The sequence below is a fragment of the Actomonas spartinae genome, from assembly GCF_051209155.1.
Lineage (GTDB): Bacteria > Verrucomicrobiota > Verrucomicrobiia > Opitutales > Opitutaceae > Actomonas.
The window spans coordinates 650,858-708,037 of sequence record NZ_JBPJGB010000002.1; the positions used below are offsets into that span (position 1 = coordinate 650,858).

Annotated in this window: 48 protein-coding genes and 1 other RNA gene (2 of these 49 only partly in view); 28 read left to right on the plus strand and 21 right to left on the minus strand. The window is 63.8% G+C overall.

Annotation, left to right across the window (positions count from 1 at the left end):
- Together AC0MRV_RS10585 and AC0MRV_RS10590 are read right to left on the minus strand one after the other, a co-directional pair.
- Positions 1-41: the beginning of a WecB/TagA/CpsF family glycosyltransferase gene (locus tag AC0MRV_RS10585; protein ID WP_472764436.1), read on the minus strand. Its footprint begins 700 nt before the window's first position; 41 of the gene's 741 nt are visible here — the first part of the coding sequence; its start codon is at positions 39-41; its stop codon lies beyond the left edge, outside the window.
- 48 nt (positions 42-89) lie between these two features.
- Positions 90-737: an HAD family hydrolase gene (locus AC0MRV_RS10590; protein WP_472764437.1), complete on the minus strand. Its 648-nt coding sequence runs from the start codon at positions 735-737 to the stop codon at positions 90-92.
- 249 nt (positions 738-986) lie between these two features.
- Between AC0MRV_RS10590 and pepF the strand changes: the two genes are divergently transcribed.
- Positions 987-2,825 (plus strand): oligoendopeptidase F, encoded by a 1,839-nt coding sequence (gene pepF, locus AC0MRV_RS10595; protein WP_472764438.1) that lies wholly within the window; start codon positions 987-989, stop codon positions 2,823-2,825.
- Here the strand turns inward: pepF and AC0MRV_RS10600 are convergent.
- The 7 genes from AC0MRV_RS10600 to gyrB form a co-directional block, all read right to left on the minus strand.
- The gene (locus AC0MRV_RS10600) at positions 2,822-3,334 is read right to left on the minus strand and encodes a hypothetical protein (protein ID WP_472764439.1); all 513 of its coding nucleotides are present in this window, start codon (positions 3,332-3,334) and stop codon (positions 2,822-2,824) included. The two genes, pepF and AC0MRV_RS10600, sit on opposite strands and share 4 nt — an antisense overlap.
- A 44-nt stretch (positions 3,335-3,378) precedes the next feature.
- A complete protein-coding gene (locus AC0MRV_RS10605; RefSeq protein WP_472764440.1) occupies positions 3,379-3,774 on the minus strand; it encodes a DUF1905 domain-containing protein in 396 nt (131 codons plus the stop codon).
- Positions 3,775-3,788: 14 nt separating this feature from the next.
- On the minus strand, positions 3,789-4,760 hold the full coding sequence (locus AC0MRV_RS10610) for a magnesium transporter CorA family protein (protein ID WP_472764441.1): 972 nt from the start codon (positions 4,758-4,760) through the stop codon (positions 3,789-3,791).
- A gap of 168 nt (positions 4,761-4,928) precedes the next feature.
- Positions 4,929-5,897 carry a magnesium/cobalt transporter CorA gene (gene corA / locus AC0MRV_RS10615; protein WP_472764442.1) on the minus strand — a complete coding sequence of 323 codons (969 nt, stop codon included), beginning with the start codon at positions 5,895-5,897 and terminating at the stop codon, positions 4,929-4,931.
- A 68-nt stretch (positions 5,898-5,965) separates the two neighbouring features.
- Positions 5,966-6,430 (minus strand): PTS sugar transporter subunit IIA, encoded by a 465-nt coding sequence (locus tag AC0MRV_RS10620; protein ID WP_472764443.1) that lies wholly within the window; start codon positions 6,428-6,430, stop codon positions 5,966-5,968.
- 275 nt (positions 6,431-6,705) lie between these two features.
- Positions 6,706-9,261: a DNA gyrase subunit A gene (gyrA, locus tag AC0MRV_RS10625; RefSeq protein WP_472764444.1), complete on the minus strand. Its 2,556-nt coding sequence runs from the start codon at positions 9,259-9,261 to the stop codon at positions 6,706-6,708.
- 59 nt (positions 9,262-9,320) lie between these two features.
- Complete coding sequence (gene gyrB / locus AC0MRV_RS10630; RefSeq protein WP_472764445.1) at positions 9,321-11,897, minus strand: DNA topoisomerase (ATP-hydrolyzing) subunit B; 2,577 nt, start codon at positions 11,895-11,897, stop codon at positions 9,321-9,323.
- Between the two features lie 156 nt (positions 11,898-12,053).
- On the opposite strand from gyrB, the gene AC0MRV_RS10635 reads away from it, so the two are divergent.
- The 3 genes from AC0MRV_RS10635 to rnpB all read left to right on the plus strand — a co-directional run bounded on the left by AC0MRV_RS10635 (position 12,054) and on the right by rnpB (position 13,805).
- Positions 12,054-12,467: an RrF2 family transcriptional regulator gene (locus AC0MRV_RS10635; protein WP_472764446.1), complete on the plus strand. Its 414-nt coding sequence runs from the start codon at positions 12,054-12,056 to the stop codon at positions 12,465-12,467.
- A gap of 100 nt (positions 12,468-12,567) precedes the next feature.
- Complete coding sequence (locus AC0MRV_RS10640; RefSeq protein ID WP_472764447.1) at positions 12,568-13,275, plus strand: zinc ribbon domain-containing protein; 708 nt, start codon at positions 12,568-12,570, stop codon at positions 13,273-13,275.
- Between the two features lie 95 nt (positions 13,276-13,370).
- Positions 13,371-13,805: RNase P RNA component class A (gene rnpB / locus AC0MRV_RS10645), an RNA gene on the plus strand.
- 24 nt (positions 13,806-13,829) lie between these two features.
- Here the strand turns inward: rnpB and AC0MRV_RS10650 are convergent.
- The 8 genes from AC0MRV_RS10650 to AC0MRV_RS10685 all read right to left on the minus strand — a co-directional run bounded on the left by AC0MRV_RS10650 (position 13,830) and on the right by AC0MRV_RS10685 (position 21,351).
- Positions 13,830-15,251, minus strand: coding sequence for a DUF7305 domain-containing protein (locus tag AC0MRV_RS10650; RefSeq protein WP_472764448.1), 1,422 nt, complete (start codon positions 15,249-15,251; stop codon positions 13,830-13,832).
- A 2-nt stretch (positions 15,252-15,253) separates the two neighbouring features.
- On the minus strand, positions 15,254-15,796 hold the full coding sequence (locus tag AC0MRV_RS10655) for a PulJ/GspJ family protein (RefSeq protein ID WP_472764449.1): 543 nt from the start codon (positions 15,794-15,796) through the stop codon (positions 15,254-15,256).
- Positions 15,783-16,271, minus strand: a complete 489-nt coding sequence (locus AC0MRV_RS10660) for a type IV pilus modification PilV family protein (RefSeq protein WP_472764450.1) — start codon at positions 16,269-16,271, stop codon at positions 15,783-15,785. Before AC0MRV_RS10660 ends, AC0MRV_RS10655 begins: the two co-directional genes overlap by 14 nt.
- 158 nt (positions 16,272-16,429) lie before the next feature.
- Positions 16,430-17,848 carry a pilus assembly PilX family protein gene (locus tag AC0MRV_RS10665; protein ID WP_472764451.1) on the minus strand — a complete coding sequence of 473 codons (1,419 nt, stop codon included), beginning with the start codon at positions 17,846-17,848 and terminating at the stop codon, positions 16,430-16,432.
- On the minus strand, positions 17,848-18,372 hold the full coding sequence (locus AC0MRV_RS10670; protein ID WP_472764452.1) for a PilW family protein: 525 nt from the start codon (positions 18,370-18,372) through the stop codon (positions 17,848-17,850). The genes AC0MRV_RS10665 and AC0MRV_RS10670 overlap by 1 nt, the downstream gene beginning before the upstream one ends.
- Positions 18,373-18,391: 19 nt before the next feature.
- Entirely contained in the window at positions 18,392-18,874 is a 483-nt protein-coding gene (locus tag AC0MRV_RS10675; RefSeq protein ID WP_472764453.1) for a hypothetical protein, read from the minus strand.
- A gap of 156 nt (positions 18,875-19,030) precedes the next feature.
- Complete coding sequence (locus AC0MRV_RS10680; RefSeq protein ID WP_472764454.1) at positions 19,031-19,702, minus strand: response regulator transcription factor; 672 nt, start codon at positions 19,700-19,702, stop codon at positions 19,031-19,033.
- Positions 19,699-21,351: a sensor histidine kinase gene (locus AC0MRV_RS10685; protein ID WP_472764455.1), complete on the minus strand. Its 1,653-nt coding sequence runs from the start codon at positions 21,349-21,351 to the stop codon at positions 19,699-19,701. The genes AC0MRV_RS10680 and AC0MRV_RS10685 overlap by 4 nt, the downstream gene beginning before the upstream one ends.
- Positions 21,352-21,452: 101 nt before the next feature.
- On the opposite strand from AC0MRV_RS10685, the gene rpsT reads away from it, so the two are divergent.
- From rpsT to AC0MRV_RS10735, 10 genes are all read left to right on the plus strand, one after another.
- The gene (gene rpsT, locus AC0MRV_RS10690; RefSeq protein WP_472764456.1) at positions 21,453-21,710 is read left to right on the plus strand and encodes a 30S ribosomal protein S20; all 258 of its coding nucleotides are present in this window, start codon (positions 21,453-21,455) and stop codon (positions 21,708-21,710) included.
- Positions 21,711-21,835: 125 nt separating this feature from the next.
- Positions 21,836-24,673, plus strand: coding sequence for a PD-(D/E)XK nuclease family protein (locus AC0MRV_RS10695; protein ID WP_472764457.1), 2,838 nt, complete (start codon positions 21,836-21,838; stop codon positions 24,671-24,673).
- Complete coding sequence (locus AC0MRV_RS10700; protein ID WP_472764458.1) at positions 24,670-27,786, plus strand: UvrD-helicase domain-containing protein; 3,117 nt, start codon at positions 24,670-24,672, stop codon at positions 27,784-27,786. The genes AC0MRV_RS10695 and AC0MRV_RS10700 overlap by 4 nt, the downstream gene beginning before the upstream one ends.
- Before the next feature lie 74 nt (positions 27,787-27,860).
- The gene (locus tag AC0MRV_RS10705; RefSeq protein ID WP_221030630.1) at positions 27,861-27,956 is read left to right on the plus strand and encodes an AURKAIP1/COX24 domain-containing protein; all 96 of its coding nucleotides are present in this window, start codon (positions 27,861-27,863) and stop codon (positions 27,954-27,956) included.
- Between the two features lie 303 nt (positions 27,957-28,259).
- Positions 28,260-29,303 carry a hypothetical protein gene (locus tag AC0MRV_RS10710; RefSeq protein ID WP_472764459.1) on the plus strand — a complete coding sequence of 348 codons (1,044 nt, stop codon included), beginning with the start codon at positions 28,260-28,262 and terminating at the stop codon, positions 29,301-29,303.
- A 64-nt stretch (positions 29,304-29,367) separates the two neighbouring features.
- Positions 29,368-29,892 carry a hypothetical protein gene (locus tag AC0MRV_RS10715; RefSeq protein WP_472764460.1) on the plus strand — a complete coding sequence of 175 codons (525 nt, stop codon included), beginning with the start codon at positions 29,368-29,370 and terminating at the stop codon, positions 29,890-29,892.
- 10 nt (positions 29,893-29,902) lie between these two features.
- Positions 29,903-30,481, plus strand: a complete 579-nt coding sequence (locus tag AC0MRV_RS10720) for a hypothetical protein (protein ID WP_472764461.1) — start codon at positions 29,903-29,905, stop codon at positions 30,479-30,481.
- Positions 30,478-30,972, plus strand: a complete 495-nt coding sequence (locus AC0MRV_RS10725) for a hypothetical protein (protein ID WP_472764462.1) — start codon at positions 30,478-30,480, stop codon at positions 30,970-30,972. The genes AC0MRV_RS10720 and AC0MRV_RS10725 overlap by 4 nt, the downstream gene beginning before the upstream one ends.
- Positions 30,973-30,980: 8 nt before the next feature.
- On the plus strand, positions 30,981-32,780 hold the full coding sequence (locus tag AC0MRV_RS10730) for a type II secretion system protein GspD (RefSeq protein ID WP_472764463.1): 1,800 nt from the start codon (positions 30,981-30,983) through the stop codon (positions 32,778-32,780).
- A 39-nt stretch (positions 32,781-32,819) separates the two neighbouring features.
- On the plus strand, positions 32,820-36,959 hold the full coding sequence (locus AC0MRV_RS10735) for a beta strand repeat-containing protein (RefSeq protein WP_472764464.1): 4,140 nt from the start codon (positions 32,820-32,822) through the stop codon (positions 36,957-36,959).
- Positions 36,960-37,043: 84 nt separating this feature from the next.
- On the opposite strand, the gene AC0MRV_RS10740 is transcribed toward AC0MRV_RS10735, so the two are convergent.
- A complete protein-coding gene (locus AC0MRV_RS10740; protein ID WP_472764465.1) occupies positions 37,044-37,658 on the minus strand; it encodes a CPBP family glutamic-type intramembrane protease in 615 nt (204 codons plus the stop codon).
- 135 nt (positions 37,659-37,793) lie between these two features.
- Here AC0MRV_RS10740 and AC0MRV_RS10745 point away from each other — a divergent pair, with 135 nt between their 5' ends.
- From AC0MRV_RS10745 to AC0MRV_RS10770, 6 genes are all read left to right on the plus strand, one after another.
- Positions 37,794-38,822, plus strand: coding sequence for a polyprenyl synthetase family protein (locus AC0MRV_RS10745; protein ID WP_472764466.1), 1,029 nt, complete (start codon positions 37,794-37,796; stop codon positions 38,820-38,822).
- Between the two features lie 12 nt (positions 38,823-38,834).
- Positions 38,835-39,554 carry a sigma-70 family RNA polymerase sigma factor gene (locus tag AC0MRV_RS10750; protein ID WP_472764467.1) on the plus strand — a complete coding sequence of 240 codons (720 nt, stop codon included), beginning with the start codon at positions 38,835-38,837 and terminating at the stop codon, positions 39,552-39,554.
- On the plus strand, positions 39,551-40,402 hold the full coding sequence (locus tag AC0MRV_RS10755) for a hypothetical protein (protein ID WP_472764468.1): 852 nt from the start codon (positions 39,551-39,553) through the stop codon (positions 40,400-40,402). The genes AC0MRV_RS10750 and AC0MRV_RS10755 overlap by 4 nt, the downstream gene beginning before the upstream one ends.
- A gap of 113 nt (positions 40,403-40,515) precedes the next feature.
- Positions 40,516-40,935 carry a secondary thiamine-phosphate synthase enzyme YjbQ gene (locus AC0MRV_RS10760; protein ID WP_472764469.1) on the plus strand — a complete coding sequence of 140 codons (420 nt, stop codon included), beginning with the start codon at positions 40,516-40,518 and terminating at the stop codon, positions 40,933-40,935.
- 65 nt (positions 40,936-41,000) lie between these two features.
- Positions 41,001-41,600 carry a MarC family protein gene (locus AC0MRV_RS10765; RefSeq protein ID WP_472764470.1) on the plus strand — a complete coding sequence of 200 codons (600 nt, stop codon included), beginning with the start codon at positions 41,001-41,003 and terminating at the stop codon, positions 41,598-41,600.
- A 125-nt stretch (positions 41,601-41,725) separates the two neighbouring features.
- On the plus strand, positions 41,726-43,825 hold the full coding sequence (locus AC0MRV_RS10770) for a GxGYxYP domain-containing protein (RefSeq protein ID WP_472764471.1): 2,100 nt from the start codon (positions 41,726-41,728) through the stop codon (positions 43,823-43,825).
- A gap of 95 nt (positions 43,826-43,920) precedes the next feature.
- On the opposite strand, the gene AC0MRV_RS10775 is transcribed toward AC0MRV_RS10770, so the two are convergent.
- Complete coding sequence (locus AC0MRV_RS10775; protein ID WP_472764472.1) at positions 43,921-45,561, minus strand: fumarate hydratase; 1,641 nt, start codon at positions 45,559-45,561, stop codon at positions 43,921-43,923.
- A 155-nt stretch (positions 45,562-45,716) separates the two neighbouring features.
- On the opposite strand from AC0MRV_RS10775, the gene fumC reads away from it, so the two are divergent.
- Together fumC and AC0MRV_RS10785 are read left to right on the plus strand one after the other, a co-directional pair.
- The gene (gene fumC / locus AC0MRV_RS10780; RefSeq protein ID WP_472764473.1) at positions 45,717-47,120 is read left to right on the plus strand and encodes a class II fumarate hydratase; all 1,404 of its coding nucleotides are present in this window, start codon (positions 45,717-45,719) and stop codon (positions 47,118-47,120) included.
- Positions 47,121-47,170: 50 nt separating this feature from the next.
- Positions 47,171-48,523 carry an NAD(P)/FAD-dependent oxidoreductase gene (locus tag AC0MRV_RS10785; RefSeq protein WP_472764474.1) on the plus strand — a complete coding sequence of 451 codons (1,353 nt, stop codon included), beginning with the start codon at positions 47,171-47,173 and terminating at the stop codon, positions 48,521-48,523.
- Here the strand turns inward: AC0MRV_RS10785 and AC0MRV_RS10790 are convergent.
- Positions 48,517-49,014 (minus strand): M15 family metallopeptidase, encoded by a 498-nt coding sequence (locus tag AC0MRV_RS10790; protein ID WP_472764475.1) that lies wholly within the window; start codon positions 49,012-49,014, stop codon positions 48,517-48,519. The genes AC0MRV_RS10785 and AC0MRV_RS10790 overlap by 7 nt on opposite strands.
- A 111-nt stretch (positions 49,015-49,125) precedes the next feature.
- On the opposite strand from AC0MRV_RS10790, the gene gspG reads away from it, so the two are divergent.
- A complete protein-coding gene (gene gspG, locus AC0MRV_RS10795) occupies positions 49,126-49,578 on the plus strand; it encodes a type II secretion system major pseudopilin GspG (RefSeq protein ID WP_472764476.1) in 453 nt (150 codons plus the stop codon).
- A gap of 21 nt (positions 49,579-49,599) precedes the next feature.
- Here the strand turns inward: gspG and AC0MRV_RS10800 are convergent, their stop codons facing one another.
- A complete protein-coding gene (locus AC0MRV_RS10800) occupies positions 49,600-53,295 on the minus strand; it encodes an alginate lyase family protein (RefSeq protein ID WP_472764477.1) in 3,696 nt (1,231 codons plus the stop codon).
- Between the two features lie 111 nt (positions 53,296-53,406).
- Here AC0MRV_RS10800 and AC0MRV_RS10805 point away from each other — a divergent pair, with 111 nt between their 5' ends.
- The 5 genes from AC0MRV_RS10805 to AC0MRV_RS10825 all read left to right on the plus strand — a co-directional run.
- Positions 53,407-54,465, plus strand: a complete 1,059-nt coding sequence (locus AC0MRV_RS10805; protein WP_472764478.1) for a glycoside hydrolase family 88/105 protein — start codon at positions 53,407-53,409, stop codon at positions 54,463-54,465.
- Between the two features lie 197 nt (positions 54,466-54,662).
- Positions 54,663-55,187, plus strand: a complete 525-nt coding sequence (locus AC0MRV_RS10810) for a pilus assembly FimT family protein (protein ID WP_472764479.1) — start codon at positions 54,663-54,665, stop codon at positions 55,185-55,187.
- The gene (locus AC0MRV_RS10815) at positions 55,184-55,654 is read left to right on the plus strand and encodes a type IV pilus modification PilV family protein (protein WP_472764480.1); all 471 of its coding nucleotides are present in this window, start codon (positions 55,184-55,186) and stop codon (positions 55,652-55,654) included. Before AC0MRV_RS10810 ends, AC0MRV_RS10815 begins: the two co-directional genes overlap by 4 nt.
- Positions 55,651-56,310 carry a PilW family protein gene (locus AC0MRV_RS10820; protein ID WP_472764481.1) on the plus strand — a complete coding sequence of 220 codons (660 nt, stop codon included), beginning with the start codon at positions 55,651-55,653 and terminating at the stop codon, positions 56,308-56,310. Before AC0MRV_RS10815 ends, AC0MRV_RS10820 begins: the two co-directional genes overlap by 4 nt.
- Positions 56,307-57,180, plus strand: partial view of a type II secretion system minor pseudopilin gene (locus AC0MRV_RS10825; protein ID WP_472764482.1) — the 5' portion only. Its footprint extends 323 nt past the window's final position; the window shows 874 of its 1,197 coding nt (coding positions 1-874); its start codon is at positions 56,307-56,309; the stop codon falls past the right edge of the window. The genes AC0MRV_RS10820 and AC0MRV_RS10825 overlap by 4 nt, the downstream gene beginning before the upstream one ends.

Sequence of the window (57,180 nt, forward strand, 5' to 3'; positions counted from 1 at the left end):
TGAACGCCGACACCGAGAACGTTGAAGCGAGGGGGAGGCACGGACCTCTAGAAACGCTGAAAGCGGAAAAGCTGAAAAGCTGAATCCGGTCAGAGTGAGGCGAGGAGTTCGCCGGGGGCGACATCGGCCAGCGAGCGAAGTTGGCGCGTGGCGTGGGCGAAGGTGTGCTCGGTGGTGCAGGGATTGGGGATGACCACAACGCGCATACCGGCGGCATGGGCGGCCTGATGGCCGGGCACGGAGTCCTCAAAGGCGACCGCCCGGGTCGGTGTGACCTGCAGGCGGCGACACGCCTCATGGTAGAGATCGGGGGCGGGTTTGCCGCGGGCCACGTCCTCGCGGCAGACGATGGCATCAAAATGGTTGAATAGGCCGATGCGACGGAGGTGTTTGTCGACGTGGGCGTGCGAGGAGTTGGAGGCGACGGCCAAAACGATGCCTTGAGCGCGGGCGTGGTCGAGCAGCTCGCGCACGCCGGGCAGGATGGGCTGACCGGCAATGATCTGTTCTTTGTGGGTGAAGAAACGGTCCTCCAGATTGGTCCGATCCAAGTCGGCCGGCAGGCCTTGCCACGGATCGAAGGCTATGCCGACGTGGCCGATGATCCCTTCGCCACGGGCCCGGTCGAAAGTGTTGCCGTGTTCGTCGTGCACGGCGGCCCATGCGTCGATCAACGGAGTTTCCGTATCGAGAATCAGACCATCAAAATCGAGCACCAGGGCGGAGACAACTGCCATGGAGGACGGATGGTCGCCGCTCGCGTAAGTGCAAGCGGCGACCGACAAATCGCCGGCGGGGAACCTCGGCGCAACCGACCACGATGACCGGGAAAAGCCGTTCGCACCGGTTAAAATCGTGTCGGAGCTTGCCGACACCGGCACGGTGTTCGCTGTTGAGGCATGCGACGTATCGTTTTGTTTCAACCGGGCTCGGCCGCACGGGGTGTGGTCGGGCTGATTTGCTGCCTCAGCCTCAGTTCCCTCCTCATGGCCAAACCCGACACAATGAACCGCGACGAGATCGCGGAGGACTACAAGTGGGACTTTTCCCCGATCTACCCAAATTGGGCGGCGTGGGAGGCCGACATGGACACGTTGGCGGCGCACATCGACGCCTATGCCGCCCTCAAGGGCACGCTCGGCGACGGCGCGGGGGCCTTGGTTCATGCCTACGAGCTGGGCGACGAAATCGGCCGCCTCCAATACAAGCTCTACCGCTACCCGCAATTGCAGCGCGATGTGGACATGCGCAACACCGACATCTCGGGCAAGTTCCAACGGGTGAACGCACTGTTCGCGAAGTTGGGCACGGCGACCTCCTGGTTTACGCCGGAATTGCTTGAGGTGGGTTACGGCAAGGTCGCGGAATGGTTGAACGCCGACCCGCGCCTGGCGCCCTACCGTTTCCCGATCGAGGAAGCCTTCCGGCAGGCCGAACACACGCTCGATGCCGACGGCGAGCGCCTGCTGTCGTTTTCATCACAGTTCTCCGGCACGCCGCGCTCGATCTATCAGGAGCTGAGCACCTCGGACATCGACTTTCCCAAAATCACGCTGAGCACCGGCGAGGAGGTGACGCTTTCTTACGGCGGTTACTCCCGCATCCTCAATACGGCCCGGGAGCAGGCGGATCGGAAGGCCGCCTTCGAAGGGCACTACGAAACCTACGCCGCGAACAAGAACACTTACGCGGCCATCTACAACGCGACGTTGCAGCGCGACTGGTTTGGCGCGCAAGCGCGCGGCTACGCGTCGACCTTGGAGGCGGCGCTTGATGGCAACAACGTTCCGGTCGAGGTTTACGAGACCCTGGTGAAAACCGTCCGGGCGGGCACCGAGCCCGTGCGGCGCTACATGAAGATTCGCGCCAGGATGCTGGGGTTGGACAGCTACCATCTCTACGACGGTTCGCTGCCGCTCCTGGAAGATGATCGCACCTACGCCTACGACGATGTGAAGGCGACGGTGCTCGAGTCGGTGGCGCCCCTGGGCGACGATTACCAGGCCAAGATGGCGGAACTGCTCAACGGCCGCTGGCTCGACGTCTACGAGAACGAAGGCAAACGCAGCGGCGCCTACAACGCGGGCGTGTATGGAGTAGGCACCTACATGCTGATGAACTACAACGACACGCTTGATGCGGTGTTCACCTTTGCGCATGAGGCCGGCCACGCGCTGCACACGTTGTTGTCCTACGAGACGCAGCCCTTCGCCACCGCCAGCTACACGATCTTTGTGGCCGAGGTCGCCTCGACCACCAACGAACGCTTTCTGCTGGAGCTGCTGCTGAGCCGCACCGATGACCCGAAAGAGCGCTTCCTTTTGTTGCAGCAGGCCATCGACGACATTGTCGGCACCTTCTACACGCAGGTGCTCTTTGCGGACTACGAGTGGCAGGCGCATCAGCGGGTGGAGCAGGGGCAGCCGATCACGCCGGATACCTTGTCCGAGATCTACATGGGCCTGTTGGGAGATTACTACGGTGACGCGGTCGCGCAGGATGAGCTCTACCGCTACACCTGGTCGCGGATTCCGCATTTCTTCAACTCGCCGTATTACGTCTATCAATACGCGACCTGCTTCGCGTCCTCGGCCCAGGTCTACAAGGCCATGACCACCGGCAGCGACGCCGAGCGCGAGGCGGCCACGGCGCGCTACCTCGAGCTGCTGCGCAGCGGCGGCAACGACCACCCGATGGAGCAGCTGCGCAAGGCCGGCGTCGACCTGGCAGATCCGGCTACCATCCAAGCGGTGATCGACCAGATGGCGGAGCTCGTCGACCGCCTCGAGGTCGAGGCGGCGCGGATCCAGGAGAGCAGCTCCTAGAGTTTGCTGGCGAGGTCGATCTCCCGGGAATCGGAATTGTGGCTGAAGTAGCTGCGTTGGCCGAGGCCTTCGACGATGGCGTAGCGGCCATCTTCGACGGCCGAGCGGTTCTCGCCGTTGCGCGCCGTCAGTTTCACGTAGCGGAACTTCTTTACGAAATCCACCGCCTCTTGGAGGGTGCGGAACTCCCTCGATGAGCAGCGCAGTTTCGGGTTCTCCACGGAGAGGTGAAAATCCGAGGTGTCGCGGTCAGGCGCGTCACGAAAGAACCGATACGCTTCTTTGGTGTTCCCGTTGGTGTTGTCGAAGCTGGTGCGCATGATGTTGCTGAATCGAACAAACACCGTCTGGAAGTAGGGCCTGAGCAAACTGTCCTCGGGTGGTTCGATTCGGGTCTCTTCGATAAAGACCCAATAGAGCTCCTTGGCCTGAATCGGCACGGCGCCCAAACAGGCGACGGCGAGGGCCAGGAGGAGGAAATGCGGAGTGCGGAAGAGGGAGGTCATCATATCACGGGAGGGTTGGAACTGAAGAAGGAGCGCAGAGTTGTGCCTCATGTATCATGCCATGCCTCCCGTGAATTGATCCGGGAAAATGAACCCTGTTTTCGGGAAATCCGGAAAATTCGCCGATGCGTGGTTTGCCGAAGATGGTTGAGTGGCCTCGTCAGGGACGAAGGCGCCCCGAATAGCTCAGGGTGATCTCGATCGAGTCTCCCGCGGTTTTCCCGCGGCGCAGGGCACTGGGCACCGGCCAGAAGGGTGCGGCCGTCTTTTCCGCGCCAGACTGAGGTGTGGTGAGCTTTACCGTCGAAGGTGGCGTTCGCCGGAGTGCGACCCCAGTCGCCGACCTCCGGCGGGCAATGTTCCGGTGGCACGGCCACAAAATGCCAGCCGCCCTTGCCGGGATATTTGAAGAGCGTGGCGGTGAACCGATGCGGGCCGGCCATGCCTGGAGGCGGCACTACAGCCAGCCGCGTTTGCGCATGAGGGTGGCCATGCCGGCGGTGGCGAGGGCGGTGACGCCAAAGGTGATGGGGTAGGCCCAACCGCCGCTGAGAACATCCATGTGTTCGAAGTTCATGCCGAACCAACCGCCGATGAGCAGGGGCGGAATGGACAAGGCGGTGAGCGACGTGAGCACGCGAATACCTTCCGAAGCCTCGTGGCTGGAGCGGTTGAGGAAGACGCGAAAGGAGAGGATAAGTTGGTCGGCCCAGGTGGTGGCCTGTTGCTCGATGCGCTGCATTTCCTCCTCCAGGTCGCGCAGGTAGGGCACGATGACCTTCCGGATGAACTTCGCTTTGCCCTGCCAAAGCTCGTGCACGGTCTGGCGTTGCGGGCGGACGATCTGGCGGAGTTGGGCGAGCTCCTTGCGCAGGGCGAGCACGCGAGGGAAAAGATCCTCGGGCGTGCCTTCGTGCAGGGCGTCCCACTCGATGTCCTCCAGCTCCTGGCGCAGCTCGGCGAGCGCGGGCTGATAGGCATCGACCATGTAGTCGAGGATGGTGTGGGCGAAACGGTCGGGTCCGCGGACGAGGCGGTTGGGCGTGCGGACAAACTTGTCGATGGCGGCCTGGACCGGGCGCAGGGGTTGCCGGTGAAAGGTCACCAGAAAGTTCTTACCGAGGATAAGGTCGAGTTCGGTGGTGGTGAACTTGTCGGTCTTGGAATAGTCGACCGCGTGCATCACGAGATGCAGGTAGTCCTCGTAGGCTTCGAGTTTGGGAAAGGGGTTGTCCGACGCGCAGTCCTCGATGACGAGCGGGTGCAGGTGAAGCAGCTCCTCCATGATGCGCTTCACGTGCTTCTCGGCCGGATTGACCATGTCGATCCACATCATGACCCCCGGCTCCTCGCGCAGCGCCGCCAGCGAGCTCGTGGGCGGATTCTCCACGGCGAGGCGGTTGTGGCGATAGACGAGGGAAGTGACCATGGCAGGGTCGGCGGATGGGCTAGCGAGCGGAGGGGCAGAATGTTATTTTAACCACGAATGGACACGAATGGCTTCGGCTACCGCCTACGCACTGGAACGGGCAGGATCTGGCACGACAGGTTGGGATTTGGTGATTTGAATTTTGGGATTTGCGCGGCGGAGCCGCGCTTAGATCCAGCGCCGTTTTTTGCACCACCACCACATGCCGGCGGAGATGGCGAGGGTGGCGAGGAGGACGAGGGGATAGCCGAACTGGGTGTGCAGCCCGGGCATGTTGCGGAAGTTCATGCCGAACCACGTGCCGATGACCATGGCGGGCAGGGTGATGGCGGTGAGCGCGGTGAGGACCTTGATGCCTTCGTTGGCCTGGAAGCCGGACTTCGACAGGAAGAGGTCGAAGACGATGAGCAACTGGTCGGAGAAGGTGATGGCGCGTTCGTTGATGCGCACGAGGTTGTCCCGCAGGTCGCGGAAGTAAGGCAGCATGACCGGACGGATGAGGTCATATTCTCCAAGGGCGAGGCGGTTGATCACGTCGCGCTGCGGGGCGATGATGCGGCGCAGGTGCGAGAGCTCCTCACGGGTTTCCAGCAGGGTGGGGATGAGATCCTTCTGCTCGGGCGACAACAGTTCACCCTCGATGTCTTCGAGCTCCTCGCGGAATTCGTCGGCCACGGGTTGGTAGAGATCGATGATGGCGTCGAGGACGTAGTGGGCGATGCGGTCGGGGGCTTTGGCAAAGATTCCGGTGGCGCGGCGGCAGCGGTCGAGCACGCCATCGACGGCCTTGAGTTCGGCGCGCCGGAAGGTGACGACGAAGTTGCGGCCGAGAAACATGTCGAGCTCGGTGGTATTGAACTTCTCCGTGCGGGTGAAGTCGACCGCATGCATCACGAGGAAGAGGTAGTCGTCGTAGTCCTCGACCTTCGGCACGTCGGTGGGCGTCACGCAGTCCTCGATGGCCAGAGGGTGAAAGGCGAAGAGCGTTTCGAGGACGTCTTTGATCTCCTCCGGTTTGGGATCACTCAAGTCGACCCACATGAAAAGCCCCTTGTCGGAACGCACCAGGCGAAGGGCATCGAGTTCGAGGTCGGTGCCGACGACTTTACCATCGCTGAAGACGAAGGAGGAGATCACGGGAACAAGGAAAAGCTGAAATGCGGAAAAGCTGGAATGCTGAAATTGGGCGGCACGTTGACGCGGCCCTACAGCTTCGCGTCGGCTTCGGTGAGGGCGGTGATGAAGGCCTCGGGCGTCTCGGCCTCGAGCAGGTTGGTGCGCAATGAAGCAACCTTGAAGAGTTTGCAGAGCCGGCTGACGAGCGTGAGGTAGGCGCCGGGATCGTGTTTGGGAGTGGCGAGCACGAAGAGGAGTTTCACGTGGTCATCGGCCTTCTCGAAGTAGACGCCGCGTTCGCTGCGGCCGATGGCCATAACGGTTTCGCCCACGTGATCGGTGCGGGCGTGGGGCAGCGCGATGGCATTGCCCAAACAAGTCGTGTCGAGACGTTCGCGCGCCAGCAGGTCCTTGTAGAAGCCCTTGTAGTTGCGCATGGCGGGATGCGGCTCAAGCAAGCTGGCAACCTGGGCGAGCGCGGTCGTGCGACGCGCGCTGCGCACGTTCAAATCGAGGCGAGCAGGATCGAGGAGATCGGTGAGTCGAACTGCCATGGCGAGATGGATTTGAGAGGGGACGGGTGGCTTCGACCGAACCCGCTTCGCCATGGGACCTGAACAAAGGACACCCGGCTACCGCAGGTTCGGCGGCGGAGACAGGGGGTCGGCTTCTTCTGGTTCAGGGAGGTGGTGCACTGCTTTGAAAAGGGAGGAGCGACAACGAGGCTGGATTGCCCGCGCGGAGTCAACCGCGCCGTTGCGGGGCGGTTGATTTTGTGCGGGGGCGGAGGGGCAAGGTAGCGCCCGCGAGCGGGCGGCCTACTTTGCGCTTACGATTCGGTTTCGCCGTCGACCGGAGTGTCGGACGCGGGGCTTTCGCCTTCCGCGGCAGATGGCTCGGTCGAACCTTCGGCGGCCTCGGCGGCTTCGAGTTCTTCCTCGGATTCCACCACCTTGGCGATGGAGAGCAGGGTGTCGCCTTCGGCGAGGGTGAGAAGCTTCACGCCCTTCGCGCCGCGGTTGGTTTCGCGGATGGTGTCGACCGGGCAACGCACGCTCTGGCCCTTGGAGGTGAGGAGCATGATCTCGTCGGTGTCCTTCACGCCGAGCGCGCCCACGAGGGTGACGGAGCCGTCCTTGGGCAGATCCTGCGCCGTGACGCCGGAACCGCCGCGGTTGATGAGGCGGTAGTCCTCGAAGCGAGTGCGCACGCCGAGACCGGCCTGGCTGGCGACGAGGAACTTCTTCTCGTGGTCGACCACTTCGATGGCCTGGAGGTAGTCGCCCTTCTTCTTGAAACGCATGCCGGTGACGCCGCCGGTGGCGCGGCCGGTGGGACGGAAGAGGTTCTCACCCTCGTCGTTCTGCTCGCGGAACCGCACGGCGAGACCGAGGTGGGAAACGAGGATGATCTCGTCGTTGCCGTTGGTCAGCACGCAGCCGATGACGGTGTCGTTCTCGGCCAGGTTGATGCCGATGATGCCGGCATCGCGGGTGGAGTTGGTGTAGGCCGCGAGGGCGGTCTTTTTGATCTGCCCCTCGCGCGTGGCCATGACGAGGTAGTGGTTCTCGTCGAAGTCCGGCGTGGTGAGCATGGCGGCGACCTTTTCGCCTTCGTCGAGCGAGAGGAAGGATTTGACCGATTTGCCCTTGGAGGTGCGGGTGCCTTCGGGGATCTGGTAGACCTTGCGGGCGAGGCACTGGCCGTGGCTGGTGATGAAGAGGATGTAGTCGTGGGTTTGCGCGGTGAAGAGGTGCTCCACGAAATCGTCGGTATACGTATCCGTGCCGATGATACCCTTGCCACCGCGCTTCTGGGAGCGGTATTCGGCGACGCGGGTGCGCTTGATGAAGCCGGCGTGGGAGATGGTGATGACCATGCCCTCGTTGGGGATGACATCCTCCATGCGGAAGTCGCCCATGTCGGGCACGATCTCGGACTTGCGACCGGAGGCGTATTTGCCGCCGGCGGCGACGAGCTCTTCCTTGATGACATCGAGCAGGCGGCGTTCGGATTCGAGGATGCCGCGCAGTTCTTCGATGAGGCGCAGGAGCTGGGCGTATTCGTCCTCGATCTTGTCGCGCTCGAGACCGGTAAGTTGATAGAGGCGGAGCTCGAGGATGGCGTCGGTCTGGCGCTCGGAGAGCGGGTATTTGGCCATCAACTTCTCCTTGGCCTCCTGGCGGTTGGAGGAGGCCCGGATGATGCGGACGAAGTCGTCGAGGTTATCGAGGGCGATCTTGTAGCCCTCAAGAATGTGGGCGCGGTCCTCGGCCTTGCGCAGGCGGTATTGGGTGCGGCGGGTGATGACCTCGCGGCGGTGCTCGATGTAGCAGTCGAGCAGCTCGCGGATGTTCATCTGTTTCGGGCGCTTCTGATCGAGGGCGAGCAGGGTGACGCCGAAGGAGGACTCGAGCGCGGTCTTCTTGTAGAGCTGGTTGAGGATGGGCTCGGCCTGTTCACCGCGCTTGAGCTCGATGACGATGCGGGTGTTTTCGTCGGACTCGTCGCGGAGATCGCGGATGCCCTCGACGGTCTTCTCGGAGACGAGCTCGGCGATTTTGGAGACGAGGTTGGCCCGGTTGACGTTGTAGGGGATCTCGGTGATGACGATCTGCTCGCCGCCGGTCTTCATCTCCTCGGTGTGGGCCTTGCCGCGCATGCGCACGATGCCCTTGCCGGTGCGCAGATAGGAATCGATGCCGGCGGTGCCAACGATGACGCCGCCGGTGGGAAAGTCGGGGCCCTTGATGAATTGGCAGACCTCCTCGAGGGTGATGTCGGGGCGGTCGATGATCGCGCAGGTGGCGGCGATGAGTTCGTCGAGGTTGTGCGGCGGGATGTTGGTCGCCATGCCCACCGCGATGCCGGTCGAGCCGTTCATCAACAGATGCGGCAGGGCGGACGGGAGCACGGTCGGCTCGGTGGTCGACTCCTTGTAGTTGGGCGCGAAGTCGACGGTCTCTTCCTCGATGTCGGAAAGCAGGGTCTCGGCGAGGGCGGTGAGGCGCGACTCGGTGTAACGGTAGGCGGCGGGTGGGTCGCCGTCGACGGAACCGAAGTTACCCTGCGGATCGATCAGCGGGTAGCGCATGACCCAGTTCTGGGCCATGCGGACGAGCGTGTCGTAGACGGAGGAGTCGCCGTGCGGGTGGTAGTTTTTGAGCACTTCACCGACGACACCGGCGCACTTGTCGAAGGCGCGGTTGTGGAGCAGACCCTCGCGCAGCATGGCGTAGAGGATGCGGCGTTGGACGGGCTTGAGGCCGTCGCGGGCATCGGGCAGGGCGCGGGCCACAATGACCGACATCGAATAATCGATGTAGGCCGTCTGCATGATGTCGGTGATGTTGGCCGTGGTGAGTTTTTCGTTCTGCGTGAACATGTTTGGCTAGCGCGAAGACGCGGTGAGGCGCAAAGGGTGCGAAAGGGGTTGGGTGTTGCTCAAACGTCGAGGTAGGAGACGTTGAGGGCGTTGTCTTCGATGAATTGGCGGCGCGGCGGGACTTCGTCGCCCATCAGCAGGGTGAAGAGGGCGTCGGCCTTGGCGGCGTCGGCGATGTTCACCTTGAGCAGGCGGCGCTTGTCGGGGTCCATCGTCGTCTCGAAGAGCTGCTTGGGATTCATTTCCCCGAGACCCTTGTAACGCTGGATGGAGAGGCCCTTGCGGCCGAGGAGGCGGATGTGGTTGAGCACCTCGAGCGGGGCGTGAAGTTCGGCGACGGTCTCGTTCTTTTGACCGGCGTTTTCGGTGACGAGGTAACGCGGCTCCTCGGTGGGCGAGAAGCGGTTGATCTCGAGGCCGGAGGCGCGGATAGCCTGGAGGAGCTTCGTCATCTCGGTGGACTCGAAGATCTCGTGCAGGGTGATGCGGCGAGTGAGGGCGCCATCCTTGCCGGAGAGGCCGGTGGCGGTGATATGGGCGGAGACCGGACCAGGCTCGGTCTCGCCTTCGGCGCCGAGGGGCTCTTCCTCAAGGTCGGCGTCGAGGCCCATGTTGCGGTTGAACTCGGCGCGGGCGATTTCGTCGCGGAGGAACTCGTGGCTCTCCTTGTTGCCTTCGCGGATGCGGGCGATGTAGCGCGGCAGGGCGAGGGTTTCGGGGTTCTGGCAATCCAGATACTCGTTGAGGGAGGCGCCGTAACGGGTGACGCCGGTGCCGAGCTTTTCGAGGGCGGCGAGGTTTTCGACGATGCGGTCGATCTGCTCGGCGGCGAAGAGGTGGTTGTCCTTGATGCGGGTGAGGGTGACGTCCTCCGAACCGAGCTCGAGCAGGATGCGGTTGAGCTGTTCGTCGTTGTCGACGTATTGCTCGCGGCGCTTGCGCTTGATTTTGTAGAGCGGCGGCTGGGCGATGTAGACGTAACCGCGTTCGATGAGCCCCTTCATCTGGCGGTAGAGGAAGGTGAGCAACAGGGTGCGGATATGGGAGCCGTCGACGTCGGCGTCCGTCATCACGATGATGCGGTGGTAACGGGCCTTATCGACGTTGAAGCCGCCGGCGTCGTCGGCGTGGCCGATGCCGGTGCCGATGGCGGTGATGAGGGTGCGGATTTCCTCGTTGGAGAGCACCTTGTCGAGGCGGGCCTTCTCGGAATTGATGAGTTTGCCGCGCAGCGGGAGGATGGCCTGGTAACGACGGTCGCGGCCCTGCTTGGCGGAGCCGCCGGCGGAGTCGCCCTCGACGATGTAGAGCTCGGCGACGGACGGGTCGCGCTCGGAGCAGTCGGCGAGTTTGCCGGGCAAGCCCCCGGAGGAGAGGGCGCCCTTGCGGATCGTCTCGCGGGCCTTGCGGGCGGCCTCACGGGCGCGGGCGGCGTTGAGGGCTTTGTCGACGAGGCGCTTGGCGACGTTGGGATTGGTCTCGAAATACTGCATGAGCCCCTCGTAGGAGGCGGAGCCGACGGTGGACTCGACCTCGGGGGAGAGGAGTTTGACCTTGGTCTGCGACTCGAACTTGGGGTCGGAGTGCTTGATCGAAACGACCGCGGCGAGGCCCTCGCGCACGTCGTCGCCGGTGATCTGCGGGTCCTTGTCCTTGAGCAGCTTGTTGGCGCGGGAGAACTGGTTGATCGCGCGGGTCAGCGAGGAACGGAAACCGGAGAGGTGGGTGCCGCCGTCGGGGTTGTGGACGGTGTTGGTGTAACAGAGCACCTGGTCGTTGAAGGAGTCGTTGTATTGGAGGACGACTTCGAGGTGGATCTCGTTGGGCTTCTCGTCGATGAGCAGCTCAACCTGCTTGGCGATGCGGACCGGGTCGGGGTGAAGGACCTGTTTGCCCTCGTTGAGCTGGCGGACGAACTCCTTCACGCCGTCCTTGTAAAGGAAGTGGACCGGCTTCGGCGTGGCGGGGCGCTCGTCGACGAAGGTGATCTCGAGGCCGCTGTTGAGGAAGGCCAACTCGCGGAGACGCTGGGCGATGCGGTCGCCGACGAAGGTGGTGGTCTCCTTGAAGATCTCGGGGTCGGGCTTGAAGGTGATGTAGGTGCCGGTGCTGCGGGCTTTGCCGATGACGTTGAGGGGCTTCACGGTCTTGCCGCGCTCGAACTTCATGTGGTGCACCTGGCCGTTGCGGGAGACCTCGACCTCGAACCACTCGGAGACGGCGTTCACGCACTTGGCGCCGACGCCGTGGGTGCCGCCGGAGAACTTGTAGCCGCCCTGGCCGTATTTGCCGCCGGAGTGCAGAGTGGTGAGCACCATCTCGACGCCGGGGATGCCGTATTGCGGATGGATGTCGACCGGGATGCCACGGCCGTCGTCGCGAATGGAGATCGAACCGTCGACATGGATGGCGACGTCGATCTTTTTGCAGTGGCCGGCGAGGTGTTCATCGACGGAGTTGTCGAGCACCTCCGAAACGCAGTGATGGAGCGCCCGCTCATCGGTGCCACCGATATACATGCCCGGCTTTTTGCGGACGGCTTCCAGGCCCTCGAGCTTGCCGAGTTTGGAGGCGTCGTAGGTGCCTGAAATAGCGGGATTTTCGGGAGGAGGAACCGGGTCAGTAGGGTCGGACATGCAGATGAGGGAATGGGACGAGAATCAAAGGTAAAATCGCAGCGGAAATTGTGGGGTCTCACAACCGAAATTTTGTCGGCCAGGTGCAGGTGAATGGCATGTTTTGCGGTATTTTAGGTTGCCGACTAAAGATTGGGCGGTAGCGTCCGCGTTCCAGTGAAGCTATCGGTCAAAGTAGACTACGCGTGTCGGGTGCTGGCGCAGATGGCGCGAACCTTTGGCACAGACGAGTTGGCCCATATTGAGGACTTGGCGAAGGCCGAGGCGGTGCCGGCCAATTACCTCGTCCAAATTCTCAGCGAGCTCCGCAACGGCGGCCTGATCATCAGCAAGCGCGGCAAGCAGGGCGGCTATGCGCTGGCCCGGGCACCGGAGTCCGTGACGCTTTATGACATCGTGCGCTTGATCGAGGGCGAGGTGCTGGAGCTCAATGCCTCCGGTGAAGGCTTCAGTGGCGCGCAGGTGGATGGGGTGTGGCGGGAGGTGCGCGACACGCTCGAGGCCAAGTGCCGGGCCTGCACGCTCGACCAGATGGTCAATCGCAGCACCGACGAAATGTATTACATCTAGAGCGCGCGACGCGCGAAATCCCAATTGGTGAAATCCCAAATCCCAAACTGATCCACCGGCCAGCAGCTTTCCATCTCACGGCTTCTCCTCATTTTCCTTCATGCGACATCCGGCCATCGAACCTCTCCTCGTCCTGCAAGATCGCGAACAAGCTCGCCGTGGCTTGGTCCAGCAAATCGGGGCGGTGCCGGGAGACGTGGCGCGGGTGCAGGCGAAGATCGACGCGGAGCAGGCCGCCATTGAAACGGCCAAGGGGGAATGGCGGGACCTGGAGGCGAAAAAGAAGTTGCTCGAGACCGAGATCGGCGCGGCCGAGGACAAGTTGGCCAAATACAAGACGCAGCAGTCGCTGGTGAAGAAGAACGACGAGTATCAGGCCCTCGGGCATGAGATCGAATCGATGGAGGCCAAGATCAGTGGCCTGGAAGGCGACGAGTTGGAGATCATGTATGCGATCGACGCGGCGAAGGAGCGCTTTGCGGCGGCGGAGGCGGAGCTGAAGCAGAACATTTCCGGCCACGAGGACAAGCTCGCCACGCTCGCGCAGCGCGAAGCCAGCCTGAAGGCCGAACTGGCCGAAGTGGAGCTCGCGGTGGCGGCGGCACGGGAGCCCTTGGACGAGCGCACGCAGCGCGAGTTTGATCGCATCGCCGAGCGTCAGTTTCCGGTGTGCGTGGCGATCAATGGCGGCAAGTGCGGCGGTTGCCACCTGAAGGTTTCGGGCGAAGTCGATTCGCTGGCGCGCAAAGGCGAGGAGCTCGCGAAGTGTGACCAGTGCGGGCGCATCGTCTGGTTCGAATCGGCCTGATCTGGGGCCAACGCGCGGCTTGCATCGGACTCGCGGAGTGGCGAACGTGCTCGGCTTGGTTCCGGGGCCAGATCGTCGCTCCGGGGTTCTTTACATCCCAAGGCGCAGTTCACCGCTGCGCCCGATAAGACAACTCCCGGAGAGGAAAGTCCGGACACCACAGGGCAGGATGCCGTGCGAGCTTCACCGCAAGCACGGGAGGCGTGCGTCAAGGCACGTCGACGGCCAGTGTCACAGAGAACAGACCGCCCGTCGGTTCGCCGTCGGGTAAGGGTGAAAAGGTGGGGTAAGAGCCCACCGCGTTTCGCAGCGATGCGGGCGGCACGATAAACCCCGTCCGGTGCAAGGCAAAATAGGCGACTGACCGGCCCGGTCTTCAGTCGCGGGTATGTCGCATCCACCGACGCTCGCCGCCTCGGCGGCAAGCTTCGGCGGACAGGACCCTCTGGTGACGGAGGGTTCTGAGATAAATGACGATCAAAACGCCCTCGGGCGTGGAACAGAATCCGGCTTATCGGCCCCGGAACCAAGTTATTCGCCGACGCTGCGGTCGTTTAGAACGACAAGTAGGGCAGGTAAGGCGCGCGGTCGGCGGCGGCCGACACCTCGTCGTAGTTGGAAATGCGCAGGGAACCGCCGGCGCTGTAGTTGAGCAGTGACTCGTCGAAATGGTAGGCGCCGCTACCCGAAAGGATCGCGTTGTTCACCACGGCGGAGCCACCGAAGTCGGTGCTGCCGGGCAGGGTCAGGTTGGCGTAGGGCGCGTAAATGATGCCATAGAGGGCGGCGCTGCCTTCCAGCCAGATGCTTTGCCCGGTGGTCGTGCGCGGGCTCCAGATCTGAAACTTCTTGGGGGCGCTGCCATTGATCACGCCGGCGCCGGCGATGTAGATGTCCCCGGGGGTGTAGACCGTAAGGGTGGCGCCAGGCAGGAGTTTGATTTGTGCGGAACCTTCGACGCGCAGCGTGGTGATACTATCGGGCGGGAAGATGAGCGTAACGTCACCGGCGATGTTCAGAACGGCCGCTCCGTCGAGGAACATCTGGTCCATTTGCAGGATGGTGGTCGCTCCCGGGGTGCCGATGGTTTCGACATCCAAATACCACGGCGCCACGGTGAGGTTGCGCGGCAAACGATAGGAGGCGGTGACGGTGGCGCCGGTGGGGACGGTGACTTCTTCAAAGGTGGCTGAAAAGTCGGTGCTGAGGGCGCCGGCGGCGACGTTCCACGAGCCGGAGATGGGCATGCCCTTCGGGCCAACTTGGCCGCCCCAGTCCATCGCGAGACCGGCGGCGGTGGCGGCGCCCACCGAAACGGTGCCGTAAATGTCGGCGCTGCCGATGTTGATCGACGGGGTGGAGGCCGAGGCGCTGGCGAGGCGGGCATTCTGGCGGGAAACGCCCGTCGACCAGGTTTGGGCCGGGGTGGTGTCGTTGTTGTCGGGGTCGGAGATCCAACTGTCCATCCAGGAACCACCGCTCATCGTGATGTTATTGCGGGCGAGCAGGCCGTAGGCAAAGACGCTGCGGGCAGCGGTGGTGATCTTCAGCCATTTCTCGGTGGCGAAGCCACTGGGGGCCGACACGACGCCGCGAGCGATCACGGTGGGCGCGTTGCTGGTGTGGTTCTCCACCATCACGTAGGCGACGCCGGTGACGTCGTTGGCGTAGTCGAAGCCGGTGAATTTGCGGACGGCGGTGTTGCCGTTGATCGTCCAACCGGCCCAGGCGGAGGCGCTGCCTTGATTGGTCTGGTTGAGGGCCCAGAGGCCGTGCTCCAGCCCGGTCTCGGCGAGGTCGTGGGCGGCGGTGAAGTAGATGGACCGATGCGAAATCTCAGAGGTCGTGCGGCTCAACGTGAGGTAGCTCACCAGAGAGATTCCGATCAGCGCCACGAAGATGAGTGCGGTGATCAGGATGCCGCCATGTTGCGGGTCCCGGCTGGAGCTCAGGCGCTGCGGCGGGAGGCACGGCATGTTCAACTGACCTTCTTGTTGCGGAGCACGAAGCGCGCGGAGATCAAGCGTTGGGTGGCCCGCGTGGTGGTGACTTCCTGACGGGACAGGTCGAGGGTGACCTGAATCATCTTGGCCGGACCGCCCACCGCCGTCGGCGTGGTGGCCACATCCAAGGCGTTGGTGTTGATGTCAAAAGCCTGGAAAGAGAACGCGGTGATTTCGTCGGCGATCACCCGCGAGGTGCCGGCGGCACTACGAATGAATTCGCGGGAGGAGGTGTCGAATTGGTAGGTGATCGGTTGGCCGGCGACGGTGAGCACGAGCGTGCTGGCATCGGTCCAGTCGGCGTCGGTGGCGGTGCGGCAATCCTCGCCAAAGAGCTGGTAGGTGGTGCGGGCTTGCGCCTCCATCTCGTTGTATTGGCCGAGACCGACGCCTGTGCGGCTCAGAAACAGAAAGGTGCTGATGATGCCGGCGAAGACAAAAACCGAAACGCCCGAGGCCACGAGGAGCTCGGTGAGGGTAAATCCCGCGGTCGAGGTGAGCTGCTTAGGTTTGCGCATGGTTGTAGTAGTAGTCGAAAAGACCGTTGCGGGCGTAACGCATGCGGAAGACGCGGGTCACCGGGTGGCCATCGATGGCGCTCCAGTTGGCGGTGACGGAGATCTCTTTGATCTCGTTGCCGAAGCCGGGCACGTTGCTGACGGTGCGGGTGAGGGTGATGCGGTCGCCTTCGATTGTCTCGGCCGAGTGGATGGAGGACATGTCAACGACCTCAGAACTCGGCAGCGCGCTGACGGAGTCCCAATTGAGCAGGCGGATGCGCTCCATTTCGCTCTGAATCATCTGCGAGGCCGCCGTGCTCAGACGCGCGGTGTCCAGACTGCGAAAGCCGGATTGGAGCACGATGACGGCGGACGAGAGCGCCATGCTCAGCACGCTCGAGGCCATGAGCACCTCGAGGACTGTGAACGCGCGACGACCCTTCCCCCAGAGGGAAGTGCTTTTCCGGCAGCGCGAGTCGAGTCGTGGGCGCATGTGATTAGGTGAAAAACCCCAGGGTCTTCCGGCAAACTAAGATTTTACGTAAATGGCGCTAAGTAATCGACATAAGTCGAAACGGACCTACTTGATCTACGTCCATTGGGGAGGGGTGGGGGTATGAGTTGGCCCCCCTGCGGGGTGTTTGGCTTCGCTTAGAAGCTCAAGAAGCCCGAATAGGCGCTGCGCGCCGCCGAGGTGGTGAGTTCATTCCAACCGGCGATGCCGAAGGGATTGCCGTCCGTCATGTCGGACAGCGCCTCGTCGTAGTGAAACTCGCTGCCGCCGTTGATGGTGATGGAATTTGCGACCACCGCGCCGTAGATGCTGCCGCTGGCGCCACCGCCGTTCATGCTCACTTCGGCATTGGGGGCGTAAACGACGGCGCTGAGCTGGCCGTTGCCGGAAATGTCGACGTTCTGCGTGCCGCCGGAACCCGCGACCTTGGTGCTCCAAAACTGGAAGGAAGCCGGATCGTTGGAATTGGCGATGCCGTTGCCGGCGATGGAAACGTTATTGGGGGCGTAAAGCTGGAGTGACGCGCCGGCGTTGACGCGGATCGAAGCGTTGCCGCTCACGCTCACGCCGGTGCCACCACCGCCGGTGATGCGAATGACCACGTCGGCCCCGGGGAAGATATCCAGCACGCGGGAGGCGGGGCCACTCAGCGAAATCGATGAAACGTCGTAGTAAAAAACTCCGTCGGCGGCTGGGAGATCCAAGGCGCGCGGCAACGTGAAGGCGCTGTTGATGTTGCCGATGCCGTAACCGGCCGTGGTGGGGGCTGCGGCATCTTCGAAGTTGGTGGTGAAATCGGTGGTCACACGGCTGTAATCGATCGTGCCGGCGGCCGCGGCAAAGTTGCCGGAAACGACGCCGTTGGGCCCGACATCGAGGCCGGAGTAGTCGGCCGTGCCGATCGACACATAGCCGAAGATGTCGGAGTTGCTGAGGCTGAAGCTGTTGACCGCCACCGAGCCGCTGCCGGCGCTGCCGCGGGCATATTTGTTGGTCAGGCCGGCGCCGAGGGGCGCGTCGTAGACGCCGAGGCGGGAGTCGTAGGAATCGACCGAAGCGTTGCCGCCGCTGAAAGTCAGGGTGTCTTTGGCGACGAGTCCGTTGGCGAAGAGGGAGCGTTTGGTGAGGGAAACGCGCACCCATTTCTCGATCGCGTTGCCCTGTTGGGGGGTGATGGTCGCGCGGGCGACGATCACCGGAGCGATGCCGAGCGTGTAGTTGCGCACGTAGACGCGCACGTTGCCGCTTGAGTTGGCATCGAACGAGAACCCGGTGAAGTTGCGCCAAGCGTTGTTGGCGTTGGTGGTCCAGCCGGTCCAGGCATTCGGGTCGCTGTCGACGGCTTTGTTGATCGACCACATGGCCTGCTCCAGGCCGGTCTCGGCCAAATTGATGGCGGCATTGGCGTAGAACGCGCGGTTGGAGATGCGCAGGTTGGTCTGACCGATGTTCATGTAGCTCACCAGCGAGATGCCGATGGCGGTGAGCAGCAGCATGGCGACGATGAGCAGCGAGCCACGCCGGGAGCGCGGCAAGGTTTGACGGCGCGGTTTCATCAGGTGGTGACGCGCTTGTTGCGCAGGATGTAGCGGGCGGAGAGCACCGTGTTGGTGGCGGTGGCCACCGTGACGGAGGAGCGCGAGGCCTTGAGGTAGACCTGCAATTGTTTGGTGACGTCGCTGGCCGCTTCCCGTTTGGCGGCGGTGCTCAGGTCGCTGGTGTTCACGGTGGCTCCGGTGATCATGTAGCCGGAGAATTCGAAATCGGAAACGCCTTCGACCAACACCGTGGTGGTGCCGCCCGCCCGGCGGGAAAAGGTTTCGTCGGCCGAGCTGTAGCTGTAGGTGATCGTGGCGCCGCTGACGGTGAGCGAGACGCTGGAGGCGGAGTTCCAATACAGATCCGAGGCCTGCCGGGTGTCCTGGGCAAAGTATTCCAAGCCGGTCCGGGCTTCCGTCTCCATTTCGGAGTAATTGCTGATGTTGGCGCCGCTACGACCGAGGAAGAGGAAGGTGGATATGACGCCGGCGAGCACGAAGGCGGCGAGGCTGGCGCCGATCATCACCTCGACGAGGCTCATGCCTCGCGACGCGAGACGTTTAGGAGCGGGCGATCGTGTAATAGTAGTCATAGAGACCGTCCTTGGCGTAGTAGGTGTTGAATTGGCGGGTCATGGTGCGGCCATCCATCGTCGTCCACGAAACGACGAGCACGAGTTGCTTCATTTCGCCGACCTTGCCGGTGACGTCGGAAACCGTGCGGGTGAGGGTGAAGCGCGCGGCGAGATCGGCGTCGTTGGTGAAGACGGAGTTCAGGTCGACCGTGCTGGTGCCGGTGAGCGCCGCGATGTCGCCCCAATCCATGAGGCGGAGGCGCTCCATCTCGGACTGCAGAATTTGCGAGGCGAGGGTGATGTTGCGGGCGACATCCAGGGTCTTGAACCCGCTCATCAAGGTGAGCGTCGCGGTTGAAATGCCCAACGCCATCACGAAGGTCGCCAGCGTCACCTCCAGAATGGTGAAGGCCCGGCGCGCGTGATGGCGCAGGGGCTGGGCGGGCCGGGTGAGAAGATCGGAAGTCATGCTGCCGACATTCTACGACGCCGACGCTGTCGGACGTTAGAGGGACTTGGTCCGTTTTAGGCCCCTAGGTGGATAGGCCTGATCAGGAGGTGCCTGGTAGACCGGTTTGGGCCGGGTGGGCGGCCGGTCGCCCGGGGGGCGACGGCTTGGCGCGACTCAGAGCTGGTTCGACTGCGACTGCACGTAGAGCGCAGCGGCTTGGGAGCGGCGGCGCACCTGCAGTTTGTCGAACACGCTGCAAAGGTAGTTTTTCACCGTATTGTCGGAGAGGCCGAGGTCGTCGCCGATCTGCTTGTTGGTCTTGCCCTCGGCCACCAGGGCGAGGACGCGCCGCTCTTGGTTGGAAAGGATGCTGAGATCACCGCCTTCGCCTTTGCCGCCACCGCCGCGCATCATGCGCATGACTCCGGCGGTGATGTCGGGCGAGAGGATGGATTTGCCCTCCATGATGTCCTTGATCGCGCGGACGAGACCGAGCGGGTCGATTTCCTTCATGAGGTAACCCTGGGCGCCGCTGGTGATCGCTTCGTAAATGAAGCCATCGCTGGTGAAAGAGGTCAGCACGAGGACGCGGGTGTTGGGCAGGCTCTTCAGGATCTCGCGGCAGGCGGTAAAGCCGGAGCCATCGGGCAGGCGGATGTCGAGCAACACCACATCGGGGCGATGCTCAATCGCGGCGGAGATGGCTTCGGCGACGTTGGCGGCTTCGCCACAGACCTCGATGCCCGCTTCCTCGCCGTGATCGTGGAGCACGGAGCGAATGCCTTCTCGCACCAAAGTGCTATCGTCAACAAGGAGAACTCGAATGGTCTGGGTGGCGGTCATCATGGAGCGGTTGTTGAGGGCTGTAGGGGAAGGGTAACGTCGAGGCGAGTTCCAATTCCGGGAGCGGAGCTTATGTTCAGTTCACCGTCGAGCGAGGATATCCGGTCGCGGATATTGTGCAAACCGCGGCCCAGCTTGGCGGGTTCCGCATGGGGGAGCCCGCGTCCGTTGTCCTCGATGGAAAGCACCGCCACCTGATCAGATTGGGTGAGTTCGACCCGGACGGTGGTCGCGTCGGCGTGTCGCACGGTGTTGCTGAGCGTTTCGCGAATCACCTGGAGGAGTTGGGCGCGCTGGGTGGGCGTGAGGCGGGCGGTGACTTGGGCGTCGATGGTGGTCGTCGCGGTGAGGTGGTTGGGTTCGCAGGTATATTTTACCAGCCGCTCGATTGACTGCTCAAAGGTGGCGAGGTGCGCGGTCTCGGGTTCCAGGCCGGTGATGAAAAGGCGCAGCTCGCGGATGGTTTCGTTGAGGCGATCCTGCACCGTCTGGAGGCGCTGGTCGGCTTCGGCCGGGTGTTGCGGGATCTGTTTGCGTGCGGACGCGATGCCCATGCCGGAGGCGTAGAGGGTTTGAATGACACTGTCGTGCAGATCGCGGCCGAGGCGCACGCGGTCGTCGATGGTTTGGCGCAGGATGCTCTCACTTTGCTGGAGCGCCTCGGCGATTTCCTGCCGCCGGCTCACCTCTTCGGCCAACTGCTGCTTGCGGGCGCTGGAGGCGTCGACCAGGCGGGCGAGACGGCCGAACTCGGTGGGTTCGGTGATGAGCTTGCCGAGATTGTGCGAGTCTGAATCCCGGAGGCTGCGTTCGATGGCTTCGAGCGGCTTGAGCACCCAACGGTGCAGGGCGACGGAAAGCACCAAGAGTGTGATCGCCCCAAAGGTGATGAAGATCGTCAGCTCGTTGTTGTCCGTCGAGCCGCGGATGCCCAAGGCGGGGGAAAGGCGTTCGACGAGCAGCGTGCCGACCAAGCGATTGCGCTCGTCCATGAGGCGGCGTTGCACTCGCAGGCGGTCTTTCGCGTCGAGGGGCGAGGGTGTTTCAAGGGTGGGCAGGAGGGTGACCTCGGCGCCGAGAGCGGCGCCGATTTCCGCGACCCGGTCGTCGTGCCAGAGCCGGGCCGCCAGGAACCAGCCGTGGGCCGGGTCATCGCGGTCGGTGGTGGCGGAGGGTTGGATGGGCGCGCCCCGGATTTCGAGAATACCAACCGGACTTTGGGCGAAAAACCACGGGTGTCGCTGGTGGGCAAAGAGCGCGGCCAAAGCTTCACTGGCGCGGGGAATGGCAACCTCCGGCACGTTTTCCCGGGAAACCTGGAATCGAGTGACGCCGTCCAGTCCCAGCACCCAGATGACGTCGACATCGAAGAAATCGGTCATTTCCAGCAGGTTGACCTCGGCCCAGGTCGGGTCGGGGGCCTGCACAAAATCCACCATGTCGTCCCACCAACTGTAGTCGTCGACGAATTGCTGCAAGGGCTTGCCGCTCAAGTCGATCAGGCGGTCGGTGATCGCCGTCTGATCCTGTCGCAAGGATTCGCGGAGCTCGTCCTGCTCGCGGGTCTCCGCCGTGTGCAGGAAGCCGACGGCCAGGCCGAAGCCGACGACCAGGAGGGCGATCAGAGAAAGCAGGCGTTGGCGGAGGGTCATGGCAGAAGGGCCTTCCGGAGGAATGGCAACGGCTCGAATTCGCCCTTGACTCGCCCCCGGCGGTTTGAGTGTTTCGCCCTCTTACAATTTTAACAACCGCCATGGCCAACACCAAATCAGCCCTCAAAGCTGCTCGCCAGACCGAGCGCAACACTGCCCGCAACAAGGGCGTGAAGACCCGCTTGAAGACGCTTCGCAAGAAGTTCATGACCGCCGTCACCACGGGTGACAAGGAGGCGGTCGCCCAGTCCGGTTCGGAATACGCTTCCGCCATGGACCGTGCGACCAAGTCGGGTGTGGTTCACCGCAATGCTGCGGCCCGCGCCAAGTCTCACGTCTCCAAGGCGCTCGCCAGCTGAGCAGCAGCCCCTCCGGCGCCCGCGCCGACCTTTTCGACCCCGTGGACTCATCGCCACGGGGTTTTTTGTGTGGTGGTGGCCGCGTGATCCTTGCGCCGCCGCCGGACCTTTTCTAGCGAGGAGGCTTGCTGAATCCCGCCCCAGATCACGCGTCAAACCGGCCCGAGCTCGGCGCCCTGTCCTGGGACCACCCTTTGCCAGCGGCGGCGGCGGCCTGGTTGGTCGCGCAGGCGGGGTGGTCGGGCGATGGTCCGCTCGATTTGCGCTCGTGGTTGGTGGTGGTGCCCACCCGGCAATCCAGCCGCCGCTTGCGCGAGGCGATCGCCGTGGCGGCGGCCGCGCGGGGGCAGGCCGTGTTTTCGCCGCGGGTCATCGTGCCGGAGCAGGTGCCGACGGCGTTGGCGGATTTGCCGGAGGCGGCGTCCCGTTTGGAAAGCACGCTGGCCTGGGCGCGGGTGTTGCGGGCGGTCCCCTTGGCGCGAGTGCGCACCCTGTTGCCGGTGGAACCGCCGGAGCGGGACTTTCCCTGGGCGCTGAGTCTCGCGCAGCGCTTGATGCGGGTGCAGGGACAGTTGAACGAGGAGGGGCTGAGCTTTGCCGCGGTGGCGGAGGCGGAGGGTAATCCGGAACGCGAGCGTTGGCGGCAATTGGCCGACCTGGAAGCGCGTTGGCTGCAGGAGCTCGGATCGCAGGGATGGGCGGGACGTGGTGCGGTCGAGTCAGCCGGGCTCGCTGCCGTCAATCGGCCTGCCGGGGTCGAGCGCGTCGCGGTGATCGGGGTGCCCGATGCGCTCGGCATTGCGTTGGCGTATTTGCAGCGCCTGGTCGCGGTGGGCGGTCGGGTCGAGGTGCTGGTTTATGCCGACCCGGCGCAATTGGATTTGGCGGCGGCGTTTGATTCCTGGGGGCGGCCCAGGACGGAGTTTTGGTCGGACCGAGAAATGCCTTGGACCGACTTCAATCAGCAGGTGCGACTGATGGCGGATCCGGCGGCGCAGGCCGAACACATCGGGCAGCTCGCGCGGCGCTACGCGCGGCCGGACGAGTGGCTCGACGTTGCTTTGGTGGACCCCGAGGTGCGGGGGCCGCTCGAGCAAGTTTTGGCCGAGGCGGGCCTGCCCAGTTACAATCCCGAAGGCACGACCTGGCGGCGTGGGCGTCTGCACGGCCTGCTCACGAAGTTGGCGGCCCTGATGGAGCGCCCCTCGCACGATGTGATTGGCTCCCTGCTGCGGCATCCGGACGTGTTGCCGGTGGTTCTGGCGGGTGCCGCGGAGGGGCCGGCGGCCTTGCTGCGGCGTTGGGACCAGGTGCGCGAGGACCATCTGGTGGCGACGCTCGACGAGGCGCTCGCCTTTGCTGGCGAGTCGCCGTTGCTGGCCGCGGCGCTACGGCGCATCGCGACCTGGCGCGACCAATTGTGCGGTGGCGAGTTTGGACCGGGCGCCATGGCTTTGTTGGCGGAGATCTACGGCGAAACCCCGATCGCTGCCGGTAGCGCCTTCGCGGACGCGGCGGCGCACTGGGCTGAGACCGTTGCGGCACTCGAAGGGGCCGCGTCGCTGGCCGCGGGCCTGTCACGGGCCGAACAGTGGCGCCTGGCGGTGCAGGTGTTTGGTGAAGGCGCGCGCTTTGAAACCAAGGCGCCGGAAGCGCTCGAGTTGGGTGGCTGGCTGGAGCTGCTGTGGGCCGATGCGGGGCACGCGGTTATCGCCGGGGCCAACGACGGCCGGCTGCCCGAGGCGGTGGTGGGCGACGCCTTTTTGCCGGAGAATCTGCGCGTGGCACTGGGCCTGCGCAGCAATGCCCAGCGACTCGCCCGCGACGCCTACCTGCTCACGGTCGCGCTCGCCTCGCGACGGGGTGAAAATGTCACCGTGTTGGTCGGCAAAACCGCCGACAATGGCGAGCCCCTGCGACCCTCGCGCCTGCTGCTGGCGGGCAACGAGGCAGCGTTGCCCGCGCGGGTGCGGCGGCTGTTTCGTCCGCTGGAAACGAACGCGGCCAACCTGCCCTGGCGGCGCGCCTGGACGTTGCGCCCCGAAAGGGTGGCGCCGCCGCAGACTGTATCGGTCACGGCACTACGCGACTGGCTGGCCTGTCCGTTTCGCTTCTATCTCAAGCGGGTCTTGCGCATGGAGCCGCGCGATCTCGACAAGAGTGAACTCGACGCGCGGGACTTTGGCACGCTGGTGCACGCGGCGCTGCAGGCGATGGGGGAGTCGCCGGCGCTGCGCGATTGCACCGACGAGGCGACCCTGCGCGACGGGTTGCTGGACGTCTTGGAAGCCGAGGCGAAACGAACCTTCGGCGCGGAGCCGTCGCTGCCGCTGATCATTCAATTGGAGTCGGCGCGCCAGCGTTTGCGCCGCGTGGCCACCATCGAAGCGGCCGAGCGCCAGGCGGGCTGGCGCACGGAGAAGGTGGAGTGGGAGTTTGCGGTGCCGCTGGGGCCGTTGACCGTGCGGGGGAAAATCGACCGCATCGACCGGCATGCGGATGGCCGCGTGCGGGTGATTGATTACAAGACCTCGGACAAAGCCAAGGCGCCGCTGGAGGCGCATGTGGAAACGTTGCGCGAGGTCGACGCGGAGCGACCGGAGTGGCTGCAGGTGGAAATCGGCGGGCGCACCAAGCGCTGGGTGGACCTGCAGTTGCCGCTCTACCGCCGGGCGCTGGCCGCCGAATACGGCACGGACCTCACCTGTGCGTATTTTAATCTGCCCAAGGCGGTGGGGGAAACCGGCCTGTTGGCTTGGCCCGATGACGCGCCGGAGCTGCAGGGGGCGGCGGAGCGTTGCGCGGAGGCGGTGGCGGCGGCGATCGGCGCGGGTGAATTCTGGCCGCCGGTGGAGGACCTGGCGCGCGGCGAGGCGGAGTGGGCGACGGTGTTTCACGACGGCATCGCGGCCAGTGTCGCGGAAGATTGGATACGCGGGGCGCGCAAGGAGGGCGGGGCATGAGCGCGTCGATCGATCACGTGATGATCCTGGCGTCGGCCGGCGCCGGCAAAACCTACGCGCTGACCACTCGTTTCGTGCGTTTGCTGGCGCATGGCGCCGATCCGGCGCGAGTGGTGGCACTTACTTTTACGCGCAAGGCGGCGGGGGAGTTCTTTGATGATATTCTCAATCGACTCGCGAACGCGGCCGACAGCGATGCCGCGGCGAAGCGGCTGGCCGGCGAGATCGGGATGCCGGGGTGGGGGCGGGGTGATTTTCTGCGGCTCTTGCGTGCGATGATCGAGGCCATGCCGCGACTGCAGTTGGGCACACTGGACGGGTTCTTCTCGCGCATGGTGCAGGCCTTTCCGCTGGAGCTCGGCTTGAGCGGCGAGTTCACCCTGCTGGAGGCGGCGGAGGCGCGGCGGGAACGACAACGGGTGCTGGGGGCGGTGTTCGCGGCGGGCGGGGTCGGCGAGGCGGCGCGGGCGGATTTTATCGAGTCGTTCAAGCGGGCGACCTACGGCCTGGAGGAGAAGGCCCTGGGCCGGCGCCTCGACGCGTTTCTTGATGAACACGGCGAGACCTACCTGCGGGCGCCGGCGGCGGCGGTGTGGGGCAATGCGCGGCGCATCTGGCCGGGCGGTTGCGACTGGCTCGAAGGTGTTGAGGATTTGGATACAGCGGTGGGGGCGTTCCAGTCGGCGTGGCCGTGGTCGGAGCTGACCGAGAAGCAGCGCGAGCGCTCGGAGCGGCTGCTGGTGCAGGTCGGGGAGTGGGCGCCGGGCGCGAGTTTTGGGCGCGACATGGACTTTGTGATCAAGAAGGCGCTGGAGGCGTGGCCGGAGCTGAAGGCGGGGGCGGCGGAGCTGGTGATCGACCGGGTGAAGGTGGCCCTCGGACCGGAGGCCTGCGCGGCGTTGCGCGGGTTGGTGAGCGCGGTGGTGGCGGCGGAGCTGGGGCGCCGCCTGGAAATCACGCAGGGCATTCACGCCGTCTTGCGCTGGTATGATCGGGTTTACGACCGGGAGGTGCGACGGGCGGGCAAGCTCACCTTCGGCGACATTCTGCGGGTGCTGGTGACGGGCGCGGACTCGTTGGAGCGGGCCACGGTCAACTGGCGACTCGATGCGCGCTACGATCATTGGTTGTTGGACGAGTTTCAGGACACGAGTCGGGAGCAGTGGCAAATCTTGCAGCCGCTGATCGACGAGGCGGTGCAGGACCCGGAAGGTCACCGCAGTTTCTTCTACGTCGGCGACGTCAAGCAGGCCATCTACGGTTGGCGCGGCGGCGATGCGCGACTGTTTCGGGAGATCTTCGATCACTATAACGCGGGCCAGGAGGGGGCGGTGGTGGAGGAGCACCTGCAGACCTCTTGGCGCTCGGGGCCGGCGGTGATCGAATTGGTGAACCGGGTCTTCGGAGCGGAGGAGGTTTTACGCGAGTCGCTGCCGGCTGAAACCGTCGAGCGGTGGACGCGGGAGTGGCGCGATCACGAAAGTGCGCGGCCGCAGTTGGAGGGCTGGGCGGAGTTGCGGGAGGCGGCCGATGAAGCCGAACGTTTTGCCGAGACCCTGCGTATCCTGCGGGAGGTCGATCCGGCGGCGCGCGGTCTGACGGTGGCGGTGCTCGTGCAGAAAAACGACACCGGGGCGCGGCTCGCCGAATATTTGCGGGCCGAAGGCGGACTCGCGGCGGTGGCGGAGAGCGACCTACAGGTCGCGTTTGACAATCCGTTCACCTGCGCGCTGCTGGCCCTGGTGCGCGCGGCGGCGCATCCGCGTGACGGGATGGCCTGGGGGCACGTGGCGATGACACCGATCGGGCAATGGATTGAGCGCGAAGGGGGGCGCGAAAACGACGCGTGGTTGCTGCGGGTGCTGACCGAGATCGAGGAACTTGGCTACGGCGGCATGTTGGCCGCGTGGGTGCAACGGATCGAACCGGCTCTGGCGGCCGAGGACCGGTTCAGCCGACTGCGCGCCGCGCAGGTGGTGGAGGCGGCGCGCCGCTTTGATGATGGCGGCGGGGGGCGCGTGGTGGACTTCCTGCAATGGATGGAGTCATTCACGCTCCGCGAGGCGGATTCGCCTGGCGTGGTCCGCGTGATGACCGTGCACAAGGCGAAGGGCTTGGGCTTTGATCTCGTCATTGTGCCGGACTTGCAGGGGCAAAGTGTGGATCAACGGCGGCGTGGCTTGGCGGTGCACCAGAACGCGCAGCGGGAGGTGGACTGGATCATGGATCCGCCGGCTAAGCTCATGGTGGAGAACGACCCGGTGCTGGCGGAGTTGGATCAGGCAGAGCGAGCGGAGTCGGCCTACGAGGCGCTGTGCCGGCTCTATGTGGCACTCACGCGGGCCAAGCGGGCCTTGTATGTGGTGGTGGAGCCGGTCGGTCGGTCCCGATCGCGCAATCTGCCCAAACTGCTGCAAGGTGCGCTGGGCGAAACGTGGTCCACCGGCGATCGCGATTGGTGGCGGGGAATGGAGCCGGTCGAGGTGATCGAGGAAAAGGTCGCCGAGTTGGCCGCGGGGGTGGCGCCGGAGCGTCGATCGCGCTTGTTGGCGCGGACACCGTCGGGGGACGGCGATGCCGTCCTGCCGGGGGCGACCTGGTTTTCGCGGCGGGCGGGCGGCAAGGCCAAGCGCGGGACCGATGCGCATGCGCTGTTGGCGACGCTCGAATGGTGGCACGATGATGCGGAGTTGTCGGCCTGGGCGGCGGCGCGGGCAAAGGAGGATTGGTCCGCGCCGCTGGTGCAATGGTTGGTGGAGGCAGTGGCTCAGCCTGGGGTGCGCGGCGTTTTTGCCCGGCCCGCGGCGGGGGGCAAAGTGGACCTTTGGACGGAGCGGGCCTTTGAGGTGGTGCTGGACTCGGTTTGGCTGAGTGGCTCCTTTGACCGGGTGGTGATTCGCCACGACGCCGATGGTCGCGTGGAGTCTGCGACGGTTTATGACTTCAAGACCGATATGGTCGATGCCGTCGCCGCGGAGGAGAGGGCGGCACGCTATCGAGATCAGGTGAAAAGCTACGTCGCGGTCGTGGCCCGCTTGGCCGGAATGGAGGCTGCGGCGGTGCGGGGAGAGCTGGTTTTTCTGAGTGCCGGGGTGGTCGTGCCCGTGGTTTGAAATAGCGCTTTACAGTCGGAGGGGCGACCCGCAAGGTGTCCGGCTCTTTTCTTTAATCCGACCACTTTTACGACATGGGTAATCTCAAAAAGAAGCGCCGTCTCCAGATGAACAAGCACAAGCGCCGCAAGCGCTTGAAGTCGAATCGCCACAAGAAGCGTTCCTGGTAATGCGTTTGGCCGGCGGACGACCGCCGCCAGCGCTTGGCTACAAGTTACTATCCAGCTCGCCGCGAGTTCGTGGCGGGCTTTTTTCGTGTCTGGGGCGATTTGGTGTTCGCGTAGAGGGGCTTGGTTTTTCGCGGCGGGATTCTGCTAACGGATGGTAAATACCGTTTTGCGACGCGTTGAGGCCCTGCTTTAGCCTTGTCTTGAGGGGGTAGAAGTAAGAGTTTTGCGGCTCCGGCGTCGCTTTCGCCCGCGCTCCCCAGAGTGCGGAGTGACCCCGGTTATCTACCCAATCTCCCGCTTCGCATGTTTTTTGCCTCAAAGCCGAAAGGTTTGTTCGTCGAGTTTGCGAATCACGCTCGGCGCGTGGTGCGTGCCAACGCCGCTTCGGGGCCGATGGTGATCGAGGAGCTGGCGGAGTGTGATGAATCCGACGAAGAGGGTTGGGGGCAGATCGTGGAGCATTTCCTGCCGAAGAAGGCGCCGCATGGCCTGTTGCAGGCGGCGTGTGCCGTCTCGCCAGCCAAGCGGCTTTTGCGCCGGGCGACGATCGAGCCGAAGAAGCTCAAGGAGCCGAATTACCTGAGCGAGTTCTCGGCGGCGCAGTTTAGGATCGAGCCCGAAGGTTATCAGCTGGCCGTGCTCAACGCGAGTGACGGCAAGGCTTACGACATGGCGGCGGCGATCGAGAAGAATGTGGTGATCACGGGTTTGTTAAAAAAGGCCATCGCCGAGACCCAGGAGCACGTGCTCGAGCAGGGCGTTTACCCGGAGCGCTTGGAGCTTGGCTCACTGGCGGTGTTGGGGGCTTTGTCGGATTACCTGCGACACGCCGATATCCGCACCCCGGTGGTGCTGCTGGAACTGGAGCTCGATTCGGCGCACTCGTTCATTGTTTCGAGCGAGGGGGTCGAGGCCTCGCGCCTGCTGCCGCACGGCCTCAATTCCATGATCCCGGTGGTGCAGAAGGAACTGGGCCTCAAGGATGAGGAGTCGGCCAAGAAACTTTTCTTCTCCAACACCTTTGATTTCACGGGCATGGGCCCGGCGTTGATCAAACGGTTGCTGCATGAGTTGCAGTCCTCCATTGGCTTTTTCGAAGTGCAGACCGGTCAATCGATTGGCCATGTGTTTTGCTTCAACCTGGACTCCAAGCTGATGTGGTTGGAGGCGGTTATCGCCGCCCAGCTGGGCGTGGAGAGTCTGCAGATGGACCTCAAACCGTGGTTGGCGACCCACGACATCACTTTTTCCGACGACACGGCGGGGGTGGAAATCTCCCGCGACTGGTTTGGCGTTCTGAGCCTGCTGCCCCGATACGATGCTATCAAAACTGAAGAAAAAGAGTGAGGTAGCGGAGATAGCGGTGCCGGCCTGGCACCCTGATTTTCGCGATACGGATCAGCTTCCGGACATGAAGCCGATCCGGACGGCGTTTTTCATCAACGGCGTGGCCATCCTGATCGCGGCCACCGTGTTGCTGCTGTTTGCCTACCAGGAGGTGGAACTGTTTTCCCTGCGGAGTCAGGTTTCCGTCTGGGAGCAGCAAATCGAACGCGATCGGGCGCCGAGCAACAAGGCGGCGGCGGATTTCAAATCCTTTCAGGCCCAGGAAAAGAAGCTCAAGGAGGCGGCGGCATTCCTGGAAGCGCCCATGGCGCTGTCGACCTACCTGCTCCGCCTCGGCGCGATCATGCCCGAGAACATAAAGGTCGATACCATCGACTGGCGAGGCACCACGATCACGCTGCGCGGCACGGTGACCGGTTCGCCCGACCAGGCGAGCGGTTACGCCTCCGGCATGGTCGAGGTGTTGAACAACGACGAGGTCTTCAACCCGATTTTCGACGACGCGGTGCTGACCAGCCTGCAACGCAACCCGGCGACCGGTTCGCTCGCCATGGAAATCCGCATGGAATTTGCGGCCCAAGCCAACTGAGGACGTATCCATGGACGGCTCTTCAATTTTGAATTTCGTTAAAAAGCACCCGGTCGGGGTCGGCAGCATCGCCCTCGCGGTGGTGCTGGGCGTGGTCGGCTACTTTCGTTCGAGTCGCATGGGCGAGCTAGAAACCGAGCTCGACGATCGCTCGCGACAGGGCGAGCGCTTGCAGAACAACCTCCGCTACGCGTCGCGGCTCGACGAGCATCTCACGACGTTGAACTACGCGGTCGAGACCATCAACGAACGCGCCATCAACCCAGCGGCGCTCGCGACCAACCTCCAGTTCTTCTACCGTCTCGAGTCCGAGCTTGGTCTCAAACTGGTGGATCTCCGCCAGGGGGTGCCGGAACGCGGTCGGGACAACACCGAGTATATCGGCGTGCCCTACACGGTCGCCGTTGAAGGCACTTACCGCCAGCTCCTGCAGTTTATCCAGCGGCTCGAAACCGGCGCGCATTACGTAAAATTTCTCTCTTCCAATCTCGCTCCGAGCCGCGGGGTCGGGGCTAACGGCGGAGAGGCCGATCCGACCGACCCGGTGTTGGTCCTCAGCCTGAACCTTCAAATCCTGGGCCACCGATGAAATTGCGACACCTTGGATACCGGGCCGGGCTCCTCGCCATCATCGGCGGCATGAGCGTGTTGTCCGCCCAGCGCGCCGACGTGCTGCCCTCCTCCCGTCGTCAGGCGACCGTGGAACTGGCGGAGGAGATCGCCAACCGCCAACTCGCGGGGCCCCTCGCGGAGGAGCTGAACAATCCCTTCTTTCCCGATTTCATGAAACCCAAGGAGCAACCGGTGGAAAGCACCGACGGCACGGCTCCGGTTTACACAGGTCCTTCCAACAACTACGAGCTGCTCGAGACCATCGCGCCCGAGCTTACGCCCAGCGGCACCATGGTGCTTGGTGGCGAACCGCTGCTGTTGTTTGGCCAGAAGAAAATCCGCGTCGGCGGAGAACTTCCCATCATCTACGAGGGCAAGCGCTACACCTTGGTGATCAGCGCCATCGAATCCTCGTTTTTCACCCTCCGTCTCGGTGACGCCGAATACACCCGTCCCATCAAACCTTGATTCTGACCATGAGGACCCGACTCATCTCCCTCTCCCTCGGTGCGTTTGCTCTCTGCCTTCCGGCGTGGAGCCAAGACGCCGTGCAACCTGGTGTCGAAGAACAGCCCGCGACGCAGGATGCCGCCATGGCCCCGCAGATCCCCGTGGCTCCCGATGCCCCCGAGCCCGAGCCTGCGGCGCCCGTCGTGCCGGAACCGGCGGTCGTGATTGCCGACGATGTCACGGCCTCGTCGGTCGCCCGCGCCCGTGACACCCTTTCCGTCGACTTCCCGGATGAGGAGATCCGCAACATCCTCCGCAATGTTGCCGACCTGTTTGAGCTCAACCTCGTCATCCCCGACACCCTTCAAGGCAACACCTCGATCAAACTGCGCGACGTCACTTGGCGCCAGATTTTTGAGGTCGTCCTCGGTCCGGTCGGCTACACCTTCGTCGAGGAGGGCAACATCATCAAGGTGGTCAGCCAGGAGTCGCTCTTGCAGGAGCCCGTTTCCACCGACGTCTTTGTGATCAACTATGCCCGGGCCGGCGACCTGCTGGGTTCGATCGAACCGCTGGTGGAAACCGGCGTCGGCGGTCGTATTGTGGTCAACAGCCGCAGCAACGCTCTCATCATCACCGAGCGCCCGTCGCGCCTGAGCCGCATTCGCCCGATCATCGAGCAGTTGGACAAGGCCACCGCCCAGGTGATGATCGAATCCAAATTCGTCGAGGTCACCAATCGCGACGTGAAGAACATTGGCGTCAACTGGTCGTCGCTCAGTGGATACCGACTCGGCGTCGGCGACATCGAACGCACCTACGACAGCAACGGTGGCAACACCTACACCAACACCAACACCAACGACTCGCTCAACAACAGCGATTCCATCAACACCAGTTCGGTCGATAACACCAATCTCAACTCCTCGACGAGTTCCTCGGATTCGACCAGCACCTCCTCGATCACCTCGGGCGGAGGTGCGGTGTCCGCCACCAGTGCCAGCACCTTGGCCAATGCCCTGGGCACGTCTTCCACCGCCAGCGAAACCACCAGCAACGGCACGCAAAGCACCAACTCCATCGCCAACGCGATCAGCAATCTCACCAGCCTGGTCGGGGAGGGCGGCACCCAGCGCGCGACCACGGCAGTGTTCTCGGCGTCCGAGTTCTCCCTCATCCTCAGCGCCCTCAAGACCCAGAACGAGACCAAGCTCGTGTCGAACCCGACCGTCGTGACCCTCAACAACACCGAGGCTCAGATCAACATCGGTGAGGAGTATCCGATTCCCAGTTACACCTATAACGCGGAGCGTGGCACTTTTGAAGTCAGCGGCTTCGAGTATCGCCCGATCGGCATCATCCTGCGGGTGACCCCGCAGGTGAACGCCCAGGGCTTCATCAAACTCTCCATCGAGCCGGAGGTCAGCAGTCGCAACGGCACCACGACCTTTGGTGGCGCCGGCGGCGCGGAAATCCCGATCATCGCCACCCGCAAGAGCAAGACCCAGGTCTCGCTCAAGGACGGCTACACCATGGGCATCGGCGGCCTGATGCGCCAGACCCTCACCGACGGCAACACCAAGGTGCCGTTCTTGGGGGACATTCCGGGACTCGGTCGTCTTTTCCGTTCGGACTCCAAGGACGAAGAAAACCTCAATCTCCTGATCTTCATCACGGCCAAGACGGTTTCGGCCGATGGTGCCGCGGTCGAGGAGGTCTTCGACTCGCGCACCATTCGCCGCATGAAACTGCGACGGGATGAACTCCCCGGTTACCGTGACGGTTCCGATCCCTTCCTGCCCGAAGCCGACGGTTCTCAGAACTGACCCGTTCCAACTTTGAATCACCTATTGAAAGGACCAGCCATGAACGTCCTCCTCAAACGACTGGCCGGCGGCGTTCTCGCCCTCGCCCTGCTGGGTGGATTCGCCCTCCGCACGGCCGCGCAGGAATCCGCCGTGCTGCGAGTCGATATCACGCAAGTGGCGGTCGATACCGATGATAACGGCACTGTCGACACGGTCTTCAATCCGCCGAATGAGGCTTTTGGACCCGCCAATCAGCGCGTGGAATTCACCGCCGTAGCGGAAGGCACGTTCACCACCGAGAGCTTCACCTACTCGTTCTTCGTCAACGGCGAAGGCATTGGCGTTTCCACCGGCCCGGTTGCGACTGATACCGCGGGTTGGATTCCACCTCGCCCGGGTGTTTATTATCTGACCGTGACCGCTACCGATGGCGCCACGACGGTGACTTCGCCGACAATTCGCTACTTTGCGACCGGAGCCACCATCACCAGCCCCTTGCCCGGCACGCTGGTGCCGGTCGGATCTTCGGTCACCATCAAGGCTGATGCCACCCCGGCGCAGGGAGCCGTGGGGCAGATCGAATTTTTCGCGGACGGCGTGTCCATCGGCACCGATTCCACCGCGCCGTATTCGCTAAACTACACACCCAGTGCGGCGGCCGGCGCGACCGTGAACATCAATGTGGTCGCAACCGACAGCAATAGCGGCACCCTGACCAGTTCCAACGTGCCGATCACCATGACCAACGCGATCGGGGCGGTGCCAACGGTGACCATTGCGGCGCCGGGTGATGGATCGGTCATTGCGGTGCCCTCCGCGCCAATCGGCATCACGGTGACGGCCAATGACGCGGACGGTCGCATCGAACGGGTGGAAATTTACGTCGACGGTGTGTTGTTCGCCACCGATCTCACCTTTCCTTACACGGCGGATTGGACGCCGGTTGCGGTTGGCCAATACCGCATCAGCTCGCTGGCTTACGACGATAAGAACAACGTCGTCGCTTCCCCGGTGAGCACCGTGACGATCTCCGCCCCTCCGGCAGTTTCCATCACCTCACCGTCCGATGGTTTTGTGACCTCGGCGGGGGCCACGGTGACCTTGCAGGCCTCGGCCTCGGACAGCGATGGCGCGGTGACGCGGGTGGAATTCTACGCTGACGGTGAATACATCGGTGAATCCACCGGCCCTACCTATTCGATCACCTGGATTCCCGCCACCTCCTCTGGCGGCGACCCCGTTGCGGTGACCGCGGTGGCCTTCGATGATCGCGGGCTTTCGACCACTTCCGGTTCGGTGGGAGTGATCGTGCAGGGCAGTGGTGGCAGTGGCGGCGGTGGCGTCGTGGGCAATCCGCCCACGGTTTCGGTTTCCTCGCCGGCCAATGGTTTCCAGCACACGGTGAACACCAGCCTGTTGCTCACGGCCAACGCTTCGGACAGCGATGGCAACGTCACCAAGGTGCAGTTCTACGCCAACAATACCTTGGTCGGCACCGACGACACCTATCCTTATGCCGCCGAGTGGACGCCAAGCTCGGTCGCCAGCTTTGCGATCGAAGCCCGCGCCACGGACAACGATGGCAACATTGTCGCCAGCACCGCGGTGAATGTAAGCGTGGTGGACCCCTCGGGCACACCGCCTTCCGTTTCCGTGAGCTCGCCGAGCAATGGCGCATCGGTGCAGGTTGGCGTCGCGGCCTCGATCATCATCAATGCCACCGATTCCGATGGCTCGATTCAGAGTGTATCGGTTTTTGTTGATGGGTCGCCGCTTGGGGCGGCAGACGCCACCGCGCCCTATGTCTTCGAATGGACGCCGGCTTCGCCGGGCGTGTATTCGATCTCGGCGCGTGCGACCGACAACTCCGGCAATCAGGCCAACAGCACCGCCATATCGGTCACCGCGGCGGACTCCAGCAGTTCTCCGCCCTCGGTTGCAATCACGACGCCGGTATCCGGTGATTCGATCATCGCGGGCAACCCCGTGACCGTTGCCGCCACGGCGTCCGATCCGGACGGCCAGATCGCCAGCGTGCAAATCTACTTGGACGGCAAGCCGCTCGGCGGGCCTGATCTCGCTGAGCCCTTCATCGGCACGTGGACGCCGTCCTCCTCCGGCACTTACACCCTGTATGCGGTGGCGACGGATGGCTCCGGCAATCAGACCACCAGTGCGGCGGTCACCGTTGCGGTCGTCTCCAACGGTGCGCCGACGGTTTCGCTGATCTCGCCCACGTCTGCGACCAGTGTTCGTCAAGGCACGCCGGTGACGCTCTCCGCCAATGCTGCCGATGCGGATGGCACCGTCGCCTCGGTGGTGTTTTTGGTGAATGGAATCATCGTCGCTTCGTCTCCCACCGTGCCCTACACCGCGCAATGGACGCCCAGCGGCTCCGGCTCCTATTCGGTCGTGGCTCGTGCGATCGACAATTCCGGCAATATCACCAACTCGATCCCGACCGTGGTCACCGTCGCCGCCAACGGTTCGCCCACCGTCAGTCTCGATTTCCCGGGGAACGGATCGACGGTTCTGCTCGGTAATTCGGTGGAACTGCAGGCCTCGGCGAGCGACAGCGGTGGCTCCATCGCCCAGGTCCAGTTCTACGCCAATGGCACTCCGATCGGCGCGGACACCGCCGGTCCTTTTTCCGCGACGTGGACGCCCAACTCCACGGGCCTCTATCGCCTGCAGGCCACCGCGACCGACAACGGCGGTCTCTCCGCCTCGTCCAACGAGATCACGGTCGCGGTGCTCGACGCCAGCGAAGCCGACTCGCTTTACAGCGGCATCTTCATCGCCGGTTTTGAGTCGGGTAATTTTACGCTGGCCCGTCTCGGTGACCGCGGCGTCATCTTCATCGGTTACACCGATGCGGTTTCGGCCTCCAATCTGGGCATCACTCCGCGCATTTACCACTACGTGAGCACGTCGATTTCGTCGGGCGGCGACTTCAGTCTCGTCGAGGACGGTGCGACCCGCATCTCCGGCAGTGCCGATGGTGCGGCGGCCTATGGCAACTTCACCGCGGGCTCTGCGTCAGCGACCTTCAGCGGCGCGCTCAAGACCGGCGCTTCCGCCGGTTATGCCGGACCCACCGGCGTCGTTTATGGCAGTCTCACGGGTTCCACCGACAGTGAGCTGGTGGCCTTGGTGGCCTCGGATGCCACCGTCACCTTCTACATCCGCAACGGCACCAACGAAGACGTGAGTCTGCCCGGCAGCCTGACCAGTGAGGGCGACTTTACGCTCGGCACGGTGCGCGGTGGCACGCTCTCGGGCAGCATCGATCCGGTCACCGGATTCCTCACGGGTAGCCTGAGCGGCTCACCGGCTGCAGGCGCCCTCACGGGCGCGGCCAGCACCCCGACCCCGGCGGCTGACGGATTCCTGCGCAACCTGTCCACCCGCGGTTTCGTTGGGTCCGGCGGCAGCGTTTTGGTCGGCGGTTTTGTCATCAACGGCTCGACCCCGAAGCAGTTGCTCATTCGCGCCATTGGTCCGACCCTCGGCGACTATGGCGTGACCGGTGAGGTTTCCGATCCCCAACTCGAACTCTACCACAACGGGGCGGTGATCGCTGCCAATGACAATTGGGGCACCGCTGGCGGAGTGCCGGCCGCTTCGACTGCCGTCGGCGCGTTCACGCTGCCAAGTGGCAGCAAAGACGCCGCGCTCGTCGCGACCCTTTCGCCGGGACTTTACTCCACGGTGGTCTCGGGCGTGGGCAACGCCAGTGGTGTGGGTTTGGTCGAAATCTACGATGTGGATAACCAGTCGCCGTTCTCCGCGCAGAAGGTGCTCAATCTCTCCACGCGGGGAGAAGTTGGCTCCGGTGACAAGACCCTCATCGCGGGCGTGAACATCAACGGCACCACGCCCAAGCGCGTGCTGGTGCGGGCGGTGGGCCCGACCTTGGCCGACTTCGGCGTGAGCAACCCGCTCAGCGACCCGATCCTGCGCATCGTGCGCCAGTCGGACAAAGTCACGGTTCGCGAGAACAACGATTGGGAGATCGGCAACGATCCCGCCAAGGTCGCCCAGGTTTCCGCCGAAATTGGCGCCTTCGCCATCCCCTCCGGCAGCAAGGACGCCGTTCTGCTGATCACCTTGCCGCCGGGATCCTACTCGGCGCTCGTCACCAGCGGTGACGGCAGCACGGGTGTGGCAATCGTTGAAGTCTACGAAGTGCCGTGAGTTCCCGGTGCGGAGCATCCGCTCGATAAAGCTCTGACCCTCCGTTGTCGCTCGCCGACCTCGGAGGGTTTTTCTTTGGCGGAATCACCACCAGCCCACCACAAACCCTTGGGCGGCTTTCACAAGGATCACGGCCAGATTCTTCGCCCCGTGGGCGGCGAAGCAGGGGAGGAGGGAACGGGTTGGGTTCGCGGGCATGAAGCGCACGAAATAGAACCACAGTGAACTCACGAAGACCGCGCCGGTGCTGAACCACGCCTTTGCGGTGAAGTGCAGCGTGAGGCCGTCATCACCCCACGACCAGAGAAAGGGGTGGGCCAAGGCGAAAAGGATCGAAGCGCCGAGGATCCCGCCCACCAGCGTCATTCGCCCCCGTGATTCCGCCGGCACGATGAACCCGCGGAAAATGATCTCCTCAATCACCGCGGCGACCAAGGTATAGACGCAGAAGAGAACCGTGACCTCGGACTGTTCTGCGGCGATCCCGAGCGCCAGTTCGCCCCAGGTCTCGGCCGCCACAATGACTCCCCCGCCGATCGCCGCGATGGCGATGGCCGCGCGAGAGCTGGCGCTTGCGCCGGGCAGGGCACCGGCGACGGGCTTGCCGGCTCGGGCGGCCCGAAAGTCCTGCACCCAAAGCCACGTGAAATACGCGCCACCCGCGATCAAAGCCAGGGTGAGCCAAGGTGAGTTAGACATGGGGCGGCGAACGAGTTGACCGATCGTGGGGGGACCGGGTCCTTAAGCACGGAAGGCCGCCCGGGGAAGGCGATCTTATTCCGCGACTATTGATTAGCCAAATCCTTCGATCGGGCTTTGGGTGTCGGCGAAGCCATGAGTTCCACGTCGTCATCGATCTCCGCTGTCCCGGCCGCGCTTGATTTTGCGTCGGTTTTCCAGCGCCTCGGTCCGCACGTCAAAGCGCTCGACGCTTGCCTGCGCGAACAGGTCGAGGCGTTTGAGCCGGAGATTCGGGACTTGGCCGATTATTGCATCGATACGTCGGGTAAACGTATTCGGCCCTCGCTGGTGTTCCTTAGCGGGTGGCGGGACGAACGTGTTTCGCCTGCCTTGGTAAAGGTCGCGGCGGTGGTCGAACTCGTGCACCTGGCCACCCTGGTGCATGACGACATCATGGATGAAGCCGATATCCGCCGCGGGCGCGAAACGGCGACCCGGAGTTTTGGTCCGGAGGCGGCGGTGCTGCTGGGAGATGCCCTCTTCGCTCATGCCCTGCATCTGGCCGCCCAGTTCCCCACCACCGAGGTGTGTTCGGAAGTCGGCGCTGCGACCCGCCGGGTGTGCGCCGGCGAGATCATCCAAACCATGCGGCGCGGCACGACAGCGATTTCCCGCGCCGATTATGACCGCGTGATCGATCTCAAGACGGCCGAGCTTTTTCGCGTGTCCTGTCGGCTGGGCGCCCGCTTGGCGGAGTATGATGATGCCTTCGTCACCGCCGCCGCCACCTACGGGCGCCAACTTGGCATTGCCTACCAGATTTATGACGATCTGGCCGATTTTTTTGGGGAAGAGCGTCGTATCGGCAAAACGCTGGGCACCGATTTGGTGAGCGGCAAACTTACCCTGCCGCTGTTGGAGCTGCAGGATGCGCTGCCCGAGCATGAGCGGGCCGAATTGATTCGCGAAATCACGGGGCAAGCCGAACCGGATATGGCCCATCGCCTCGCGCAGATGCGTGAGTATGACATATTTGATCGAGTGGATCGGGAGATCGAACGGCAGTTGAAGATCGGCGAGACCGCCTTGGCCATTCACGCGGACTTGCCGCCGGTGCCGCGCTTGCTCGCGCTCGGCACGACCCTGCGCTCGCAGGTGGACGTGTTGCGGGGCGGCATGTGACCGCCGTTCGGCGTGAACCGGCGCAAGTGGGGCGGCGGGCACATTCCAATCTTTCCGGTTGCGCGACCCGGGCAGCAAATCCATCCTGAAAGGCGTATGTCCGTCGCCACAAAAGTCCTGGGAAAGTCCCTGGTGAGCTCCGAGGAGCGTCGCCAAGAGGCCGACAGTGACTGGACGATCGTGCAGGACGTGCAGGCGGGAAACGTGGCGGCGTTTGACCAGTTGGTCCTGCGCTATCGGGAACGGGTTTACGGCGTGGTCTATAACATGACCTCCAACCGCGAAGATGCGGCAGACCTTACCCAGGACGCCTTCATCAAGGCCTTCCAGTCGATCAACCGTTTCCAAGGGCAGTCCTCTTTCTTTACCTGGCTTTACCGAATCGCGGTCAATTCGACACTTAGCCATTTGCGTAAGAATAAGTTACGCACGTTCTTCAGTTTTGAAAAGATCACCGAGGACGACAAGACCACGGAAGTCCTGGCTCAGCTCACCGACAAGGATGGCGCCGACAAGGAAGTCTACGTCCGCGAACTTCAGGAAAAATTGAACGAGGCGATGCAGAAATTGTCTATCAAGCATCGCACTGTGGTGACTTTGTTTGAAATCGACGGGTTAAGCCACGAACAGATCGCCGAGGTGGTGGGCTGTTCGGTCGGCACCGTGCGTTCACGTCTGCATTACGCCAAACAGATTCTACAAGCAGAACTCCAGTCCTACTTGCGCCCATGAAGCTGCCCCCCGAGAAACGCCAACCCTCCCTGGATGACCTCTTTGCCCTCAAACGCGCGGAGCGGCCCTCGCAGGAATTTTGGGACGACTTCCAACGGGAGTTCCATGTCCGTCAGCGTGCCGCCGCCATCGAGCCCAAGCGTTGGTGGTTTGTCCTGCCCCGCGTTTTTGCCAACCTGTCGCGCTACCAGATGCCGATGGGCGCCGCCGCCGTCTTGGCGGTGACTTTCCTGTCTTTCCGCGAATACCGCGAACCGGGTCTCGAGGTGGCCTTTGCGCCCACGAGTCCGGTCGTTGCCGACACCGACCCGGTGCAGTTTGCCGTCGATGTTCCAGCGGAGCGTTCCACCAGCCCCTCTTCCGAGGTCGCAGACCGACCGGTGATCAACGCCGACGTTCGGGCGCAGGAGGCCGTTGCCCACGTCGCTGCGACCCCATCACAGTCCGTCCCGCTCTCGCCGATGATGGTCTGGGCCGGTGTTTCCGCGGGGCAAATGGAAGTCGCGGTCGCCGAACCGTCACCCTCTGCCCGATCCATTGCCGCCAATTTGGCTGCCGTGCGTGCGGAGCAACCCGAGATCGTGCGCATGCCGGGTGAGCCGACGATCAATCTCACGGCCGATATGCCGCAAGCCGAGCCGCTGGCCGCTGTCGCGATTGCCACGGGGTCCGCTCGCGAGCCGCTGTTCGCCTACCAGCCGGTTGGTTCCAGGCTTAACCAGGATGGCGACGCCGCGGATGCGCCCGATGTCCATTCGCGCATCGCCAGCCGCCTGAGCGACGACCTGCTCTACGATTCCGTCCGCCGTCTCACCGCCGGAGGCGATCGCCTGACGCTTAAGTTCTAAAGCTCGGCTCCCACTCTTTTCGTTGATCCCGAACCCCGCCTGACGTGGCGGGGTTTTGGTTTGGGGCCGGTTCGGGGATTGTCGCGCGCCATCCACCCGTTTCAGTGTCGCGCATGGCCGTTGTGCAGGAAAGTTTCAGTGTCAGCACCCGCGGGCAGGGCACCACCGAGGTCACTGCCGAGGTGGCGCGGGTGGTTCAACGCAGTGGGCTTCGCGTCGGCACGGTGACGGTATTTTGCCAGCACACCAGCTGCAGCCTCGTCATCATGGAAAACGCTGACCCCTCGGCCCGGCGCGATCTGGAGCGTTGGCTCAACCGACTGGTGCCGGAGGATGATCCTGACTTCACGCACACCTACGAAGGCGCGGATGACATGCCGAGCCACATCAAGATGGCCCTCACCCGCACCGCGGAAGTCGTGCCCTTCAACGACGCGCGGCTCCTGCTGGGCACCTGGCAGGGCATCTTCCTCTGGGAACATCGCTGCGCGTCCCATCGGCGCAAACTGGTGGTCACGGTGATGGGCGAATAGGGGCCGCGGGGCGGATTACTTTCACTGAGCTTGGCGCTGTTGAGGCAGCGGTCCACCGTGTTGGCATGACATTATTTACCGCTGCAGCGACCTTGCTGCTGATTCTCGATCCGTTCGGGAATATCGTGATCTTCAACGCCATCCTGTCGCGGGTGCCGGCCGAGCGTCGAAAACGGGTGCTGATCCGGGAGGTCGCGATCGCCTACGGGATCCTGATGACCTTCCTGCTGGTGGGCGCGCAGCTGTTGTCCTTTTTGGGGCTCCAGCAATCCTCGCTCAGCCTCGCTGGCGGCATTCTGCTCTTCCTCATTGCCATCGGCATGGTGTTTCCCAATCGCGCCGTGCAGTTCGGCACCGACGGTGACGACGAGCCCTTCATCGTGCCGATCGCGACGCCCATGATTGCCGGCCCCAGCGGCATCGCCTTCCTGCTGCTGCTCGCCAGCAAGGAGCCCGGCCGGCTGCCGGAATGGATCCTCGCGGTGTCGGTGGCTTCCGCCGTGAGCGCAGCCATATTGGTGGCTGGCGAACGCATCGCGCGGCTGCTTGGTTCGCGTGGCATGCGCGCAGCGGAAAAGCTCATGGGCATGCTGCTCATCCTTGTCGCCGTGCAAATGATCATGGATGGGATCAGCCTCTACTGGCACGACTTGATGATGAAATAGATGAAAGTTTCGTCGGGGCGGGAAAGGCCTTGGCCTCCCGCCGCCACGAGGCGTATGAATCGTTTTTCTGCACCTGGCGGTGCCGCCGCACCCGTCTGGTGTAGTGAAAGACCCAATACGCCGCCATGAAAATTCATTCCCCCGTTTCGACGGTCGCGCGTGGCTTTGGCCTCTTCGTCCTGTTGACGATGGCCGGCCTGCTGCGAGCCGAACCCCAAGCGGCCGACCTGCAGGGCAGGTGGGTCCCGATCCCGGAGCAGAGCAGTGCGATCGACGTCTTTGACGGCGTGTCGCTCGACTTTCGGGAGGTCTCGGCCGACCACCTGGTGATCAACCGACGTTGGGGCACGGGGCGCTTTCAGGAAGAGCTGCTTGACCTCAGGCTGGACGGCACGGTCAACGCCGTGCCGATCGTGCACAAGGTGTTCCCGACCAATGTATTCATGGGACTGCGACGCGAGGTCGGCGGCACCAGCCGGGTCATCGCGCGGTGGGGCGAGCCCTTCCGCTCCTTCACCTTGGACGTGACCGAACCCGTGCTCTCCTCGCAAGGGCGTCACGACTTTCGGATTCATTCCAGCTTCGAGCTCAATACGGATGCGACCATCCTGACCTGGACTCTGCAGCGGCCGACGCGGCCGGCGGATGATCCCCTGATCTTCCGGTTCAAACGCGAGGGGTGGCGCGACGCCTATGTCATGGCGATGAGCGACGACTGGGGCCTCGACGAGGACCTGCCGGAGCAGGCCGCGCTGATCACGCTGCAAGGCGTGGTGAACCGCGAGAAGCCGCAGCTCTATTTCCTCTACGGGCCGCAGTGGGACTTCCGTTTCACCGGTGAGATCAAGGACTACTACCAGCAAAAGAAGGCGTTCTCCTTCAAAACGCTGAAGACCTTCAGGCAGGCGCTCACCACCTTCAAAGCCGAGGCGACACGCTACATTGTCTGGGACAAAGAGGTGCGCACCTCGCTCATCGTGTCGTTTACCCTCGCCGGTCTGGAGAACGCGATCGTGGTCTCGGAAGAGTTCATTCCGTTGATGGAGGAACTCGGGCTCGAGCAGATCGAAGACTTCCGTGGGCGTTTCACTGGGATGAAGGACGTGGAAATTTACGCGTGGGCCTACGACGCCTACTGGGACCGCTGCAACAAGGACGCCATCGTTTGGATGGGCGGTGATGCGGGGCGGCGGATGCGCCCCGGCGTGGCCGACTTCGGCATGGTGCATCGTTGTTTCTTCACCGATCTGTCCACCGACGCCAACAACCCGAAGTGGGCGGAAGAATATGCGCTCGCCGACAAGTTGATGAGCGAGCTCAACCCGCTGGCGATGTGCTTCGGCTGGCACTCCTACGGCAAGGACAAGGAGCGCGATCACGTGAAGCTGGCCTCGTCCTACGCCATCCGCGTTTCCGGCCTGCACACGCTGCCCAACACAAGTTTCAACACCCTCGTGCCGCTCACGCCGGGATTCAAATTCCGCAACCGCCACAACCTGATCCCGGGCGAACCGCGGTTGCCGGAAAAGAAAATCTACCTCGCGGCGGTGCAGACCGACTCGCTGGGCATCGGCGCCTGGACGCGTCCCGGCCGCGGCAGCATTCCCTACGCCTGGCAGGTGACCCCCAACTGGTTGTGGATGAGTCCCTCGGTGTTGGAGATGTTCTACGATCAGGCGACGGACAACGACCTCTTCATCGCGGGCCTGTCCGGCCCGGGTTACATGTATGCCAAGGCGATTCCACCGCAGTATCGTGACCAGGTGATCGCCATGTCGCGCGACATCATGGAGAAATTGGACCTGAGTGTGTTCGAGTTCATGGACTACTCCGAAGGCGCGTCGATCGAGGGCAACCCGGACCTGCCCCAGTCGGTCATCGATGCCTACTTCAAGGGACTGCCGGATGCGGTCGGCTTCATCAACGGCTACGCGCCGGCCTACACCTTCACGCATCAGGACGGACGCGCGCTGCTTTCCTACGACTATTACATGTCACCCGATCGCTCGGAGCGGGAAGTGGTGGCCGATCTGCGTGAGCTGGCGGCGATCAACGACGTGCGGCCCTATTTCCTGCTCATGCACGTGCGGCAGTGGAGCGACATCACCCGCGTGAAATCCATCCTCGATCAGCTGGGACCGGCTTTCGAGATCGTGCCGCTGGATGTCTTTCTCGAAATGGCGGCGCAGGACCCCACCTTCGAAACCTACACCAAGCCGGAGTAGGTTTCGGTCGTCGTAGTTGATGATCCAATACAAAAGCGGGCACCTGATTGGTGCCCGCTTTTTCGTCGGATTGAGTGGCGGTGAGCCGCGACCGTTCACTTGCCCGGCACGCAGGCGCTGCAGCCGTTGACGAAGAAGTCGTTGCCCTTGTCGTCGACGAGGATGAAGGCCGGGAAGTTTTCCACGTCGATCTTCCACACCGCTTCCATGCCGAGCTCGGGATACTCCAACACCTCGACCTTGCGGATGCTTTCCTTGGCGAGGATCGCGGCCGGACCGCCGATCGAGCCGAGGTAGAAACCGCCGTGCTTCTTGCAGGCGTCGGTCACGGCCTGGGAACGGTTGCCTTTGGCCAGCATGATCATGGAACCGCCGTTGGCTTGGAAGAGGTCGACGTAGCTGTCCATGCGGCCGGCGGTGGTCGGACCGAAGCTACCCGACGCGTAACCCACCGGCGTCTTGGCCGGACCGGCGTAGTAGACTGGATGATTCTTGATGTAGTCGGGCAGCCCTTCACCGGCATCGATGCGCTCCCTGAGCTTCGCGTGGGCGATGTCGCGGGCGACGATCATCGGGCCGTTGAGCAACACGCGGGTGGTAACCGGGTGCTTGCTGAGTTCGGCGAGGATGTCGGCCATCGGCTGGTTGAGATCGATGGTGACGACGTTCTCCTGCTTGAGCGTGCGCATGGACTCGGGGATGAGCTGACCCGGATCGGTCTCCATCTGCTCCAGCCAAATGCCGTCGCGGTTGATCTTGGCCTTGATGTTGCGGTCGGCGCTGCAGGACACGCCGATGCCGACCGGGCAGGATGCGCCGTGGCGCGGGAGGCGCACGATGCGGACGTCGAGGGCGAAGTATTTGCCGCCAAACTGGGCGCCGATGCCGGTGCTCTGCGCGAGCTTGAGCACCTTCTCCTCGAGTTCGAGGTCGCGGAAGGCCTGGCCCTTGTCGTTGCCGCTGGTGGGCAGGGCGTCGAGGTATTTGGTCGAGGCGAGTTTGACCGTCTTCAGGCAGGCCTCGGCGCTGGTGCCGCCGATGACAAACGTGAGGTGGTAGGGCGGGCAGGCGGCCGTGCCCAGGGTCTTCATCTTTTCGACGAGGAAGGTTTCGAGGCTCTTCGGGTTGAGCAGCGCGCGGGTCTGCTGGAAGAGGAAGGTCTTGTTGGCCGAACCGCCGCCCTTGGCGACGAAGAGGAATTTGTATTCGGCGCCGGCCGTGGCGTAGAGGTCGATCTGCGCGGGGAGGTTGGTGCCGGTGTTCTTTTCCTCGAACATCGAAAGCGGCGCGGTTTGCGAGTAACGCAGGTTCTCCTTGGTGTAGCATTCGTAAACACCTTTGGAGAGCCATTCGGCGTCGTCGGCGCCGGTCCAGACGTTCTGGCCCTTCTTGCCCATGATGGTGGCGGTGCCAGTGTCCTGGCAGAAAGGCAGGATGCCTTGGGCGGCGATCTCGGCGTTCTTGAGCAAGGTGGTCGCCACGTAGCGGTCGTTGTCCGAAGCCTCCGGGTCATCGAGGATGGCGGCGACCTGCCGCAGGTGTTTCGGGCGCAGCATGAAGGAGCAATCGTGGAAAGCCTGCTGGGCGAGGAAGGCGAGGGCCGAGGGCTCGACCTTCAAGATCGTCTGGCCTTCGAACTCGGCGGTGCTGATCCCCTCCGTGGAGAGCAGACGGTATTCGGTCTCATCCTCCCCGAGCGGGAAGGGGTCCTGGTAGACAAAGGGCGGCGTAGGCATGGCGGAAACGAAGAGCAGATTACGGTAATCGAGAAGCAACGGGGATCAGAAAATCCCGCGTGCGCAAGGATTCACAAATCCTGCGAAGTGCCGCCGATGGCCAGCCTTTGTGGGGTGCGCCTTGCTTGCGGCCCAGTCCGGCACTCCTTGTGGCTATGAATACGCGCATCGAAAAGGACACCATGGGTGAAATCGCTGTGCCGGCCGACCGGTATTGGGGCGCCCAGACTCAGCGTTCGATCGAGAATTTCCCCATCGGTCCCGCCGGTTCCATGCCCGTCGAAATCGTTCGTGCCTTCGGTCGCCTGAAGAAAGCTGCGGCCACCGCCAATGCCGCGCATGGCGTGCTGTCGGCGGAAAAAGCCGAGCTGATTGGCCGCGTCTGCGATGAGATCATCGCCGGCGAGCTCGATGACCATTTCCCCCTCGTCGTGTGGCAGACCGGCTCCGGCACCCAGTCCAACATGAACTGCAACGAGGTCATTGCCAACCGCGCCCACGTCCTGCGCGGCGGGCGGCTCGGCGAGGGCGAGCGCTTCATTCACCCCAACGACGACGTCAACCAGTCGCAGTCGTCGAACGACACCTTTCCCACCGCCATGCACTTGGCGGCCTACGACGTGGTGGTCACGCGCACGCTGCCGGCCGTGGCGCAGCTCACCCGGTCGCTGCACGAACGCGCCGAGGCCATGGCCGAGGTCGTGAAGATCGGCCGCACCCACTGGATGGACGCCACGCCGCTCACGCTCGGGCAGGAGTTCTCCGGCTACGTCGCCCAGCTTGAGAGCGGCCAACGCGCCTTGCGGCAGACCTTGCCGGACCTTGCCGAACTCGGCCTCGGTGGCACCGCGGTTGGCACCGGTCTGAACGCGCCGATCGGCTACGACGTGACCGTGGCGCGCCACCTGGCGGAGCTCACCGGCCACCCGTTTGTGACGGCGCCCAACAAATTTGCCGCGCTCGCCGCGCACGATGGTCTGGTGGGGGCGCACGGTGCCTTGAAACGCCTTGCGGTTGCGCTGACCAAGATTGCCGACGACCTGCGTCGCCTCGCCTCGGGGCCTCGAAGCGGCATCGGTGAACTCACGCTGCCGGCCAACGAACCCGGTTCATCCATCATGCCGGGCAAGGTGAACCCCACTCAGGTTGAGGCGCTCACCATGGTCTGCGCGCGGGTGATGGGCAACGACACCACCATCACCTTCGCGGGGGCCCGCGGTCAGTTTGAGCTCAATGTCTTCAAACCCGTCATCATCGATGCCTTCCTGCAATCGGCCAATCTGCTGGCGGATGCCTGCCGCAGTTTCGACGAGCGCTGCGTGGCCGGTCTCGAACCCAACCTGCCTCGGATCGCCGAGCATCTGCGCAACTCGCTCATGTTGGTGACCGCGCTGAATCCACACATCGGATACGAAAAGGCCGCGCGGGTGGCGAAGCAGGCGCACGCTGACGGCAGCACCTTGAAGGCGGCCGCCGCGAAACTGGATTTGGTTTCGGAGGCGGACTTTGACGCCTGGGTGGACCCCACGCGCATGACCGGACCGTTGGCCGGCGGCTAAACCACGCGGCCCCGTTTGCGGCGGGAGCGGCGTGAGCTTAGGGTGGCCGCATGTCCACGACCAAGGATTCCAAACTTCCCCATGTCGTTGTGCTCGGGGCCGGCTTCGGCGGCTTGAGCTTCGCGCAGACCTTTCCGTCCGACCGGGCGCGGGTGACGGTGGTCGACCGGCAGAACCATCACCTGTTTCAGCCGCTCCTGTATCAGGTGGCGACCGCCGGCTTGGCGGCCCCGGACATCGCCCAACCCATTCGGGCCATTCTGCGCGACAAGCCAAACCTGCACGTGCTGATGGCGGAGGTGAGCGGAGTCGACGCGGCGGCGCGTCGGATCGAACTCGCCGACGGTGAGGTGCTGGACTACGATTTCCTCGTCATCGCGCTGGGCGGGCGCACGTCCTACTTCGGCAACGACGAGTGGGAACAGTATGCGCCAGGGCTCAAGTCACTCGACGACGCCCAGCGCCTGCGCCGCAATCTGCTGCTGGCCTACGAACGGGCGGAGCGCGAGCCGGATGAGCAGCGGCGCCGTGAATTGATGACCACGGTGGTCGTCGGCGGCGGTCCGACTGGCGTGGAGCTGGCGGGGGCCTTCTCCGAACTGGCGCGCACCGTGTTGTATCGAGATTTTGATCACATCGATCCGCGTCAGGCGCGCATCATTCTGGTCGAGGGTAGCGATCGGCTGTTGGGACAGTTCCCCGAAGATCTCTCAGCCGACGCCCGGCGACGGCTCGAGGACATGGGCGTCGAGATTCACACCAGCACGCGCGTGACGGCCATACGCGATGGTGAGGTCGATTTCGCCGACCAGACGGTGCGGGCGGGTAATATCGTGTGGGCGGCCGGCGTCGGCGCCAATCCGGTGACTTCGTCGCTCGGGGTGGAGTGCGATCGCGCGGGGCGCATTCAGGTTGAGCCTGATCTGAGCGTGCCGGGGCACCCCGAGATCTTTGCCGTCGGCGATTTGGCGGCGCTCACTGATGCCAATGGCACCCGCGTGCCCGGCGTGGCGCAGGGCGCCATCCAAGGAGGGGCGTTTGTGGCTCGGCAGATCGCCCGCGACCTGGAGCTGCGCACGGTGCGCGAGCCGGAGCTGCGCGATGCCTTTGCCTATCGCGACAAGGGCGAGATGGCGACAATCGGGCGATCGGCGGCCGTGGCCAAGATCGGAAAACTGAAAATGACGGGATGGCCGGCCTGGATGGCGTGGCTCGCGCTGCATCTGTTTTTCCTCGTTGGGCTCAAGAACCGCATCTCTGTCCTGCTGCAGTGGATCTATGCGTATTGGACCTACAAACGCGGCGCGCGCATCATCCTTGGCATGGAGCGACTGGGGCCGCCGGGTGGCCCTCTGGCCAGCGAGCGCCAACGCCGGCCGGAACCGGCCGAGTCGGTTCACTGATCCAAGTTCCAGTGCCAGGGTTCGTGGGCGATGCCGGCCGCGTTGTGCGGCGGATAGGAGAGTCGAAACCCGAACGCGGGCGCGTGACGCCGCAACCATTCAAATTCGGGGGTGGTCGCAAACGCTTCACTCAGGTGCTCGGCGTGCGGTGAACCCAGGTCAATCGCGGTCCCCGCGTGATGTTCGCTGTGACCGGGGTGGGCGCTGACGCGCAGGATCTCGTCCAGCGACTGCCCGGTCGCCAGTTTGCGACGAACGATCCCTGCCTGGTAGGCGACACTGCGAAAACCCGAGATCAGGAGCAACTCAAGGTCTTCGCGGGCCGCGGCTTGCTGCATCTCGCGCCAAGCTTCGGCCGCGGTGGGCGTGAGCAAGACATCGCGGCCAAAGGTATCGGGACCGGCCGAAACCAGATTCGTGGCCTCCGCCACCCGCGGCATGCGCGCGACATAGTCGGCCGGCGGTGGGGGCAATGGATCTGCAGGCGTCACGAAGAACCAGCGAGCGCGAGGAAACCTCCGGACGCGAGACGCGTCTGTAACGAATACGCGAACCCGACGCGCGTCTCGACATCCTTCCCCAGCCCTTCTTATTCCTGCCTTATGTCTTTCTCCGATCGTTCTTCCCGCGCCCTGAACGCGGCCCGCAAAGGTTTCACTCTGCTCGAGATCATGGTGGTGCTTGCCATCCTCGGGCTGCTCGTCGCGGTGCTGGTGAAGAATGTGTCGGGCGACCTCACCCGGGGTGAAGAATCCGCTGCCAGCTTGTTTGTGAATTCGACCCTGGCCTCGCCGCTCACGGCCTACCGCATCGACAACGGTGACTACCCGTCGACCGCCCAGGGATTGCAGGCGCTGATCACCAAGCCGCAGAACGCGACGCGCTGGCGTGGACCCTATTACGAATCCAAGAATGGCAATGTGCCGCTCGACCCGTGGCAGCAGCCCTACGAATACCGCTACCCGGGCACCCACAACAAGAACCTCTACGACCTGTTCTCGAAGGGCCGCGACAAGACCGCCGGCACCGAGGACGACATCGGCAACTGGGAGTAAACCGCAGGCCGCCGGTCGGTCTCAGGGCAACAGCCACAGGATCGGCTGCGTGACCGCCATGTTTCGGCGCACTTCGAGGTTGCTCGGATCGGACTCGAGTCGGCTCCACTGCATGATGTAGTCACCGCGGCGAAGACGATAACCACCGATCAACAACGCGGGTTGGCGCACGGGCCACTGGGTAAAGTGGGCCACATCCCGCAGGTAGGGCCACGTTTCGCGATCCTCGAGGTAGGGCTGAAGAAACGAGACAGCCTGCGCGAGCGCATCACGCACCGGAGAATCGTAGCTCCACAGGCGATGTTCCGGCGTGCTGAGCAGCTCGGCGAGCAGGCAAACGTTGTCCAATTGAAAGATGGAGTAACCGTAGGGCTTGGTGCGGACGAGTTCGCGAGGAAAGGAACCGTCGGGCGCGAGTTGGCTAGGGAGAAGCACCTGCGTAAATTCGGTGCGCGCGCGGTCCAGGACGGCGGTGTCATCGGTGAATGTCGCGAATGCGGCAACCTGTAGCCAGTAGGCGACGCTGTGATTGTTGAGGGTGGCGGCCTCTTCCTTCCCGTTCTCGGAGGTGAGCATCCATTCGAGGTAGTCGGCGAACCACGCGCGCGTGGCGTCGACGGTGGGACTGGCGGGCAAGGCGCGGGTGGCCAGCGCGACCTCGGCGAGGTGGAGCGTATCGATGATGCCGATACCGCGGCCGGGTGTGACGCCGGGAATGGCCTGGGCAAAGCGGAGTTGCGGATTCATGCGCGTCGCCGGATCGACGAAAAACGCGCGCAAGTGCTTGCCCGCGGCCGCGGCATAGCGGTCCTCCCCGGTGAGCACGTAGGCGGCGCCGAGGTTGGCGACGTGATCGCGCATCTCGCGCATGAGCAGACGATGGGCGGAGAAAGCGTCGGGGTTGCTCTCGCCGTCGCGGCGCACATAAGGCAGGCCATCGGCGGTGTCCGGATTGGGCCACCAGTAGTCACCCATGCTCAGGAAGTCGCCGGGCTCGGCGCCGACCTTGCGGGCAAAGGCGGGCAGGGGGACGGAGCGAAAGTTGACTGGCTTGGCGGCGAGCGACGCGTCGGCCAGGCGTAGGATGCGGTCGTGGTCAATGCGTCCGACGAGGTCCCGGGCGTCGGACGGGCGCATACCGTTGATCATCGGGATGTCCGGGGCTTCGACGGTGAGCAGCGCGCTGGACACACCATCGATCTCGGCGGCGGCGCTCACGACGGCGCGCCCCCCCGGGGGCAATTCGAGTTCGATCTCGGCGCGGCCGTTGGCGAATTGCACGCGGCGGGCGGCGCGGGCAAGACCGAGGTCGGCGATGAGGCGGCCGTCGCCGGCGTGGTTCCAGCGCACGAAGTCGCGGCGGTCGAGGCAGACCACCCCGTTGGCGTCGAGCAGCTCGACCTGCACGCGGGCGCGGCCCGGGGCGGTGGCGGGGAGTTCCTGCAGGCGCAGGTGATGCGGGGCGCCCCAGGCGCGGGTTTCGTAGCGGAAGGTGAGTTCGTCGGTGCGCGTGACACCGTCCTTGGTGCCGACGGCGCGCACGTGGTTCATGCCTTCGCGGAACGCGGCCGACCAGCGCAGGCCAGCGGCGGGAAAGTCCTGACTGTCGCGGGTGCGCCGGCCGAGCGAATCGCCGTTGAGCCAGAGTTCGACGTCATCACAGTTTGAATACACCTTGAGCCAGCGTTCGGACTTGGCCTTGCCCCAGCGCACGGGCCAGCTGTGGCCGTAGATCCGGAGCATCGGTTCGGTGGCCCAGTAGGACTGGTAAACGTAGAAGACTTCCTTGGGGGTGAGATCGCGTTCGACCGCGCCCTTTTGATTCACGAACGGGACGGGATTGTCGGGCCGTAGCGGGGTGGAGAAATCCTTGAAGGGCCACATGGCGGTGCCGGTGAGCCAGGGCATGTTTTCCTGCTCCTTGAGGTGCCAGTCGACGAGGTCGGCGATGTAGGTCTCGGACCAATCGCCGTCGCGCGAGGCGCGGGCCTGGCCGCCTACGCTCATGAAATCGAGTCCGCGCTCATCGGCGGCGCCGGCGGTGGCGAGGTCACGCAGCGGAATGTAGGGGGCCTCCGCGTGGCGCCCGGCGTGACTGTCGCCGCCCCACTCGACGTGGAGGAAGTGGGGCACGCGTTCCATCTCCTTGCGCGACACCTCCTGGTATTCGGTGAATTTGCCACGATACCAGCCGGCCCAGATGGAGGGCGAATAGACGTCGACGATGTCCTTGCAGAAGTCGCAGCGGCGGATGGCGGTGACACGCGAGGGGTCGAGTTCGTGGGAGAGGTCGTGCAACTCGCGCATGAAGGTGCGGATCTTCTCTTGGTCGAATTCCGCGAAGTCGCCGGGCCAATCGTTCTCGTTGCCCAGGCCCCAGAGGATCACACTGGGATGGTTAAAATGTTGGTCGATGATGGCGCGCAGCATGGCCTTGGCCTGCGTTTGGTAGGCCTCGCCGCCCAAGCCGCCGCGGCACCAGGGAATCTCTTCCCACACCACGATGCCGAGCTCGTCGCACAGCTCGAGGATGCGGCGTGATTGTTGGTAGTGACCGAGGCGAATGAAGTTCACGCCCATTGCCTTCATCAGCCGCATTTCCTGCTCCATGAGCTCGTCGGACATGGCCGCGGCGAGGCCGGCGTGATCTTCATGGCGATGGGTGCCGCGCAGCAGCAGGCGTTCGCCGTTCAGTTTGAAAGGCCCGTGCTCGACAAACTCAAAGGTGCGCAGGCCGAAACGCGTCCACACCCGGCTGGTCGCGCCGTCCGGAGCGGTGGCGGTCACCTCAAGTCCGTAGAGATTTGGGGATTCGGGGGACCAGCGGAGCACGTCGGGCAACGTCATTGTCGGTAAGCTCTGCGCCTCCGCTGTGGGAGTCAGCCGAGTGGCGACCTCGATCGCCCCGGTGCCATCCGGCGCGGTGACGCGCAGGGTGATGGCGTGTGCTGCCGTCGCCTCGGCGATGAAACGCACGCTGACCGCGAGTGACCAGGTGCCGGAATCGGCGTCGAACGTGGGGGCGGCGTGCACGCGGGTCAGTCCGGCCGCCGGCAGGTAGACCAGATGCACCGGCCGATAGATGCCGCCGTAGAGGTTGAAGTCGCTCAGATCCGACGGGATGGCCTCGAGTTGGCGCGAATTGTCGGCGCGCACGGTGAGCGGGATGCGACCGGCCGGCACGCGGTATTCGGACGCCGGCAGGTCCGGCAGCGCCGAAGCCCGGTAGGCGGCGACCGCCGCCGTGATATCGACCGTAAATTCATCGTAGCCCCCCTCGTGGCTGGCGACGAGTTGGTCGCCGATCCAGATCTGTGCGCGTTGTCCCACACCCTCGAAATGCAGGAGCGTGCGGCCGTCGGGATGCGGGTTGTTGATTTCCAGCGCGGTGCGATACCACGCCGGCCCTTGGTGGTAGGGCTGATCCGGGTCGACCGCGTCGGTGGCATTGATCGAGTGGGGCAGGGTGACCGGCGTCCAAACTGGGAGCTGCAATGCGCGATTGTCGCTGCGCAGGCTTTCCCAGACCCCGCCCAAATCCCCGCGCACCACTTCCCAACCCTCGCGCAAGGTGGTCTGGGCCGCCCAATCGCGTGGAGCCGGGACGGTCGGATTGGCGGCCGCAATCTGCCCGAGACTGGTCAGCAGCCCGACAGCCCAAAGGACGGATTTACAACAAAACGGCCCCAATATGGGGCGATAACGGGGGGTAGACATGGGAAAGCAGGGGGTTTTGCGCGAATGGCGCGGAGGAACCGGAATCGAAAATCTGGCAGATTTAAATTCTTAATTGAAACGGAACTTCAAATATGAATTTTTATACCTGCCATGATACCCCCGCGTCTGCTCGCCGTTTTCGCCCTGCAAAGTCTGATCACCCTCACCAGCGGAGCGGAGCCCACCCCGGCGACCATGCGGCGCGTCTTCGATTGGCAGGTGGACCACCTGTGGTCGACGGACCACCCGATCGACCACCGTTGGGGACCGCGCGGTTGGGTGCACGGCGCGTTTTTGACCGGCGTGATGGAGGCCTACCGCGCTACGGGCGATGAGGCCTATCTGGATTACGCGCAACAACGAGCAGTAGCGAATGGCTGGGCCTTGGGGCCGCGATTGGAGCACGCCGATGACTATGTGATCGGGCAAACCTACCTCGAACTCGACGCCCTGCATCCCGCGCCCGCGCAGGTTGCGTCGCTCCGCAATAACTTTGACCAGTTGCTCCATGAACCGAAACCCGGCCGTGAGCTCTGGTGGTGGTGCGATGCGCTCTACATGGCGCCCCCGACCTTGGCGAAGCTGGCCGTGGCGACCGGCGACGATCGTTATTTTGCGGCCCTGGACGCTTGGTATTGGGACGTGAAAGCCTTCCTCTACGACGAGGACGAGGCCCTCTTCTACCGTGACAAACGCTTCCTTCCTCCGGCGGACGGCGAGAAGGTATTCTGGAGCCGTGGCAACGGTTGGGTGCTCGCCGGGTTGGCGCGATTGCTCGATGTGTTGCCGGCCGATTACCCGACTCGTGCGCAGTATGAAACCCTGTTCCGGGACATGGCGCGGCGCCTCATCGCATTGCAGCCAACCGACGGCCTGTGGCGGGCGAATCTCCTGCGCTCGGACACCGCGCATGGCGAAGCCAGCGGCAGTGCGTTCTTCTGCTACGCCCTCGCGTGGGGTATTCGTCACGGCTTGCTCGACGCCGCCACCGCTCGTCCGGCGGTCGAACGCGCCTGGGCGGCGCTGCTTCAATGCGTCGATGAGGCAGGTCGGCTGGGTTGGGTGCAACCCATCGGCTTTGCGCCCGATGAATACGACGCGACAACCTGGCAGGAATATGGCGCGGGCGCTTTTCTCGCGGCCGGTTCGCAAGTGATGCAGTTGCCTTGAGTCGGGGCTGCGTCGGTTCCTGGCCGATCGGGTCGGTGAAACTTTAGTGACGGCCGCGCGTCGTAGTGGGGTATGTCCGGTCGAGGGTTGTCTCGACAGGGGCAAATGCTCGGAACTTACTGCCCGTTTCATGACTCTCGCCGCCTGTTTTCGTTGGTCCTGCCCGGTTCAAACCCCGTGGGTTTGACGCTGCCCGTATGTTGACCCGCGCTCAGGCTTTTTTGGTTCGACCGGCAGTCCGTGCCTTCACGCTGTTGGAGATCATGGTGGTGATCGCCTTGGTCGGCCTGTTGGCATCGGTGCTGGCGGTCGGGGCGTCGCAACTGCTGCGCGACCGCAAGGTTCTGCCCGAGGACGTGGTGTGGGAAGCGATCGCCAAGGCGCGGGAGTTTGCCCTGCTGCACGAGACCGAGGTCTGGCTGAGTTTCGACAACGAGGAACATGTGTTCCGCGCGGTCACCGCACTCGGCTCCCGTGACATCCCGGTGCCGGAGGAAACCGATTTCGAGCTCGAGTTCCTCAGCCTGAACAAGGGCGAGCGGACCATCATGATCGGCGGGCAGCTGCTGGAGGCCGGAACGCTCAAGGGCGTGCGCTTTTTTGGCGACGGCACTTGCTCGCCGTTTCGGGCGCAGTTGCTGGTGCCCGGCGAACAACCGCTGGTGTTGGAAATCGATCCCTGGACCTGTGCGCCCGTGCTGCGCAACGAGGATAAGCGATGAGCCGGCGCAGCGCAGTCCACGGTTTCACGCTCATCGAAGTGTTGGCGGCACTCGTGATCGTCACCTTGTCCGCCGTCGTTTTGGGCGGTGCCTACGTGAACGTGTTGCAGGGCTACAAGCACGCTGCGCTCTCCACGCGCTCCAGCGCCGATGTCGCCTTTGCACGGGAGATCCTGTTTCACATCGCCGATCTGGATCAGGTGGAGGAGGGCGGCGATTTCGAGACGGCGGACGGGCGCACCGTCGAGTGGAAGGCTTCCGTCGAACCGACGGAGGTTTCGGACCTGTTTGAGGTGCGTTTCGAGGTCGTCGTGCAACACGGCTTGGGCGAGGAGGACGAGGTTGTGCAGGAGCAGTTTCGCCTCCTGCGCCCGACCTGGTCGGAGGATGCGGATCGGGACAAATTGCGGGAGGAATCTCGCAAACGCATCGAGGAGTATCTGCGCGATCGGGAGGCACGCCGATGAGTCGACGACGCGATGTGGCCCGGCGGGGCATGACCCTCATCGAACTGATGGTGGCGCTGGCGCTCGTGACCTTGGTGATCATCGGCCTGAACACCTTTGTGTTTTCGATGAGTGAGTTGTGGGGGCGGGGACGCGATTGGCGGCTCTTTGATCAACATGTGCGGGCGGTCACCCGTTTCCTGGAGCAGGAGTTGCGTGGCGCGAGTCTGCCGCCCTCGGCGGCGCCGGGGCAGTCGGCCGTGGCGGCGGCGGAAGTCGAAGTGGAGTTCGGCCGGCGGGCGGATCTGATCACCTTCGGACTGCGCGAAGGCAGCCGCCTGCTCGACTGGCCGGAGCGACCGCTGCCCGATGTGTGGTGCGCCCTGGAAGTGCGACGCGACGAAGGGCTGGTGCTGTATTGGCAGTCGGCGCTGGAGGAGGACTTCGATACCGAGGCGCCGCGCGAGCTCGTCCTCACGCCGCTGGTGACGAAGCTCTCCTATGATTATTACGATCCGGAGTTCAACCGCTGGGAGACCGAGGAGGAACTGCAACACGGTGAGGATCGCGAACTGGAAACGCCGTCGCGACTGCGGCTGACGTTTAGCTATCGCGACCAGACCGTCGAAACGGTGGTGCGCCTGCCGATGGTGGGGAAAGGACTGCCGTCGTTTTGAAGACCACGCTGCAGTCTCGCATCCGTCAGCGTGCCTCCGTGCTCATCGTGGTGCTCGTGACGATCGTTTTCGCGACCACGGCGTTGCTCGTTTTCATCGAACGCGCCAGCACCGACCTCATGGTCTACGTGCGCGACGCCGATCGCCTGCGACTGCGCCAGGAAGCCTATTCCGCGCTTGAGACCACCCTCGCCGTGCTGGTCGATTTTCAGGAGGTGATCGGCGGCCTGCACAGTCCGGCGGAAGGCTGGGCGCAACCCCTGGAATGGATCGGTTACGAGCCGCCGGATGGCATGGAAGTCGAGGTGATCTTTGAAGACGAGAGCGGCAAGATCTCCGTCGGCCAGTTGGATTTCCAAAAACTCTTCGACCTCTTCATCAACTGGAACCGCACCGAGGACGAGGCCGAGCTTTGGGCCGACGCCCTCATGGGCTGGATGAGCGAAGACTACGAGCCGCGCTCCTTCAATGCGCCGGAGGCCGAGGACTACGAACGCGATTCGCTGCCCTTCGTGCCGCCGGAACGCCCGCTCCTCAGCTTCGGCGAATTGCGCGCGATCGACGTCATCCGCGACGAGTGGTTCGACGACAATGGCCTGCCCAACGAGCTCGGTCGACGGTTCATGGCGGCGGTGTCGTTGTATAATTACAGCAGCATCAACGTGAATTCCGCGCCGGGCCAAGTGCTCGCGGCGATCGGCCGTTACGATGAAAATCAGCAGGAGTTGATGGCCGACTACCGCAGTGGCGACGGCCTTTATCGCGGCCGGGGGCAGGGGTATTTCAGTTCGACTGACGAGCTCAAGGGGGTGCTCGGCGAAGGCGCGGGTTCCGCGGATTTCGGGGTCGAGATCCAGGCCCTGCGGGTGA

What these genes read in the sequence shown, in the direction of transcription:
- AC0MRV_RS10600 (WP_472764439.1), bottom strand. Translation starts at nt 3,334, where the DNA reads ATGATGACCTCCCTCTTCCGCACTCCGCATTTCCTCCTCCTGGCCCTC.
- AC0MRV_RS10705 (WP_221030630.1), top strand. Translation starts at nt 27,861, where the DNA reads ATGGGTAATCTCAAAAAGAAGCGCCGTCTCCAGATGAACAAGCACAAG.
- fumC (WP_472764473.1), top strand. Translation starts at nt 45,717, where the DNA reads ATGAATACGCGCATCGAAAAGGACACCATGGGTGAAATCGCTGTGCCG.
- gyrA (WP_472764444.1), bottom strand. Translation starts at nt 9,261, where the DNA reads ATGTTCACGCAGAACGAAAAACTCACCACGGCCAACATCACCGACATC.
- AC0MRV_RS10700 (WP_472764458.1), top strand. Translation starts at nt 24,670, where the DNA reads ATGAGCGCGTCGATCGATCACGTGATGATCCTGGCGTCGGCCGGCGCC.
- AC0MRV_RS10800 (WP_472764477.1), bottom strand. Translation starts at nt 53,295, where the DNA reads ATGTCTACCCCCCGTTATCGCCCCATATTGGGGCCGTTTTGTTGTAAA.
- AC0MRV_RS10785 (WP_472764474.1), top strand. Translation starts at nt 47,171, where the DNA reads ATGTCCACGACCAAGGATTCCAAACTTCCCCATGTCGTTGTGCTCGGG.
- AC0MRV_RS10605 (WP_472764440.1), bottom strand. Translation starts at nt 3,774, where the DNA reads ATGGCCGGCCCGCATCGGTTCACCGCCACGCTCTTCAAATATCCCGGC.
- AC0MRV_RS10675 (WP_472764453.1), bottom strand. Translation starts at nt 18,874, where the DNA reads ATGACTTCCGATCTTCTCACCCGGCCCGCCCAGCCCCTGCGCCATCAC.
- AC0MRV_RS10620 (WP_472764443.1), bottom strand. Translation starts at nt 6,430, where the DNA reads ATGGCAGTTCGACTCACCGATCTCCTCGATCCTGCTCGCCTCGATTTG.
- AC0MRV_RS10760 (WP_472764469.1), top strand. Translation starts at nt 40,516, where the DNA reads ATGGCCGTTGTGCAGGAAAGTTTCAGTGTCAGCACCCGCGGGCAGGGC.
- AC0MRV_RS10650 (WP_472764448.1), bottom strand. Translation starts at nt 15,251, where the DNA reads ATGCCGTGCCTCCCGCCGCAGCGCCTGAGCTCCAGCCGGGACCCGCAA.
- AC0MRV_RS10685 (WP_472764455.1), bottom strand. Translation starts at nt 21,351, where the DNA reads ATGACCCTCCGCCAACGCCTGCTTTCTCTGATCGCCCTCCTGGTCGTC.
- AC0MRV_RS10665 (WP_472764451.1), bottom strand. Translation starts at nt 17,848, where the DNA reads ATGAAACCGCGCCGTCAAACCTTGCCGCGCTCCCGGCGTGGCTCGCTG.
- AC0MRV_RS10725 (WP_472764462.1), top strand. Translation starts at nt 30,478, where the DNA reads ATGAAATTGCGACACCTTGGATACCGGGCCGGGCTCCTCGCCATCATC.
- AC0MRV_RS10730 (WP_472764463.1), top strand. Translation starts at nt 30,981, where the DNA reads ATGAGGACCCGACTCATCTCCCTCTCCCTCGGTGCGTTTGCTCTCTGC.
- AC0MRV_RS10655 (WP_472764449.1), bottom strand. Translation starts at nt 15,796, where the DNA reads ATGCGCAAACCTAAGCAGCTCACCTCGACCGCGGGATTTACCCTCACC.
- AC0MRV_RS10680 (WP_472764454.1), bottom strand. Translation starts at nt 19,702, where the DNA reads ATGATGACCGCCACCCAGACCATTCGAGTTCTCCTTGTTGACGATAGC.
- AC0MRV_RS10640 (WP_472764447.1), top strand. Translation starts at nt 12,568, where the DNA reads ATGCGACATCCGGCCATCGAACCTCTCCTCGTCCTGCAAGATCGCGAA.
- AC0MRV_RS10715 (WP_472764460.1), top strand. Translation starts at nt 29,368, where the DNA reads ATGAAGCCGATCCGGACGGCGTTTTTCATCAACGGCGTGGCCATCCTG.
- AC0MRV_RS10610 (WP_472764441.1), bottom strand. Translation starts at nt 4,760, where the DNA reads ATGGTCACTTCCCTCGTCTATCGCCACAACCGCCTCGCCGTGGAGAAT.
- AC0MRV_RS10765 (WP_472764470.1), top strand. Translation starts at nt 41,001, where the DNA reads ATGACATTATTTACCGCTGCAGCGACCTTGCTGCTGATTCTCGATCCG.
- AC0MRV_RS10660 (WP_472764450.1), bottom strand. Translation starts at nt 16,271, where the DNA reads ATGCGCCCACGACTCGACTCGCGCTGCCGGAAAAGCACTTCCCTCTGG.
- pepF (WP_472764438.1), top strand. Translation starts at nt 987, where the DNA reads ATGGCCAAACCCGACACAATGAACCGCGACGAGATCGCGGAGGACTAC.
- gspG (WP_472764476.1), top strand. Translation starts at nt 49,126, where the DNA reads ATGTCTTTCTCCGATCGTTCTTCCCGCGCCCTGAACGCGGCCCGCAAA.
- AC0MRV_RS10820 (WP_472764481.1), top strand. Translation starts at nt 55,651, where the DNA reads ATGAGTCGACGACGCGATGTGGCCCGGCGGGGCATGACCCTCATCGAA.
- AC0MRV_RS10775 (WP_472764472.1), bottom strand. Translation starts at nt 45,561, where the DNA reads ATGCCTACGCCGCCCTTTGTCTACCAGGACCCCTTCCCGCTCGGGGAG.
- AC0MRV_RS10720 (WP_472764461.1), top strand. Translation starts at nt 29,903, where the DNA reads ATGGACGGCTCTTCAATTTTGAATTTCGTTAAAAAGCACCCGGTCGGG.
- AC0MRV_RS10755 (WP_472764468.1), top strand. Translation starts at nt 39,551, where the DNA reads ATGAAGCTGCCCCCCGAGAAACGCCAACCCTCCCTGGATGACCTCTTT.
- AC0MRV_RS10740 (WP_472764465.1), bottom strand. Translation starts at nt 37,658, where the DNA reads ATGTCTAACTCACCTTGGCTCACCCTGGCTTTGATCGCGGGTGGCGCG.
- gyrB (WP_472764445.1), bottom strand. Translation starts at nt 11,897, where the DNA reads ATGTCCGACCCTACTGACCCGGTTCCTCCTCCCGAAAATCCCGCTATT.
- AC0MRV_RS10810 (WP_472764479.1), top strand. Translation starts at nt 54,663, where the DNA reads ATGTTGACCCGCGCTCAGGCTTTTTTGGTTCGACCGGCAGTCCGTGCC.
- AC0MRV_RS10745 (WP_472764466.1), top strand. Translation starts at nt 37,794, where the DNA reads ATGAGTTCCACGTCGTCATCGATCTCCGCTGTCCCGGCCGCGCTTGAT.
- AC0MRV_RS10710 (WP_472764459.1), top strand. Translation starts at nt 28,260, where the DNA reads ATGTTTTTTGCCTCAAAGCCGAAAGGTTTGTTCGTCGAGTTTGCGAAT.
- AC0MRV_RS10770 (WP_472764471.1), top strand. Translation starts at nt 41,726, where the DNA reads ATGAAAATTCATTCCCCCGTTTCGACGGTCGCGCGTGGCTTTGGCCTC.
- AC0MRV_RS10805 (WP_472764478.1), top strand. Translation starts at nt 53,407, where the DNA reads ATGATACCCCCGCGTCTGCTCGCCGTTTTCGCCCTGCAAAGTCTGATC.
- AC0MRV_RS10670 (WP_472764452.1), bottom strand. Translation starts at nt 18,372, where the DNA reads ATGAGCCTCGTCGAGGTGATGATCGGCGCCAGCCTCGCCGCCTTCGTG.
- AC0MRV_RS10735 (WP_472764464.1), top strand. Translation starts at nt 32,820, where the DNA reads ATGAACGTCCTCCTCAAACGACTGGCCGGCGGCGTTCTCGCCCTCGCC.
- rpsT (WP_472764456.1), top strand. Translation starts at nt 21,453, where the DNA reads ATGGCCAACACCAAATCAGCCCTCAAAGCTGCTCGCCAGACCGAGCGC.
- AC0MRV_RS10590 (WP_472764437.1), bottom strand. Translation starts at nt 737, where the DNA reads ATGGCAGTTGTCTCCGCCCTGGTGCTCGATTTTGATGGTCTGATTCTC.
- AC0MRV_RS10815 (WP_472764480.1), top strand. Translation starts at nt 55,184, where the DNA reads ATGAGCCGGCGCAGCGCAGTCCACGGTTTCACGCTCATCGAAGTGTTG.